This window comes from Sphingopyxis sp. SE2 (assembly GCF_032227185.1).
Classification (GTDB): domain Bacteria; phylum Pseudomonadota; class Alphaproteobacteria; order Sphingomonadales; family Sphingomonadaceae; genus Sphingopyxis.
On record NZ_JAPMXW010000001.1, the window covers coordinates 2,924,260 to 2,980,261 of the forward strand.

52 protein-coding genes and 2 pseudogenes (2 of these 54 running past the window's edge) are annotated in these 56,002 nt (G+C 66.5%); 21 read left to right on the forward strand and 33 right to left on the reverse strand.

From position 1 onward, the window contains the following. From OVY29_RS14015 to OVY29_RS14035, 5 genes and pseudogenes are all read left to right on the forward strand, one after another. Positions 1-715: the 3' portion of a tetratricopeptide repeat protein gene (locus tag OVY29_RS14015; RefSeq protein ID WP_081933133.1), read on the forward strand. Its footprint begins 206 nt before the window's first position; only the last 715 of its 921 coding nucleotides appear in the window; the start codon falls outside the window, past its left edge; its stop codon occupies positions 713-715. A 68-nt stretch (positions 716-783) separates the two neighbouring features. Continuing rightward, entirely contained in the window at positions 784-1,608 is an 825-nt protein-coding gene (locus tag OVY29_RS14020) for a hypothetical protein (protein ID WP_037556275.1), read from the forward strand. Between the two features lie 108 nt (positions 1,609-1,716). Further along, entirely contained in the window at positions 1,717-3,549 is a 1,833-nt protein-coding gene (gene typA, locus OVY29_RS14025) for a translational GTPase TypA (RefSeq protein ID WP_313911587.1), read from the forward strand. A 242-nt stretch (positions 3,550-3,791) separates the two neighbouring features. Next, positions 3,792-4,241, forward strand: a pseudogene (locus OVY29_RS14030) (pseudouridine synthase); the annotation flags it as partial. 171 nt (positions 4,242-4,412) lie between these two features. Next, entirely contained in the window at positions 4,413-4,850 is a 438-nt protein-coding gene (locus OVY29_RS14035) for a hypothetical protein (RefSeq protein WP_313911588.1), read from the forward strand. 58 nt (positions 4,851-4,908) lie between these two features. On the opposite strand, the gene OVY29_RS14040 is transcribed toward OVY29_RS14035, so the two are convergent. Together OVY29_RS14040 and OVY29_RS14045 are read right to left on the reverse strand one after the other, a co-directional pair. Beyond that, positions 4,909-6,426 carry a PepSY-associated TM helix domain-containing protein gene (locus OVY29_RS14040; protein ID WP_313911589.1) on the reverse strand — a complete coding sequence of 506 codons (1,518 nt, stop codon included), beginning with the start codon at positions 6,424-6,426 and terminating at the stop codon, positions 4,909-4,911. Beyond that, a complete protein-coding gene (locus tag OVY29_RS14045; RefSeq protein WP_037556337.1) occupies positions 6,423-6,998 on the reverse strand; it encodes a hypothetical protein in 576 nt (191 codons plus the stop codon). Before OVY29_RS14045 ends, OVY29_RS14040 begins: the two co-directional genes overlap by 4 nt. A gap of 90 nt (positions 6,999-7,088) precedes the next feature. Here OVY29_RS14045 and OVY29_RS14050 point away from each other — a divergent pair, with 90 nt between their 5' ends. Then, positions 7,089-9,410, forward strand: coding sequence for a TonB-dependent receptor (locus OVY29_RS14050; protein ID WP_313911590.1), 2,322 nt, complete (start codon positions 7,089-7,091; stop codon positions 9,408-9,410). Positions 9,411-9,540: 130 nt separating this feature from the next. On the opposite strand, the gene OVY29_RS14055 is transcribed toward OVY29_RS14050, so the two are convergent. The 10 genes from OVY29_RS14055 to OVY29_RS14100 all read right to left on the reverse strand — a co-directional run bounded on the left by OVY29_RS14055 (position 9,541) and on the right by OVY29_RS14100 (position 22,104). Further along, positions 9,541-10,305: an SRPBCC family protein gene (locus OVY29_RS14055; protein WP_052182343.1), complete on the reverse strand. Its 765-nt coding sequence runs from the start codon at positions 10,303-10,305 to the stop codon at positions 9,541-9,543. 11 nt (positions 10,306-10,316) lie between these two features. Next, positions 10,317-10,916, reverse strand: coding sequence for a winged helix-turn-helix domain-containing protein (locus OVY29_RS14060; RefSeq protein ID WP_037556334.1), 600 nt, complete (start codon positions 10,914-10,916; stop codon positions 10,317-10,319). Positions 10,917-11,078: 162 nt separating this feature from the next. Next, positions 11,079-13,751, reverse strand: coding sequence for a TonB-dependent receptor (locus tag OVY29_RS14065; protein ID WP_052182342.1), 2,673 nt, complete (start codon positions 13,749-13,751; stop codon positions 11,079-11,081). A 226-nt stretch (positions 13,752-13,977) separates the two neighbouring features. Beyond that, positions 13,978-16,494, reverse strand: a complete 2,517-nt coding sequence (ligD, locus tag OVY29_RS14070) for a DNA ligase D (protein WP_037556351.1) — start codon at positions 16,492-16,494, stop codon at positions 13,978-13,980. Beyond that, a complete protein-coding gene (locus OVY29_RS14075) occupies positions 16,481-17,011 on the reverse strand; it encodes an MgtC/SapB family protein (RefSeq protein WP_081933139.1) in 531 nt (176 codons plus the stop codon). Before OVY29_RS14075 ends, ligD begins: the two co-directional genes overlap by 14 nt. Next, positions 17,011-17,886, reverse strand: a complete 876-nt coding sequence (locus OVY29_RS14080) for a Ku protein (RefSeq protein WP_037556333.1) — start codon at positions 17,884-17,886, stop codon at positions 17,011-17,013. Before OVY29_RS14080 ends, OVY29_RS14075 begins: the two co-directional genes overlap by 1 nt. A gap of 181 nt (positions 17,887-18,067) precedes the next feature. Then, positions 18,068-18,535 carry a hypothetical protein gene (locus OVY29_RS14085; RefSeq protein WP_052182341.1) on the reverse strand — a complete coding sequence of 156 codons (468 nt, stop codon included), beginning with the start codon at positions 18,533-18,535 and terminating at the stop codon, positions 18,068-18,070. 13 nt (positions 18,536-18,548) lie between these two features. After that, positions 18,549-20,714: a TonB-dependent receptor gene (locus OVY29_RS14090; RefSeq protein ID WP_037556332.1), complete on the reverse strand. Its 2,166-nt coding sequence runs from the start codon at positions 20,712-20,714 to the stop codon at positions 18,549-18,551. A 47-nt stretch (positions 20,715-20,761) separates the two neighbouring features. Beyond that, the gene (locus OVY29_RS14095; RefSeq protein WP_037556331.1) at positions 20,762-20,941 is read right to left on the reverse strand and encodes a hypothetical protein; all 180 of its coding nucleotides are present in this window, start codon (positions 20,939-20,941) and stop codon (positions 20,762-20,764) included. Next, positions 20,938-22,104: a PepSY-associated TM helix domain-containing protein gene (locus OVY29_RS14100; RefSeq protein WP_037556330.1), complete on the reverse strand. Its 1,167-nt coding sequence runs from the start codon at positions 22,102-22,104 to the stop codon at positions 20,938-20,940. The genes OVY29_RS14095 and OVY29_RS14100 overlap by 4 nt, the downstream gene beginning before the upstream one ends. Before the next feature lie 255 nt (positions 22,105-22,359). Here OVY29_RS14100 and OVY29_RS14105 point away from each other — a divergent pair, with 255 nt between their 5' ends. Continuing rightward, the gene (locus OVY29_RS14105; RefSeq protein ID WP_313911592.1) at positions 22,360-22,830 is read left to right on the forward strand and encodes a hemerythrin domain-containing protein; all 471 of its coding nucleotides are present in this window, start codon (positions 22,360-22,362) and stop codon (positions 22,828-22,830) included. Here OVY29_RS14105 and OVY29_RS14110 read toward each other — a convergent pair. Both OVY29_RS14110 and OVY29_RS14115 read right to left on the reverse strand, forming a co-directional pair. Next, a complete protein-coding gene (locus tag OVY29_RS14110) occupies positions 22,802-24,436 on the reverse strand; it encodes a ShlB/FhaC/HecB family hemolysin secretion/activation protein (protein ID WP_313911593.1) in 1,635 nt (544 codons plus the stop codon). The genes OVY29_RS14105 and OVY29_RS14110 overlap by 29 nt on opposite strands. An 11-nt stretch (positions 24,437-24,447) precedes the next feature. After that, positions 24,448-25,380, reverse strand: a complete 933-nt coding sequence (locus OVY29_RS14115; RefSeq protein WP_037556327.1) for a hypothetical protein — start codon at positions 25,378-25,380, stop codon at positions 24,448-24,450. A 403-nt stretch (positions 25,381-25,783) separates the two neighbouring features. Here OVY29_RS14115 and OVY29_RS14120 point away from each other — a divergent pair, with 403 nt between their 5' ends. Next, positions 25,784-26,053, forward strand: a complete 270-nt coding sequence (locus OVY29_RS14120; RefSeq protein WP_037556326.1) for a DUF3297 family protein — start codon at positions 25,784-25,786, stop codon at positions 26,051-26,053. A gap of 310 nt (positions 26,054-26,363) precedes the next feature. On the opposite strand, the gene OVY29_RS14125 is transcribed toward OVY29_RS14120, so the two are convergent. The 3 genes from OVY29_RS14125 to OVY29_RS14135 form a co-directional block, all read right to left on the reverse strand. Beyond that, positions 26,364-26,939 carry a CHAP domain-containing protein gene (locus OVY29_RS14125; protein ID WP_037556346.1) on the reverse strand — a complete coding sequence of 192 codons (576 nt, stop codon included), beginning with the start codon at positions 26,937-26,939 and terminating at the stop codon, positions 26,364-26,366. A 165-nt stretch (positions 26,940-27,104) separates the two neighbouring features. Continuing rightward, complete coding sequence (locus OVY29_RS14130; RefSeq protein WP_313911594.1) at positions 27,105-29,459, reverse strand: EAL domain-containing protein; 2,355 nt, start codon at positions 29,457-29,459, stop codon at positions 27,105-27,107. 333 nt (positions 29,460-29,792) lie between these two features. Then, positions 29,793-31,544, reverse strand: coding sequence for a fatty acyl-AMP ligase (locus OVY29_RS14135; protein WP_037556345.1), 1,752 nt, complete (start codon positions 31,542-31,544; stop codon positions 29,793-29,795). Positions 31,545-31,724: 180 nt separating this feature from the next. Here OVY29_RS14135 and OVY29_RS14140 point away from each other — a divergent pair, with 180 nt between their 5' ends. The 4 genes and pseudogenes from OVY29_RS14140 to OVY29_RS24710 all read left to right on the forward strand — a co-directional run. After that, on the forward strand, positions 31,725-32,297 hold the full coding sequence (locus OVY29_RS14140; protein WP_037556323.1) for a regulatory protein RecX: 573 nt from the start codon (positions 31,725-31,727) through the stop codon (positions 32,295-32,297). Positions 32,298-32,327: 30 nt separating this feature from the next. Then, positions 32,328-32,789 carry a DUF192 domain-containing protein gene (locus tag OVY29_RS14145; protein WP_081933142.1) on the forward strand — a complete coding sequence of 154 codons (462 nt, stop codon included), beginning with the start codon at positions 32,328-32,330 and terminating at the stop codon, positions 32,787-32,789. Positions 32,790-32,850: 61 nt separating this feature from the next. Continuing rightward, entirely contained in the window at positions 32,851-33,237 is a 387-nt protein-coding gene (locus OVY29_RS14150; RefSeq protein ID WP_037556321.1) for an NADH:ubiquinone oxidoreductase subunit NDUFA12, read from the forward strand. Between the two features lie 240 nt (positions 33,238-33,477). After that, positions 33,478-33,648 (forward strand): annotated as a pseudogene (locus tag OVY29_RS24710) (DUF2155 domain-containing protein); the annotation flags it as partial. Positions 33,649-33,683: 35 nt separating this feature from the next. On the opposite strand, the gene aat reads toward OVY29_RS24710, so the two are convergent. Together aat and OVY29_RS14165 are read right to left on the reverse strand one after the other, a co-directional pair. Continuing rightward, positions 33,684-34,466, reverse strand: a complete 783-nt coding sequence (gene aat, locus OVY29_RS14160) for a leucyl/phenylalanyl-tRNA--protein transferase (RefSeq protein WP_037556342.1) — start codon at positions 34,464-34,466, stop codon at positions 33,684-33,686. A 258-nt stretch (positions 34,467-34,724) separates the two neighbouring features. Beyond that, positions 34,725-35,555 carry a class I SAM-dependent methyltransferase gene (locus tag OVY29_RS14165; protein WP_313911595.1) on the reverse strand — a complete coding sequence of 277 codons (831 nt, stop codon included), beginning with the start codon at positions 35,553-35,555 and terminating at the stop codon, positions 34,725-34,727. Positions 35,556-35,633: 78 nt separating this feature from the next. Between OVY29_RS14165 and OVY29_RS14170 the strand changes: the two genes are divergently transcribed. Further along, positions 35,634-35,819, forward strand: a complete 186-nt coding sequence (locus tag OVY29_RS14170; RefSeq protein ID WP_136176070.1) for a hypothetical protein — start codon at positions 35,634-35,636, stop codon at positions 35,817-35,819. Between the two features lie 177 nt (positions 35,820-35,996). Here OVY29_RS14170 and OVY29_RS14175 read toward each other — a convergent pair whose 3' ends face one another. From OVY29_RS14175 to OVY29_RS14200, 6 genes are all read right to left on the reverse strand, one after another. Continuing rightward, positions 35,997-37,493, reverse strand: a complete 1,497-nt coding sequence (locus OVY29_RS14175; RefSeq protein WP_037556340.1) for a CpaF family protein — start codon at positions 37,491-37,493, stop codon at positions 35,997-35,999. A gap of 411 nt (positions 37,494-37,904) precedes the next feature. After that, the gene (locus tag OVY29_RS14180; RefSeq protein WP_313911596.1) at positions 37,905-38,162 is read right to left on the reverse strand and encodes an ATP synthase F1 subunit epsilon; all 258 of its coding nucleotides are present in this window, start codon (positions 38,160-38,162) and stop codon (positions 37,905-37,907) included. 156 nt (positions 38,163-38,318) lie between these two features. Further along, the gene (atpD, locus tag OVY29_RS14185; protein ID WP_037556904.1) at positions 38,319-39,854 is read right to left on the reverse strand and encodes a F0F1 ATP synthase subunit beta; all 1,536 of its coding nucleotides are present in this window, start codon (positions 39,852-39,854) and stop codon (positions 38,319-38,321) included. A gap of 24 nt (positions 39,855-39,878) precedes the next feature. Next, positions 39,879-40,754 carry a F0F1 ATP synthase subunit gamma gene (locus tag OVY29_RS14190; protein ID WP_037556903.1) on the reverse strand — a complete coding sequence of 292 codons (876 nt, stop codon included), beginning with the start codon at positions 40,752-40,754 and terminating at the stop codon, positions 39,879-39,881. A gap of 93 nt (positions 40,755-40,847) precedes the next feature. Beyond that, positions 40,848-42,377: a F0F1 ATP synthase subunit alpha gene (gene atpA, locus OVY29_RS14195; protein WP_037556901.1), complete on the reverse strand. Its 1,530-nt coding sequence runs from the start codon at positions 42,375-42,377 to the stop codon at positions 40,848-40,850. Positions 42,378-42,416: 39 nt separating this feature from the next. Next, entirely contained in the window at positions 42,417-42,983 is a 567-nt protein-coding gene (locus OVY29_RS14200) for a F0F1 ATP synthase subunit delta (protein ID WP_037556900.1), read from the reverse strand. A 257-nt stretch (positions 42,984-43,240) separates the two neighbouring features. On the opposite strand from OVY29_RS14200, the gene OVY29_RS14205 reads away from it, so the two are divergent. Genes OVY29_RS14205 through OVY29_RS14215 form a run of 3 tightly spaced genes read left to right on the forward strand, consistent with a single transcriptional unit; the run spans position 43,241 to position 45,246 of the window. Then, on the forward strand, positions 43,241-43,918 hold the full coding sequence (locus OVY29_RS14205) for a dienelactone hydrolase family protein (RefSeq protein WP_037556899.1): 678 nt from the start codon (positions 43,241-43,243) through the stop codon (positions 43,916-43,918). After that, entirely contained in the window at positions 43,915-44,442 is a 528-nt protein-coding gene (locus tag OVY29_RS14210) for an AAA family ATPase (RefSeq protein ID WP_037556898.1), read from the forward strand. The genes OVY29_RS14205 and OVY29_RS14210 overlap by 4 nt, the downstream gene beginning before the upstream one ends. A gap of 3 nt (positions 44,443-44,445) precedes the next feature. Further along, a complete protein-coding gene (locus tag OVY29_RS14215) occupies positions 44,446-45,246 on the forward strand; it encodes an alpha/beta hydrolase (protein ID WP_052182406.1) in 801 nt (266 codons plus the stop codon). Positions 45,247-45,256: 10 nt separating this feature from the next. Here OVY29_RS14215 and OVY29_RS14220 read toward each other — a convergent pair whose 3' ends face one another. From OVY29_RS14220 to OVY29_RS14230, 3 genes are read right to left on the reverse strand one after another with little or no spacing between them, the layout of a single operon-like run. Further along, positions 45,257-45,541: a type II toxin-antitoxin system RelE family toxin gene (locus OVY29_RS14220; protein ID WP_037556897.1), complete on the reverse strand. Its 285-nt coding sequence runs from the start codon at positions 45,539-45,541 to the stop codon at positions 45,257-45,259. Then, entirely contained in the window at positions 45,531-45,779 is a 249-nt protein-coding gene (locus tag OVY29_RS14225; RefSeq protein WP_037556896.1) for a type II toxin-antitoxin system Phd/YefM family antitoxin, read from the reverse strand. The genes OVY29_RS14220 and OVY29_RS14225 overlap by 11 nt, the downstream gene beginning before the upstream one ends. Positions 45,780-45,810: 31 nt before the next feature. Next, positions 45,811-47,349, reverse strand: a complete 1,539-nt coding sequence (locus OVY29_RS14230) for a S1C family serine protease (RefSeq protein WP_037556908.1) — start codon at positions 47,347-47,349, stop codon at positions 45,811-45,813. Between the two features lie 102 nt (positions 47,350-47,451). Here OVY29_RS14230 and OVY29_RS14235 point away from each other — a divergent pair, with 102 nt between their 5' ends. Genes OVY29_RS14235 through OVY29_RS14250 form a run of 4 tightly spaced genes read left to right on the forward strand, consistent with a single transcriptional unit; the run spans position 47,452 to position 50,229 of the window. Continuing rightward, the gene (locus tag OVY29_RS14235) at positions 47,452-47,937 is read left to right on the forward strand and encodes a DUF1203 domain-containing protein (RefSeq protein ID WP_037556907.1); all 486 of its coding nucleotides are present in this window, start codon (positions 47,452-47,454) and stop codon (positions 47,935-47,937) included. Then, positions 47,934-48,995 carry a bifunctional DNA-binding transcriptional regulator/O6-methylguanine-DNA methyltransferase Ada gene (ada, locus tag OVY29_RS14240; protein WP_152567667.1) on the forward strand — a complete coding sequence of 354 codons (1,062 nt, stop codon included), beginning with the start codon at positions 47,934-47,936 and terminating at the stop codon, positions 48,993-48,995. The genes OVY29_RS14235 and ada overlap by 4 nt, the downstream gene beginning before the upstream one ends. Before the next feature lie 11 nt (positions 48,996-49,006). Beyond that, entirely contained in the window at positions 49,007-49,438 is a 432-nt protein-coding gene (locus tag OVY29_RS14245; protein ID WP_037556894.1) for a nuclear transport factor 2 family protein, read from the forward strand. A 32-nt stretch (positions 49,439-49,470) separates the two neighbouring features. Next, the gene (locus OVY29_RS14250; protein ID WP_037556892.1) at positions 49,471-50,229 is read left to right on the forward strand and encodes an isocitrate lyase/phosphoenolpyruvate mutase family protein; all 759 of its coding nucleotides are present in this window, start codon (positions 49,471-49,473) and stop codon (positions 50,227-50,229) included. Here OVY29_RS14250 and OVY29_RS14255 read toward each other — a convergent pair. The 5 genes from OVY29_RS14255 to OVY29_RS14275 all read right to left on the reverse strand — a co-directional run bounded on the left by OVY29_RS14255 (position 50,223) and on the right by OVY29_RS14275 (position 55,379). Beyond that, entirely contained in the window at positions 50,223-51,767 is a 1,545-nt protein-coding gene (locus OVY29_RS14255; protein WP_313911597.1) for a hypothetical protein, read from the reverse strand. The two genes, OVY29_RS14250 and OVY29_RS14255, sit on opposite strands and share 7 nt — an antisense overlap. 77 nt (positions 51,768-51,844) lie before the next feature. Further along, a complete protein-coding gene (locus OVY29_RS14260; RefSeq protein ID WP_037556890.1) occupies positions 51,845-54,025 on the reverse strand; it encodes a primosomal protein N' in 2,181 nt (726 codons plus the stop codon). A gap of 90 nt (positions 54,026-54,115) precedes the next feature. After that, positions 54,116-54,586, reverse strand: a complete 471-nt coding sequence (locus OVY29_RS14265) for an SRPBCC domain-containing protein (RefSeq protein ID WP_037556889.1) — start codon at positions 54,584-54,586, stop codon at positions 54,116-54,118. Next, entirely contained in the window at positions 54,583-54,909 is a 327-nt protein-coding gene (locus tag OVY29_RS14270; protein WP_037556887.1) for an ArsR/SmtB family transcription factor, read from the reverse strand. Before OVY29_RS14270 ends, OVY29_RS14265 begins: the two co-directional genes overlap by 4 nt. Further along, positions 54,906-55,379, reverse strand: a complete 474-nt coding sequence (locus OVY29_RS14275) for a VOC family protein (protein WP_037556886.1) — start codon at positions 55,377-55,379, stop codon at positions 54,906-54,908. The genes OVY29_RS14270 and OVY29_RS14275 overlap by 4 nt, the downstream gene beginning before the upstream one ends. 99 nt (positions 55,380-55,478) lie before the next feature. Between OVY29_RS14275 and OVY29_RS14280 the strand changes: the two genes are divergently transcribed. Continuing rightward, positions 55,479-56,002, forward strand: partial view of a glutaminase gene (locus OVY29_RS14280; RefSeq protein WP_037556885.1) — the 5' portion only. It continues 406 nt past the right edge of the window; the window shows 524 of its 930 coding nt (coding positions 1-524); the start codon lies at positions 55,479-55,481; the stop codon falls past the right edge of the window.

A 56,002-nucleotide genomic window follows, 5' to 3' on the forward strand; every position in this document is an offset into this window, starting at 1 on the left:
ATCGGCGGTCCCGAAGAATCCGCAGGCCAATTATCTGCTCGGCGCGAGCTATATGGCTGAGGGCGAGTTTTCGCGCGCGGTGAAACCGCTCGAAGCCGCGGTGCGCTATGACGAAAAGATGGTCGACGCGCGGCGCGACCTCGGCATCGCGCACGCGAAGCTCGGCAAGGCCGACAAGGCCGACGCGCAATTGGGCGCGCTGAAGGCGATGCAGGAAGCCTGCGCGGGGGCGTGTGCCGATTCGGCGAAGCTGACCGATGCGATCGCCAAGCTCGAAGCGGCGATCGCATCGGGGCCGCAGGCGCAGAGCGCGGTCGAGCCCGAGGTGCGGCTGGCGTCGGCCGAAACGCTCGACGCGACTTATGTCGCCGCGGTCGGGCTGATCAACGAGCATCGCTACGAAGCGGCGATCGCCAAGCTCGACCAGGCGTTGTGGGCGGCGGGGCCGCATCCCGATGTGCTCACCTATCTCGGCTTCGCGAACCGCAAGCTCAAAAATTACGCCGCCGCCGAAAGCTATTATCGCGAGGCGCTCGCCATCGCGCCGGCGCATCGCGGCGCGCTCGAATATTATGGCGAGCTGAAGCTCGAACGCGGCGACGTCGCAGGGGCGAAGGCGCATCTTGCGAAGCTCGAGGCGATCTGCGGCTTCGGCTGCCACGAGGTCGACGAGCTTCGGCGCTGGATCGCCGCGGGGCGCGCATCCGCAAGCTGATCGCGCTCGCCGCGCTGCTCCTCGGCGCTGCCGCGGCGCCGGGCACCGCGCCGCCGGCCTTCGAGCAGTTGCGCTGGACCGCACCGGGGGCCGAGCTTGCCCTGCTGTCGGAACAGCCCGCGACCTGCATGGCGGGCGACGGGGATATGATCCGCGGCGGCCGGGCGCTGTTCGCGACGCCGACCTTGCTCGGCGGGCAGGCGGCGAAGGCGGGGCTCAGCTGCGCGAGCTGCCATATCAACGGGCGCGACAATCCGCATTTCCTGCTCGCGGGCGTCTCGGCGGGGCCGGGGACCGCCGATGTGACGAACAGCTTCTTCAGCGCGGCGCGCGGCAACGGCCGCTTCGATCCGGTCGCGATTCCCGATCTGGCGAAGGCGGGGAAGGTCTCGCGCGATCCCGGCACGCGCGCGCTCGAAACCTTCATCCGCAACCTGATCGTCGAGGAATTCGGCGGGCAGGAACCGACGCCCGCGATGCTCGATGCGCTCGCCGCCTATGTCCGCGCGATCCGGCCTTGCCGGGGCGAGCCGCGGGTCGCGCGGCGGCTGGACGATCAGCTGGCGGCGATTGCCGACGGCGCCGCGGTTGCGCTACTGATGATCGATCACGGCGACCGGCACGGGATGCAACTGGCAATCGCCTCGATGCGGCATCAGCTGGGGCTCGTCGCCGAGCGTTACGCGGGGCCGGGTTTCGCCCGCGACCGCACCGCTTTGCTCGCGGCGTCGCGTCAATTGCAGGCGATCGGCGAGATCCCCGACGCCCGCGACCTTCGGCTGGCCCTCGAACGGTGGAAGCGCGATTTCGACGCCGGGCTGGCGCGGCGCCTCCGCGGCGCCGAAGCGCGATCGCTTTACGACAGAAAGCGTCTCGACCGCGCGCTTCGCTAGTTCGGGCGCCGTCGGCAATCATGTTGCGCCGCAGCACCACTTCTGTTAGGGGCGCGGCGTTTCGCGGCGCTCCGGGCGCTGCCCCCTTCCATCAAGGCTCAAATCCGCATGTCTCTGCGCAATATCGCCATTATTGCCCACGTCGATCATGGCAAGACCACGCTCGTCGACCAGCTTTTCCGCCAGTCGGGTACCTTCCGCGATAACCAGCGCGTTGAGGAAAGGGCCATGGATTCCAATGACTTGGAGAAAGAGCGCGGGATCACGATTCTGGCGAAATGCACCAGCGTCGAGTGGGGCGAAGGCGCCGACGCGACGCGCATCAACATCGTCGACACGCCGGGCCACGCCGACTTCGGCGGTGAGGTCGAGCGTATCCTGTCGATGGTCGACGGCGTCATCCTGCTCGTCGACGCGGCCGAGGGCCCGATGCCGCAGACCAAGTTCGTCACCGGCAAGGCGCTCGCGCTGGGCCTGAAACCGATCGTCGTCGTCAACAAGATCGACCGCAGCGACGCGCGCGCCGCCGAAGTGCTCGACGAGGTGTTCGAACTGTTCCTGACGCTCGAAGCCAATGACGAACAGCTCGACTTCCCGATCCTCTACGCCTCGGGCCGCGGCGGCTTCGCCTCGGACAGCCCCGACGCGCGCGAGGGCACGCTCGAGCCGCTGTTCGAGACCATCGTCCGCCATGTGCCCGAGCCGGGCCTGCCCGTCGATGCGCCCTTCACCTTCCTCGCGACCCTGCTCGACCGCGACAATTTCATCGGTCGCATCCTGACCGGCCGCGTCCAGTCGGGCACGGTCAAGGTCAACCAGCCGATCCACGCGCTCGACATGGACGGCAAGGTGATCGAGGCTGGCCGCGCATCGAAGCTGCTGGCATTCCGCGGGCTCGATCGCGTGCCGGTCGAGGAAGCGAAGGCGGGCGACATCGTCGCGATCGCGGGGCTGACCAACGCGACCGTCGCGAACACGATCGCCGACACCAGCGTCAGCGAACCGATCGCCGCGCAGCCGATCGACCCGCCGACGCTGTCGATGCGCTTTGCGGTCAACGACTCGCCCATGGCGGGCCGCGAGGGCAGCAAGGTCACGAGCCGCATGATCCGCGACCGCCTGCTGCGCGAAGCCGAAACCAATGTCGCGATCCGCATCACCGAAAGCGCCGACAAGGACAGCTTCGACGTCGCGGGCCGCGGCGAGCTCCAGCTCGGCGTGCTCATCGAAACGATGCGCCGCGAAGGCTTCGAACTCGGCATCAGCCGCCCCAAGGTTCTCTATGGCGAGGATGAGGACGGCAAGCGCACCGAACCCTATGAAACCGTCGTCATCGACGTCGACGACGAACATTCGGGCACGGTCGTCGAGAAGATGCAGATCCGCAAGGCCGACCTCACCGACATGCGCCCGTCGGGCGGCGGCAAGACGCGCATCACCTTCAGCGGCCCGTCGCGCGGCCTGATCGGCTATCACGGCGAATTCCTGTCGGACACGCGCGGCACCGGCATCATGAACCGCCTGTTCGAGAAATATGGCCCCTACAAGGGCGTGATCGAGGGCCGCAAGAACGGCGTCCTGATCTCGAACGGCAATGGCGAAGCCGTCGCTTACGCGCTCGGCCCGCTCGAAGAGCGCGGCATCCTCTTCGTCTCGCCCGGCGAGGCGCTGTACGAGGGCATGATCATCGGCGAGAATGCCAAGCCCGACGACCTCGAGGTCAACCCGATGAAGTCGAAGCAGCTCACGAACTTCCGTTCGACGGGCAAGGACGACGCGATCCGCCTGACCCCGCCGAAGCGCATGACGCTCGAACAGGCGATCGCCTATATCGACGACGACGAGATGGTCGAGGTGACCCCGAAGAATATCCGCATCCGCAAGGCGATCCTCGACCCGCACGAGCGGAAGAAGGCGTCGCGCAAGAAGGAAGCGGCGTAACGCCGGCGGCGAATCCCGATCGTCGCCCCCGCGAAGGCGGGGGCCGCTCGAGGTTTACGCAGCAGCGAAGAACAAGGCCGATGACGGCCCCCGCCTGCGCGGGGGCGACGTGCTTGAAACTTCGCGGCCGGGAGCGCATCAAGATGCCGCGCCAGCGGCGGGGAGTCGTCCGCCGCTTCGGTCCGATGCACGCCTGTCCTCCGCATCGGTTGGCGCGTCTTCACCCCGTGGGAGCCTGAGTGTTGGCCCGGCTGATCCTGTTCAACAAGCCCTGGGGCGTGCTGTCGCAATTCACTGATCGCGGGACGCCCGAGGCGCGCGCAACGCTGTCCGACTATATCGACATCCCCGGCGTCTATCCCGCCGGGCGGCTCGACCGGGACAGCGAGGGCCTGCTGATCCTGACCGACGACGGCGCGCTGCAGGCGCGGATTTCGTCGCCGAAGCACAAGATGCCCAAAACCTATCTCGCGCAGGTCGAGGGCGAGCCCGACGACGCCGCGCTGGCGGCGCTGCGTCGCGGCGTCACGCTGAACGACGGCCCGACGCGCCCCGCGACCGTCCGCCGCATCGGCCCGCCGAAGCTGTGGGACCGCGACCCCCCGGTCCGCTACCGCAAGAGCGTGCCCGATTCATGGATCGAACTGACGATCACCGAAGGCCGCAACCGCCAGGTCCGCCGCATGACCGCCTAGTAACGTGGGGAGCGGCGGCGGTGACGGCGCGATGGCTCCGGTATGGCGGCGGGGCGGTACTGAGGCCCTGGACGACGACGGTGCGGACGCAGATCCACGGCGGCGCTGGGCGGGCGATGCGGCGGGGGTGCAGAATGCGCGGCGGGGCTGATCGAGGGGTTCGACGGGGTGGCGCTCGACGCGCAGGCCGAGGCCGAGATCGGGGCGGCGCTGCACGCGCTCGCCGCACGGCAGCGCGCGCTGATCGCCGCAGCCGACGAAGGCGGGCCCGAGGCGATCGAGGCGCAGCTGGACGATCCGGGAGTGGAGCTGGTGCGGATGGACGAGCGGGGGCTGCCCTATTACGGGCCGCTGCAGGCGTTCGAGGGGCTGGCCGATGCCGAGCCGGTGCAGCGTTTTGCGGGCGAGGCCGATTGGGTGTCGGCGGGGGACGAGATTCCCGAGGGCTATCGCGAATGGATCGAGGCGGCCGAGGCGCGCGGCGAAAGGACGCCGGCGGTGCCTTTGACGCCCGCGATGGCGGACGGGGTGGCCGAGGTGAAGAAGGTGCCGTCGTGGCGGCAGCGGCGGAAGATAAAGGCGGCGGGCCCTCCCCGCGGCGACTAAGGGAGCAAGCTCCCAAGTCTTGCTGCCCCTCCCGCAAGCGGGAGGGGTGAAGGGTGCGTCAGGCGGCGGCGGTGGCCGCCTCGCTCGGGCTTTTGCGTGTGCCGAGGCGCGGGATCAGCAGCAGGGCGCCGCCCGCGACCAGCACGAGGTTGACGATCCATGCCATCGGGTCGGCGGCGGCGAGGCCGCCGCGCAAGCTGAGGTGGACCGCGACCGCGAGCAGGGTCAGCGCGCCGGTGGCGAGGCGGCCGATGCGCGAGAGGCTCGGCGCGGCGAGGCGGATCGCGGCGGCGAGGAAGAGCAGGTTGACGGCGAGCCAGGCGCCGATCGCGATCGCGGCGCTGATGGTGGCGAGCCCCGCGACGGCGGCGGCGGCCATCCCCGCGGGCTGGCCCCACACGGTCGCGGCCCAGGCGCGTTCCCAGCGCGGCGCGGGGCGGCCCTTGTCGCGGCGGCGCGCGAGCCAGATGTTGACCCCGCTCGCGGCCAGATAGGTCAGCGCGAGGCCGAGCGCGAAATAGACGACCTTTACAATTCCCCCGCCGAACCAGCCGAAATGGAGCTGGCCCATGCCGCCGAGCAGATCCTCGCCGAGATTATTGTCGGCGGCCTTTTGCACATTGTAGAGGCTCGCGTCGCGGCGGAAGGCATAGCTGTCGGTGCCCGCCATGCGATCGGGCTGCTTGACGTTGAACAGCGCGGCGCCGCCCCGCTCGGTCGGATGTTCGGTGAAGATATAGGTGATACGGCCGCCGTCCCGCGGCAGCTTGGCGAACATGGGCCTCAAGTCGAGCACCGGCGCGGGGCGCGGATCGTCGACCGGCGGCGGCGGGAAGAAGAGCGCATAGACCTTGTTCGCGTCGCCGTTGAACATCGCCATGCCGAGCACCCCGACGATGATCGTCGTGAGCCCGAGGAAGGCGCCGGTCAGCGAGATGATGATGTGGAAGGGCAGCGCCCAGACGCCGAGCCGGTTGTGGAGATCGGCCTCCTGCAGCCGCTTCGACCCGCCGAGCCGGAGGTGGAAGGCGTCGCGGAAGATGCGCGGGTGCGCGAGGATGCCCGAGATGAGCGAGGACAGCAAAGCGACCCCGATCAGCCCGACGAGGAAGATGCCCCAGGTGACGGGGAGGTGGAGGTTGATGTGCAGGCGCGTGATGAACTCGGTCCACGCAAATTCTTGTCCGGGGACGATCTTGCCGCTGGCGTCGGCGAGGAATTCGCGGTCGGTATCGGCGTCGACGTGGAGGAGGAGGCGCGGGAAATCGGCCGAGGGGAGCGTGATATAGACATGCTCGACCCCCGGCCCGCCCGCGGCGATCGCGCCCGCGAAGGCGGTCTGCACCGCGTCGGGGCTGGCGGTGGCGAGGTGCGGGCCGGCGGCGCTTTCCCAGCGCTGGAATTCGTGCGCGAAGACCGCGAGGCTGCCCGACAGGCAGATGAGGTAGATGAGGGCGGCGAAGGCGAGGCCGAGGCTGCTGTGGCCGCGGAGCACCGCGCGGACGAAGCCCGCGGGGATGCGCGACATCAGATCCTTTTTCTTCGCGGGTTTCGGGGGCTTGGAGGCGGCGGTCATGCGAAGCCCTTCACGATGGCGGCGGTGAAGCTGATAATGGCGACGCCGGTGAGCACGGCGGTCGCGCGGAGGATGCGGTTGTCGGCGAGCGTCCACGCCATGCAGCCGCCCCAGATGAGGGGGACGAGGAGCCCGCCGACGACGAGCCGCGTCTGCTGCTCGCCGGGGACGAGCGCGGCCCAAGCGATGCCGACGCCCATCGCGGCGATCATCCCGATCGGGCCCGCGAGCAGCCAGCGCAGCGTCTCGCGCCCCTTTGTGGTCGCGCGGTCGGAGGGTTCGGGGGCGAGGCTTTCGCGCGCGGCGCGCGCCTTCGCCTGCCGGATGCTGTAGTTCGCCGCGACGACGGCGAGCGCGGCGGTGGAGACGATCGCGAGCGCGATGAAGGGCCCGCGCGCGGGGCCGAGGAGCCAGGCGGGGAAGACGATCGCGGCGGCGATCAGCAGCCAGCCGGCGGCGACGAGCCCGCTCTGCTGCGTCTTGCCCTGCCACGAACGGCGGAGCAGCCACGCGCCCGCGCCCGCCGCGACGGCGATCAGCAGCGACGGCAAAAGCGCCGGCGTGTCTTGCATATGTCCCCCTATTCTCGTGGCCTCACTATTGACTCGCATTCGCAATAGCAATAGCGCGCCCGTCGATAGCGAAGCGGGGAGCTAAAGACAATGATCAACTATGCGCGGCCGGTGCTGGCCCTGATGCTCGCGGGCGCGGCGATGCCCGTCCATGCCGAAGAGGCTGCAATGGCGGCGGCGGGTGCCGATGCGGGCGCGGCGGGCGAGATCGTCGTCACGGGCATGAAGTTCGACCGCACGTTGCAGGACACGCCCGAAAGCGTGAAAGTGTTCACCGCCGAAGAGATCGACCGGCAGAATCTGGTCAATGTCTATGACCTGATCGACCGCACCGCGAACCTCTCCTCCTCCTTCGCCGAATCGGGTTTCAACATCCGCGGCATTTCGAACAATAATGTCTCGGGCTATGGCTTCGGCGACCTCGCGACCATCTATCTCGACGGATCGCCGCTGCCGGGCGAGGCGGCGGGCGGCGGGCCGCTCGACCTGTGGGACCTCGAACAGGTCGAAATCCTGCGCGGGCCGCAGTCGACCTTGCAGGGACGCAACGCGCTCGCGGGCGCGATCATCCTCAAGACCGCCGACCCGAGCTTCGACTGGCGCGGCAAGGCGCGCGCGATGATCACCGACGCGAACGGCGAATATCGCCTCGCCGCGGCGGTCGGCGGGCCGATCGCGGGCGATGTGCTCGCCTTTCGCGTCGCGGGCGAGATCGCGCGCGGCGACGGGCTGGTCACCAACCGGCTGAACGGCGGCAATTACGACAAGACGAATAGCGAGGTTCTGCGGACCAAGCTGCTCTTCACCCCGGCGGGCGCCGACGGGCTGCAGGTCAAACTCTCCTATCTTTACGACCGGCATTTCGGCAACAAGGGGCGCGGCTATGTGTTCAGCGACGTGCCCGACGCCTTCGACAAGCGTTTCGTCGAAGCGAACCGGCCGACCTTCACGCGGACGAGCACCGACCTGTTCACCGCCGATCTGTCGCTGCCGCTCGGCAATATCTTCACCCTGTCGTCGGTGAGCACGTACAACCACCTCAAGACCTTTTCGACCTATGACGGCGAATTGCGCCCCGAGGATGAGGCCTATGGCGATTTCGCGACCAACCAGAAAAGCTACAGCCAGGAGGTGCGGCTGAACTTCGACACCGGTCCGCTGCAGGGGCTGATCGGCGGCTATTATTCGCGGCTGAAGAACCCGCGGTCGGATTCGAACAGCATTTTCAGCCTCGACCCCGACGCCGACCTCGGGCTGACGCCGCAGGTCGCGGCGATCCTTCAGAGCCAGTTCGGACTGCCCGCCGATCAGGCGCTCTTCCTCGCGCAGCAGGCGCGCCAGCTCTACCCGCCGCGCATCTTCATCGCGTCGGACCAGCGCTATGCGATCGACGTCGAGACGATGGCGCTGTTCGGCGACGCGAGCTTCGAGGTCGCGCCGGGGCTGAAGCTGCTCGCGGGTTTCCGCTACGATCATGAGCGGCAGAAGGTCGCGAACGACAATGTCGTCATACTCAACACCCTACTGCCCGACCCCGCCGACTATGCGTCCGATCCGCTGCTCGCGGGGATTATCCAGACGGTGAACGGCGTGCTGCAGCAGCAGGTCGACAATGCGAACAGCAGCGGCCCCCAGTCGACGACGACCTACAAGGCGTTCCTGCCCAAGGGCGGCGTGTCGTGGGAGGTCGCACCCGACAAGACATTGAGCGCGATCGTCCAGCGAGGCTATCGTTCGGGGGGCAGCGGGGTGAACCCCGGGCGCGCGACGACGCATGTCTATGACCCCGAATATACGTGGAATTACGAGCTGTCGCTGCGCACGCAATGGCTCGACCGGCGGCTGACCCTCAACGCCAACGCCTTCTACATCGACTGGAAGGACCAGCAGGTTTACGTCCAGCTTTCCGACAATGTCTATGATTACGAGACGCAGAACGCGGGCAGCTCGCGCGTCTGGGGTTTCGAGGTCGAGAGCGATTTCGACGTTACCGAGCGGCTGAACGTCTATGGCTCGGTCGGCTATGCGAACAGCAAGTTCCTCGATTTCGAGACGACGGGCGGTCAGGTGCTCGATCTGTCGGGCTTCGAATTCGCCAACGCGCCGCGCTGGACCTGGGCCGCGGGTTTCGACTGGCGCCATCCGTCGGGGTTCAGCGCCAACGTCAACGTCAATTACCGCGGCGCGCAGTTCCAGGACATCCGCGACCAGAGCGGCGGCCGCGACGTGCCTTCGCGCACTTTGGTCAACGCCAAGATCGGCTATGGCAATGATTATTTCGGCGCCTATCTGGTCGCGACGAACATCTTCGACGACGAATATTACGACTATCAATATGAAAATGGCGGCCGGATGCAGGCGCTGTTCGGCGAACCGCGGATGATCGGGCTGGCCTTCGAGGGGCGCTTCTGAGGCGCGTCGTTCACGCTGAAATCGTCATCCCGGCGAAGGCCGGGATCTCACCGTCCCGGTCATACGCACCGGCGGGATCCCGGCCTTCGCCGGGATGACGGGGTTGGGGGAGCCAGTGCTTCCTGATCAATCAGCTGCACGCTTCTTCCGAGGCGGGCACCGGGTCGTAATGTTTATCCCACCAGGTCTTCCATCGGTCCTCGAGCGCCGCGAAATCGTCGGCGGAGAGGTCGTAGGTGGTGAGGATCGCCATGCCGCGGCCGTGCGGCGCGCTGTCCTTCACCGACTTGTCGGTGACGATCAGCAGGCCGTTCCCCCATTGCGGGACGGTGAGCCCGATCTGCCATGGCGTGCGGTGCCACGCCTGCCCCACCACCGTGTCGCCGGTGGGCAGCGTCGCGGCGTGCGGCTGGCCGTCGGGGATGTCGCGGAAGTCGGCGAGCCCGAGCGCGGCGGTCGGCCCCGACCCGCCGCGTTTCGCATGGCCCGAGAAATAAAGCGTGCGGCGCGGCGCGATACCATGCCGCTCGATCGCGAGGCGCAACTGCTGGACGAAGCTGATCCAGCCTTCGACCATATCCTCGTAAATGCCGTCCCAGTCCTTGCCCGCGGGTTCGGCGCGCACGACGCGAAAGATGGTTTCCTGCCCGCGCGGCTCGATCTCGAAGCGGTCGGGAACACCCTCGAACCACAGGATGCCCGCCTCCTTGTCGGGCCGGGCATATTGGAAAAAGATATAGTCGATCTCGTCGCGCAGGCTGTCAGCTTCCCAGCCGAACCAGTTGTAGAGTTTGTCACGGTCCTGCAGCGCGTCCCACACCTGATCGGCGGGCGCGGAGATCGTCATTTCGACGAGGATGCGGTCGACGGTGGGCTGGTCGGATGTTTCGGTCATCGCTGGTCTCCCTAATTGATCGCAGGGGTGCTCAAGGTGCCGGCGGCGGGATGACCGGCGATGGTGACGCGGTAACGGCGGCCCTTTCCGGGCGGGGCGTAATCGGCCGCGATCGTCGATACCGCTTCCGACAATCGCGCTGCGAAATCGTCGATGTCGGCGGGCTTGGTGAAGCCGACGTCGGCCTCGATCGTGAAGGTCAAAAGCCGGCTGCCTTCATCGGCGGCGACGGCGCGCATCCGCGACACCTCGCGCACGATGCCCGCGGCGGTGCGCACGAGATGGTCGGCGGCGAAACGGTCCTGCTTGTCGACGGCGCCCGGATCGGGCGGGGCGAGGAGCATCGGGTCGATGACGAGCGCGTCGCTCGCGCGTTCGAACACTATCTCGGTGAAGCCGCGGCGTTTGCGCGTTTCGGCTCTCGCGATCAGCCCCGCCTTTTCGAGGATGCCGAGGTGATAGCCGATCTTTTGCCGCGGCAGGCCGAGCGCCTCGCTGAGCGCCGCCGCCGAGGCGGGCACATGGAGCCGCGCGAGCAATTCGCGCCGCAGCGGCGACAGCGCCGCGCGCGCGGTGGCGGCGTCGTCGACGAGGGCGAGCGAGTCGGACATGCTGCGTGATTACAATTGACAAATAAATTTGTCAATTTGGAGGCGGCTGAGGCTGTCCTGCGGAACTGGTCGATGAGCGGGCTGCGTGCGCGCGGATAGGCCGGCGTGGGGGTCCGAACCGGTATCGGGCGCCCGAGGCACCCGATACCGGTCGCGGGGGGATCAGAATTTCAGCCGCGCCCCGACATAGAATTGACGGCCATTGTCGTAGATCGCGCGCGGGCGGTCGCGCGTGCCCGAATATTGCTCGATCTTCTCGTTGGTCAGGTTCACCGCGTCGGCGGTGAGCGCGATATTGTCGGTGATGTTGACGCTGACCGACGCGTCGAGCGACGAGAGCGCGGCCTGATTGAGCGGCGCGGCGCGGTCGATGTCGATGAAGAATTTCGACCGGTAGTTATACGAGAGCCGCGCGCTGACGAGGTCATTCTCATAATAGCCCGTCAGGTTGAGCGAATGTTTCGAATTGCCCGGGATCGGGTCGCCATTGTCGGCCTTGGCGTCCGAATAGGTGTAGTTGACCACCGCGCCGAAGCCGCCCCAGATCGGGCGCGACACCTGGAATTCGAAGCCCTGGTTGCGCCCGCCGTCGCCGTTGCTGCGCCGGTTGATCTGATAGGGGCAGTTGAACAGGTTCGGGTTGCCGCCCGGCGCCGCGACGCAGCCCGCGGGCTCGGACCCCGGCACGAAGACGCTCGGCAATATTTCGGTCGAGGTCGTGTTGACGATGTAGGATTCGATATCCTTGTAGAAGGCGGCGAGCGCGACGATCGTCTCGCGGTCGGGATACCATTCGATCGACAGGTCGTACTGGTTCGCGCGATAGGGATCGAGGTTCGGATCGCCGCCGCGCCCTGTGAGCAGCGTGCCGTTGAGGTCGACGCCGGGGGTGATGTCGACGAAATCGGGGCGCGTCACCGTCTTGCCCGCGGCGAAGCGCAGCACGACCTGATCGGAGAGGTCGACCGACAGGTTCGCGCTCGGCAAGATGTCGGTGTAGGAGCGTTTCGCGCGCGACGGGGTGAAGCCGCCGAACGGGTTGGTGAATTCGGGGTTCGCACCGCCGATGATGAAGCCGTCCGACGTCTGCTTGGTTTCGATCACGCGCACGCCGACATTGCCGCGCCAGCCGTCGCCGCCGAATTTGGCGAGGCCGTAGCCGCCCCACGCCTTTTCGTTGATCGAGTAAGTGTTGCCGGGAACGAGGAAGCGGTCGTTCGAGGGCGACGTCGACGCGCCATAGATGGCGCGCAGCTTGGCGGGATCGACGCGCCAATAGTCGCGGAGCGTGCCGGGCGAGGCGATATTGTCCAAGAAATCGCCGGGCATGCCGCCGCCGGTCGCGAAATCGGCCGAGGTGCACGGCGCGCCGTCGCAGCGCAGTCCGGGCGTGAAGACGCCGCCGTTGGTCGCGAAGCGCTCGGCGACGCGGTCGTGATCGGTATATTTGACCCCGAATTTGAGCGCGGTGAGCGGGCCCCATTCAACCTGTTTTTCGATGTCGAGGTAGAAATATTTCTCCTCATCGTCGTTGGTGACCGACTGGATGCGCCCGAAATCGGGGCGGATCCCCGCGGGATTGAGCGGGTCGGGGTTCGCGAAGCTCACCTCCGGCCGGCCGCTGGTGAGGTCGTAGCTGAAGGCGCCGGGACCGGCGAATTCGATGAAATTCTCGTTGCTCGTGTCGCCGTTCGCCTTGGTCCAGCCGGCCTTGAAATGGACCGAAAGGCTGTCGGTCGGACGGTAGGTCAGGTCGAAATCGGCCGAGACGGTCTTGGCGACCGCTTGCCGGTCGATCGCATCATAAACGACGCCGAAGCCCGTCGTGCCGCCATTCGCCGAGGCTATGTCGCCCGACACCGCGACGCCGTCCTGCACCACGGCGTTGCTGATCGTGCCGCCGCCGGCGAGCGCCTGTTCGCCCCACGCGATGTAATTCTGGTTGAAATTGTCGGCGTTGAAGCGCGAATAAAGCCCGGTGATGTTGATCTCGAGCGCGTCCGACGGGCGGAACTGGATGCCGACATTGGCGCCATAGCGTTCGCGATTCTGTTCGAACATCGTCGAGCCGATCAGCGTCGGGACGAGCGCGCTCTGTCCGCCGCCGACGGGGAAGGAACGGTAGCCGAAGATTTCGAGCCCGTCGCGGCGCGTGCGGCGCTTCTGGTAGATCGCGCCGACCAGCACGCCGAAACTCTCGTCGGCATTCTTCCAGCTGACGAGCCCCGACACCTGCGGGTCGACCTTGCCCGACAGGTCCGAATAGGCGGCCTGCACCGACGCCGAGAGGGTGAGCGGGTCGAGGTCGAGCGGGTTGCGCGTGATGACGTTGATCGTGCCGCCGACCCCGCCTTCCTCGACGTCGGCCTGCGGGCTCTTGTACACTTCGAGGCGGCCGATGATTTCGGCGGGCAGAGTCAGATAGTTGAAGCTGCGCGTCGAGGCGACCTGATCGAGGATGAACCAGTCGGCGGTCGCGACGCTGTGGCCGTTGAGCAAAGTTTTGGTGAGGTTCGGCGCGGTGCCGCGCAGCGAAACGCGCTCGCCCTCGCCGAACTCGCGGTTGACGACGATACCGGGAACGCGCTGGAGCGCCTCGGCGACATTCTTGTCGGGAAATTTGCCGACATCCTCGGCGGTGACGACGTCGGCGATCACCGACAGGTCGCGCTTGGCATCGATCGCTTCGCGGAGCGAGCCGCGGATGCCGGTGACGACGATTTCGCTTTCGGCCGCGGTATCGGCGGCAGGGGTTGCCTGCGCGTGGGCTGCGCCAGCGGCGAAAAGCAGCGTACCAGCGCTGGCGGATGCAAGCAGATATCTTGCATTGGTCATGTCGAGTCTCCCTTTTTGGATCGTAGATCGAATATCTTTCCGATTTCCGGGGAAACTTATACATACCAATCTAGACGTCAAGTCCCTTATGGCGCGAACGTCCACCGGTTCATGGCCATATTTGCGTGTTTTGGTATTTTATTGGTATCATTCTAATGTCTATTAGAATACTAACCAATTTCGTGCCGGGCGACTCGCGAGAGCGGCGCAATGCGGCGCGCGGCGGTCAGAAATCGGGTAGCGACTGGCTGGCGAAACCCCAGCCCTCTAGGTCGGCGCCCGCGGCGCGTTCGAGCAGCGCGTCGGCGTTCCCGATCGTCCACTGCCCCGCTTTTTCGACATCGGCAAGCGCGTCCCAGCCGATCGGCACTGCGACCGGGGCGCCTTCGCGCGCGCGCGCCGAATAGGGCATGATCGCGGTGCTGCCGCGCTGGTTGCGGAGGTAATCGATGAAAATCTTTCCCTTGCGCTTCGCCTTGCTCATCGTCGCGACATAGCGGTCGGGTTCGGCGAGGCTCAGAGCCTCGGCGAAGCGTTTCGAAAAATCCTTGTGCGCGTCCCAGCCGTGCTTCGGATCGAGCGGCACGACGACATGCACCCCCTTGCCGCCCGACAGCATCGCGAAGCTGACGAGCCCGATGTCGGCGAGCTGGCGGCGGATGTCGAGTGCGGACTTTTTGACGTCGGCGAAATCGAGCCCTTCGTCGGGGTCGAGGTCGAACACCATGCGGTCGGGCTTTTCGAGCGCGCCCACATGGCTGCCCCAGCCGTGGAACTCGATCGTCCCCATCTGGACGCAGGCGAGGATGCCGTCGGCGTCCTCGACATAGAGATAATCCTCGTGCCCCCCGTCCTTCTCGCGGATCGGAACATGGTGGACATGATCGCCGAAGCTGCCCGAATCATGCTTCTGGAAAAAGCATTTCTTCGCGCGCCCCTGCGGACAGCGGACGAGGCTGATCGGGCGGCGCGCCATGTGAGACAGCATCAGCGGCGAAATCGCGGCATAATAATCGGCAAGGTCGCCCTTGGTCGCCTTCGCTTCGGGAAAGATGACGCGGTCGCGGCTGCTGATCTTCACGTCGCTCGCCGCTTCGGGCGCCGCCTGTTCCTTCTCGGGGATCACATCCTTTGCCTCCTTGTCGCTGCGCAGGCCCAGAAAGCTCGCGTGGCGCACCGATCCGCTCGCGGTAAATTCGGCGAAGGCGATTTCGGCGACGAGTTCGGGTTTCAGCCAGTGAACCTTGCGTGCGGCGACTTTGTCGACCTCGAGCGGCGCGGTCTTGCGTTCGAGTTTCGCGAACGCCTTGGCGAGGCCGGCCATGGTGCCGGCATCGAAGCCGGTGCCGACATTGCCCTTATAGACGAGGCTGCCGCCCTCATGCTGCGCGAGGAGCAGCGACGAGAAGGGGCGCGCCCTGGTCGAGGAGGGCTTCCAGCCGACGATGATGAATTCCTGCCGCCGCGTGCATTTGACCTTCACCCAGTTTTTGGTGCGGCGGCCGACGTAAGCGGCGTCGGCGCGTTTCGAGATGATGCCTTCCTGCCCCGCGCCGCACATCGCGCCGTAGAGCGTTTCGCCCGCACCGATGACATGGTCGGCGACGGCAACGGGCGCCTTGGCGTCGCGGAGCAAGGCTTCGAGCCTTTCCTTGCGTTCGAGATTGCCGAGTTTGGCGAGCGACTTGCCGTTCTCTTCGAGCAGGTCGAAGGCGAAGAAGTGGAGCGCGGTGCCCTCGTCCTGCGCGCCGTGGCCGCGCTTGAGCACCGCCTGGAGCGAGGAGAAGTCGGGATTTCCGTCCTTGCCATAGGCGACGATCTCGCCGTCGATCAGGCACGGCGGCAGGTCGAGCGCCGCGATGTGGCGGACGAGCGGCGCGAACTTGTCGGTCCAGTCGAGGCCGTTTCTTGTGTAGACGCGCACCTCGCCGCCCGAGGCGGCGATCTGGGCGCGGTAGCCGTCATATTTGATCTCGTGAAACCAGCCGTTGCCCGCCGGCACCGCGTCGACGAGCGTCGCGAGCTGGAGCGGGCGGAATTTGGGGGGCTTGGCTTTCGGTTTGGTTTTGGCGACCTTTTTGTTGTGCGCGGCGGCGGCGGCCATCTTCTTCGCGAACGCCGCGCCCTTCGCGCCCTTCAGCGATTGTTCGCCGCGTTCGTCGCCCGCGATCTCGGCCATGGTGCGGCCGGTGAGGACGCTCGTGAGCTGGCGGCCGACAAGATCGTCGGCGCCGCCGGCGTAGGCGTCGTTCACTTTCCGCAGCAGCCAGTTCTCGCGCTTTTCGCCGGGACGCGGCTTCATGCGGACGAGCAGCCATTCGCCCTTCATCCGCTCGCCGTCGAGGGTGAAATGGAGATGGCCTTTCTCGATGTCCTTGGCGCTCTTGCCTTCGATCGGCGCCCATGTGCCCTTGTCCCACAGCATCACGCTGCCGCCGCCATATTCGCCCTTGGGGATCACGCCTTCGAAATCGGCGTAGGACATCGGATGATCTTCGGTACGCACCGCGAGGCGCTTGTCGGCGGGGTCGGCGCTCGGGCCTTTGGTCACCGCCCAGCTTTTGAGCACGCCGTCGACTTCGAGGCGGAAGTCGTAATGGAGCCGCGTCGCGTCGTGCTTCTGGACGATGAAACGGTTGCGCGCTTGACGTTTTTGGCCCTTTGCGACCTTGCCCGCGGGCTCGGGGGTCAGCTTGAAATCGCGCTTGGCGTTATACTGGGCGAGCGGGTCAGCGCGGGACATCCCCATTCTCCACTTTTGGTCCATTCTTTTCGGCCCCGTCCTCGTTGGGCCCGTCCTCGACTTCGGGCAGGCGGCGCTCGACGAAGCGGAGCAGGGTGAGCAGCATGAGCGCGAGCCCGGCGGCGATGATCACCACCGCGAAATAGCCCGCGCCGCTCGCGATACCGATCGCCGCGGTCAGCCAGATATGCGCCGCGGTGGTGAGGTTGCGCACCTCGCCGCCTTTGACGATGATCAGCCCTGCGGCGATGATGCCGATCGCCGCCGCCATGCCCTCGATCACGCGTAGCGGGTCGATCGACGAATCGGCGCCGCCGAGCTGGTTGTAGAGCGCGATCGCGACGACAGTCATCAAGGAGGAGCTGAGCGCGACCATCCCGTGCGTGCGCAGCCCGGCGTCATAGCCCTTGAGCTCGCGGTCGAGCCCGAGCAGCAACCCGACGAGCGTCGCGACGCCGAGGCGCAGCAGCACCTGCGTATCGATCGTCTCCCACCAAAGCGCCTCGTTGAGGTCCATCAGGCGCGCTTTCGTTCGGCGGTCTTTTTCGCCGGCGCCTTTTTCGCGGGCGCCGTCTTCGCCCTGCCCGCCGCCGCTTTCTTCTTGCCCTCGACCGACGCTTTCAGCGCCGCCATCAGATCGATGACGTTCGATCCACCGCTCAGCGGGCCGGGTTCCTCGACATCCTCGAGCACGCGTTTGCCCTTGGCCTTCGCCTTTTTCGCGATCACGCGCTTCAGCGCGTCGACATAATGATTATGATAGTCCGACGCGTCGAACTTGCCGCTTTTCTTGTCGATCAGCGTTTCGGCGAGGTCGAGCAGGTCGGCATCGGGCTTGGCGTTGCCGACATCGCGGAAATAATTCGCCGCCTTGTTCACCTCGTCGGCGTAGCGCAGCACTTCGAGCACGAGGCCCTTGCCGCACGGACGCAGCCCGACGAGCTGCTCCTGCCCGCGCACCGACAGCTGGCCGAGCCCGACCTTCTTCGTGCGCTTCAGCGCCTCGCGCAGGACGATATAGGCTTCCTCGGCCAGCTCGTCGGCGGGGACGACATAATAGGGCTTGGCATAATAGAGGATGTCGATCTCGCCCGCGTCGACGAACTGGAGCAGTTCGAGGGTGCGCTTGCTCTCGAGCTTGACCGCCTCGATCTCCTCCTCGTCGAGCAGGACATAATTGCCCTTCGACGTCTCGTACCCCTTGACGATGTCGTCGGTGTCGATCGGCCCGATGCCGGGCACGACCTTTTCATATTTGACCGGCTTGCCGCTCGGTTCGTGGATCTGGCGGAAGCTGATCGCGGCGCCCGATTTGGTCGCGGCGTAGATTTCGACCGGGATCGACACCAGCGCGAGCCGGATTTGTCCCTTCCAATAGGCGCGTGCGGCCATGCCACTCCCTTTCGCTGTCCCGACTCCAAATGTTCGGCGCGGCGAGGGGTTCCGTCGCAGGGGGCGACCCCAAATCCGTTTGTGCTGAGCTTGTCGAAGCACCGTCCTTTTTTCCGACGCCCGAAAAGAAAGAACGGCCCTTCGACAAGCTCAGGGCGAACGGTTTCTAGTGCAGGATGCGCTAGTAGAGATTGTCCTTGTAATCCTTGTCGAGCCCGCGCTGCATCAGCCCCGGAACCGAGACGAAGGCGCCGGCGATACGTGCACCGAGCCCTTTGTCCTTGTTGAGCTTCACATGGTCGGCGAACATCTTCGCGGGCTTGATGTCGGCGGGCGCGGCGGCGGCGGGCCAGAGCGCGGCGCGGGCGAGCGCGGGGCTCGCGCGCAGGTCGACCTCGACGTCGTCGACCCGCGTCGCGAGCAGCGGCACCTTGCCCTGCACCTCGAAGCTCGCGCGCGCGGTGTCGTCGTCGGTGAGCATCGCGGTGCCGCGCAGGATCGCGACCTGCGCCGAGCCGGGGATCAGCAGCGCGGCGGCGAGCCAGCGCATCGCGCTTTCATCGACATGGTCGATCACCTTGAGATTCACCGCAGGCGGCGTCTTCCCGAGGATCGCTTCGAGGCCCGCGATGCTGTCGATGTCGCTCATATGCCCTCCCCTGTCAGAACTCCGCCGTGACCGAGGTCTTGAAGGTGCGCGGCAGCCCCTGAACCAGATAGCCGCCGAGCGACGACGACCAGTATCGCTTGTTGGCGACGTTATCGACGTTGAAGCGGAAGGTGATCGGCGTGTCGCCCGCCGCGACGACATAACGCGCGCCGAGATCGAAACGCGTCCATTCGGGCAGCTCGAGCGTATTGGTGAGGTTCACCGCCTGCTTGCCGGTCTGGATGATGCGACCGGTTAGCGTGAGACCGCCATAGACATCCCACTCGACATTGGCGTTGGCGGTATAGTCGGGCACGCCGATCGCATCGAGCCCGTCGGTGGCCCCGCCGGCGGTACGGCGCTGCTTGGCATCGGTGACCGAGACGCCCGCGATGATGCGCAGACCGTCGACAGGCTCGCCATCGACGCTGAGTTCGATACCCTTGTTGCGCTGCTGGCCGTTAAGCGTGAAGACCGTGCCGTCCGGAGTCACTTCGTTCAGCGTTTGCGGGCGATCGGTCTGGAAGGCCGCGAGCGAGGCGTTGAAGCGGCCGAGCGCGAGTTTGCCGCCGATCTCATACTGCACCGCCTGAAAGGGCGGGAACACCTGGCCGACGTTGATCGTGCCGGCGCCGGCGACCGGACCCTGGATCAGCGCTTCGATGCGATTGGCGTAGAGCGAGATTTTCTCGCTGGGACGAATGACGACGCCGACGACGGGGGTGGTCGTTCCCCGGTTATATTCGGTGTTCTGCGCGCCGGTGGTGATATTATAGGTGCGAAAGTGGATGTTCTGATGCCGCAGGCCGAGCGTCAGCTGGACCATGTCCTCGGCAAAGCCGAGCGTGTCGGACACGAAGATGCTGTCGAGGCGCGTGCGGTTCGCGGGGAGAGGGTCGGCGAGGTCGCCTGAAACAAAGGCGTCGAACGTCGGCAGGGCGACGGTGCGCGGCGCATAGAGATTATTGAGGTTGGTGCCGCCCAGCGCATCGTCGTCGAACCGCCCGAATTCAAAGGCGTTCCGGTTGACGTAGCGGCTGTGCGAATAGCCCAGGTTGAGCTGATGGGTGATGCCGAGGCTTTCACCGCTGAACCGTAGCCCCGCCTGCGCCGCTTCGTTATTGTCGTTGCGCGGGATGTTCGAGCCGGTCACGAACGCATCGCCGGTGGTCGAATCGAGAAGCTGGAAGCCCTGATAGATGCCGCGCTCGGCGGTGTCGCGTGCGCCCGCCGACGCGTAGAGCATCAGATTGTCGGTCACGTCATATTCGAGCTTGAAGATACCGAAGATGTCGCGGATCGTCTGATTATACCATGGCTGCCCATAGTTGAGGTCCGCGCGCGGCGGGCGCGGCACTGCGGTGACCGTGCCATATTTGTTGTTGAGCTGAACCATCGGGCGCATGTGCCGCGCCTTGACGTTCTGATAGGCGAGGTCGAGGCTGAGGCGCAGATTGTCGGTGCGCCAGTCGAAGCTCCCGCCGACTACGGCCGAACGGCGGAACTCGTCGTCGATCGCGATGTCGCCCGATCGGAATGCTCCGTTGATACGCGCGCCGAATGCGCCGTCGGTCCCGAAGCGGCGGCCGAAATCGGCCGCCCCGCCGAAATGCGCGTCGGAGAGATAGTTGAGCGTGACGCGACTGGTGTCCCGGTCCTTCGCGCGCTTGGGCGTCAGGTTGACGGTGCCGCCCAGCGCCGAACCGCCGGGTGCGGCGCCGAACAGGAAGGCGCTGGCGCCGTTCAGTATCTGAACATTGTCATAGAGTTCGGGCGAGACGAGCTGGCGCGGAGTCACGCCGAACAGGCCGTCGATCGCGATATCTTCGCCGAAGAGGTTGAAGCCGCGAACCACGAACTGCTCGGACATGTTGCCGAAGCCGAGCGTGGTGCGGACCGACGGGTCATTCTCGAGCACCGCGCCGAGCGTCAGCGGCTGTTGATTGAGAATCAACGCTTCGTTGTAGCTCTTGACCGCGAACGGCGTGTCCATCGCGTCCTTGTCGCCCAGTGCGCCGAGCGAGCCGCCGCGGATGACCTGCGTCTCGTTGCTCCGCTGCGCGGTGACGACGATATCTTCGCCGGCGCTGGCCTCCTGCGCCAAGGCGGGCGCGGCGAGGATGAGCGCGGCGGTCGCGGCGGAGAGGCCGAGCGCGGTGTGCAAGGTCGATCTGGTCATGGATATTCCCCTTTTTCAGGCGCGGCCCCAGCGCGCGCGTCATAGTTTCAGGTGCGGCGCACGCGCATCGCCCAGCCGACGGCAAGCACGGGTATGGCGAGCAGCGCCCACGAGATCGCGTCGCGCCAGCCGTCGCCGGTCAGCGCGACGATAAGGCCGATGAGGCTGGCGGCCGCGAGCAGCAGCGGGACGGCGAAGATCGCGCGGAGGCTGCCTGTCTTCTTCATTCGGCGGGCACCAAAGTGCCGCCGCTCTCGACCTCGCGCACCAGCGCGTCGGTGCCGAAGCGGCGCTTGCCGAGCCAGAGATAGAGGCCCGAGCCGAGGACGATCATCGTGAACAGGGTGAGGATCGCCCAGAGCAGCTTGAGCGGCAGCGCGCCATAATCGCCGAAGTGCAGCGGCTGCGACAGGGCGAGCGCCTTGGCATACCAGGGCATCGCGCGCGCATCGGTGAATTCGCCCGTCTCGGCGTCGATCAGCGCCGCGGTGAGCAGCCCTTCGGTGAGCGGCGTGTCGCCCTGGAAGAAGACGGCATAATGATGCTTGCTCGAAAAGGCGCCGCCGGGGAAGGCGACGAACTGCGGATTGTTGCCGGGAATTTCCTTGCGCGCCGCCGCCATCGCCTTGTCGATCGAACCGTAACGCTCGGGCGGCACCGCGCCCTTGCCATCATAGGCCTTCGTCATTTCGGCAAGGTCGGTCCGCTGCCAATATTCGAAGATCGGGGTCGCGAGCGCATTGATCACGCCGGTCGCGCCCACGACCGTCATCCACGCGAGCGCGACGATGCCGAGCAGGTTGTGATAGTCGAGCCATTTGAGGCGGCGGCTGCGCGAGGTGCGCAGCGTGCCGAAGTCGAGCTTTTTCATGAAGGGCGCGTAGAGCACGACCCCCGAGACGATCGCGATCACGAAGAACAGCCCCATCAGCCCGAGGAAGAGCATGCCGGGAAGCCCGAGGAACATGTCGGTGTGGAGCTGGAGCAGGAAGTGCATCACGCCGCTTTCGTCGACGGTCGAGGTCGCTTCGCCGGTCGAGCGGTCGAGGATCTGGATCGTCATGTCGGCGGCGGGCGAGTCCGCGCGCGGCGCGGTGGTGACCGTCATCGACGGCTGCGCATTGTCGAACGCCATGAAGACGGGGACTTCGCCCGGCCGCGCGGCGAGCGCCTTCGCCAGCATTTCGTCGAGGGGTTTGAGGCCGGGCGCTTCGCCCGACGAACCCACGCCCGGCAGGCCATAATGCGGGGTTTCTTCGGTCAGCTCGTCGATCTCGTCGTGAAAGATCAGCGGCAGGCCGGTGACGCACAGCATCATCAGAAAGGCGGTGCAGACGATGCTCGTCCATTTGTGGATGAGGAACCATGTCCGGATGGTCGTGCGTTGCATGGGCGAAGGCTGCTGCTATTGCGAAGGAAAATCAATAGCGCCCTATGGCTTGCCGCCCGAATTGACAACCGGATTTGCGCCGCAAACACCATCGTTCGGGCCAGCCATGCCATCGATCGGGCCAGTCGGTCGGTTAGGGTCAGGACCCTAGGGTGCCCCCTCCCCTCCCCCCTTTGTCGATTCACTTTTCTTTCATGGCGGATTGCCTATGATGGCGCTTGAGGGACCGCTCGCATCGATGGAGCAATGATGCCCTTGAGCCGCGAGATGCAGCGACTGCGCGCCGAACATGCGGCGCTCGTCACCTTATCGCGGATCATCCTCGGCATGACCGCCTCGCCCTCTCCTCCCGGTCCGGACGATCTGGCCAGCGCCCGGGGCCAGCTGCGCGAAGCGCTGGTCCGGCACCTGAAGTGCGAAGACTGGATCCTGTACCCGCGGCTGATGGCGACGGGCGATGCCGAACTGATGCGGATCACGCGCGAATTCGAAATCGAAATGGGCAGCCTCGCGGCCGATTTCGCCGCCTATGACGAGAAATGGACGCGCGACCGTGTCGCGGCCGACTGGGCGGGTTTCCGGCGCGAGACGAAGATCGTCTTCGACCTGCTCGCGATGCGCATCGAGCGCGAGGAACGCGAACTCTATCCGCTCGCCGACACGCTGTACGCATCAGCCGCCGTGCTCGGCCCGCCGGTCATGGACGGATCGACAATTTCCAGCTGAGCGCGACGCGCCAGTCCTGATCATAGCCGGGGACCGGCTGGTTCCACGCGTCGGCGACTTCGACGCCGATGGTGGCGTTTTCGGCATAGGAGAGGCGCACGCCGCCGCCCCAGCTGCCGAGGGTGAAACCGGTGCGCGGGATCGCGGCGCGATCGAGCAGGGTCACGTCGGCATAGTCGACGAAGCCATAGAGTTCGCTCTTCGAAAAACCGCCGCTGCGCAAGGGGCGGAGCGCGAGTTCGCCGAACGCCGCATAGCCGCGATCGCCATTGACCAGCCCATCCTCGAACGCCCGGCCGAAGGTCGCGCCGCCGACGCTGAACCGCTGCGCGGCGGGCAGGCGGTCGCGTGTCCAGCGGCCGGTCGCGGCGGCGCGGACGACGAAGGCCTTGCCGACCGCCTGATTCGCCTCGATGCTGGCGTCGGCGTAAGCGAAGCCGACCTCGCCGACCCCGGGATCGACGCGCGCGCCGGCGAAGTCGAGCCCCTTGGCGCCGCCGACGCGCGCGCCGAGGACGGTGCGGTCTTCGCTCAAACGAAAGGCGAGGCTGCCGCTGGCGGTCCACGTCTTTTCGGCGGCGATCGTCGAGCCGAAGAGCGCGTTCTTCGAATCGAGATAGTCGATCCGCGCCGATGCGATCAGATTGCGCCGCGTCGCGCGGATCAGCGGATGGGTGATCGCGAAGCCCGCGCTCCACGCCTCGCCGTCGATCGCCAGGCCCTTGGGGCGCGTGCGCAGCGCCGCGCCCGACAGTTCGGCGCGCGTGCCGCCGGCGCCAATCGGCGTCGAATGGCTCGCGGCGAGATAGAGCAAAGATTTGAAGTTGATCGCGGCGGCGCCGGTCAGCCGCGTCTCGTCGCCGCTGCGGAGCAGGCTGGAGCCGCGCGCGTTCGCCTCGACGATGCCGTCATCGACGAAACGGCTGGTGCGCGTCGTGAAGCCGAGCCCGAGCGTCGGCTTTTTGGCATCGAGCGCGAGGTCGAGCGCGACCGCGCCCTGCTCGCTGCCGAGCGCGAGCGTCGGCGTCACCGTCACACCCGGAATGTCGGCGATATTGCCGAGTGCGCGTTCGAAACGCGCGCGCGGCAACGGGCGCCGGCCGACGAGGCCACCCGCCATCTTCGCGACGAGCGGCGCGGGGCCGCTCTCGCGCTCGCCGCTCAGCGTCACCGATCCGACATAACCTTCCGCCGACGCGACGGTGACGACGCCCTCCGACAAATCCTGTTCGGGAATGACGAGCGTGAAAAGCGCCACGCTCGAGCGGTTGTAGGCGCGCGTCATCGCGGCGGCGAGCTTCGCGAGATTGTCGGCCGAAGCGGGCTTGCCGACGAAGCGCTGCGCCGCGCGGCCGACATTGGCGGGCACGCCCGCGCCGACGAATCGGATTTCGCGGATGGTGACATCGGGCCGCGCGCCGAGTTCGACCTTGCCGAGCGAGAGCGGCATCGCCTCCGGATCGGGCAACGGGTCGCGGGTGCGGTCGGGGGCAAGGGGCGGGCGGCCGTCGAGCGGCGTCGCCGCCGGTTGGGCCGCGAGCGCCGCGGCGGGGAGGAGCGAAGCTCCCGCCACCGCCGCGGCACAGGCGAAGCGCAGTCGGCGCATCGGGTGCGGCCTCAGTTGCCGCCCTTCGGCTTCAGGCCGCCGAGGACACCCCCGACGGTATCGGTGACCCCGGTGACGAGGCCGGTCACGGCGTTGCCGTCGCCATCGGCGGCTCCCCCCGTCGCGCCACTGGTCACCTGCGACAGCGCGCCGGTTGCCGTCGTGACGACATTGCTGACGAGCGTGACCGGTGTGCCGGCGGTGCCGCCGCCGGTCAGCCCGCCGGCCGCGCCGCCGAGCAGATTGCCGCCCGTGCCGGGCTGGAGCGTGACGAGCTGGCCGCCCGACCCGACGCCGACGGTGAGCAGGCTGCCGTTCTGCTGTCCGGGCGACAGGATGCTCGCGCCGATCAACGGCGACGCACCGGGGCTGCCGAGCGCCGTCGCCTGGCCGATCGTCGCGGTGACCAGCTGTCCGGGCGCGGCGGTCAGGCCGTCGACCAGATATTGCTGGCCATTGCCCGTCTGGACGAGCGCGACGCCGGTGCTTTTGACGACGCCGACAACGGTGCCGACGAGCTCGGTGTCGCCGGGCAGCTTGCTGTCGACCGCGCTCGCGAGCAGCAGGCCCTTGTCGGCGATGACGTTGACGAGGCCGCCCGACTTGACGAGCACGCCGCCGATCACCGGATTGACGCTGGCGGGATCGCCGGTGTTCGCGAGCAGGCCGGTGCCCGCGACGCCGCCGGGGCCGACGAGACCGCCGACCGCGAGCGCGCCGGCATCGCCGAGGCCGAGGCCACTGCCGGCGGGGCCGGCCGGACCGGCGGGGCCCGCGGGGCCGGTCGCGCCAGTGGGTCCGGCGGGGCCCGTAGCGCCGGTGGGCCCGGTCGCGCCGACGCTGCCGACGCGATAGCTGCCGGACGATTCGCACGCCGCGAGCGCGAGGCACGCCGGGATGAGAATGAGGTGGGCCGGGCGGAATTCAAGACAGGACAAAGACATGAGATATCCCCTTCGTACATAATCTGGTCCCTGATCGCGATATTCTCGAAATATCGACAAGGTTCCGCTCCTTGTTCGAATTACTTGGGTAAAATTACCTGCATTAACTAATAAATTAGGAGTTTGGCGGAAAATTCATTCGCCATTGGCAGGAAAGTTAACTATCAATTTTCTTGCTGACAGTTCTACCAAGCCCGTCTGTACTCGCAAAAATAGATCCAATACGGGACAGAATTTATTAAATTTATTTGAGTTATAAAGTTCCGCGCTTCAGCGGGGTCCGCGCGCCGGTGCGCCGCAGCGGTTCCGAACGATCGAGGCGGACTTGCGGGACCACCTCTCCATTGACGATGACGGCGCGGTCCCGCTAGGGCCGCGCCATCATTTCTTGGGAAACAGCCAAATGACCGATACACCGCCCGACCGCATGTCGACCAACCCCCGTTCGCCGCATTTCGACATGGAAGTGCTGCAGCGCGGCATCGGCATCCGCTTCAAGGGCGTCGAGCGCACCGACGTCGAGGAATATTCGATTTCCGAGGGCTGGATCCGCATCGCCGCGGGCAAGTCGAAAGACCGGTTCGGTCAGCCGATGACGATCAAGCTGTCGGGCCCGGTCGAAGCCTGGTTCGAGGATATCGCCGGCGAAGGCGATGCGACCGACGGCGCGTGATCCTGCGGACCGAACTCCAGGTTTGGAGAGGCAGCTATTAAGGTCGGGACCCTAATCTGATCCGCATCACCGGGCGGAAGACGAGGGGCTCTGCCGAGCGACGTCGAGGCAGCGGCGTTGCTCGGCAAAGCCCCTCGTCTTCGGCCAAAGGCCGAAGTTTATCCTGAGCGCCCGCCAGGGCAGTCGAAGAGCTCGGGGATGCGGATGATTCGGGTTCGCGCCTTGCCCCCAAAGGAGAAACCACCCGGAGCGGCGGACCGCCCCGAGTGGCTTCATCGCTCGCCGAGCCCGAGGGTGGGGGGGGGAAGGCTCAGTTGCCGAGCGAGGCGGCAACGACTTCGAGGCCGTTGCCGGGTTTCCAGTCGTTTTGCGTCCAGACGGGCGCCTTGAAGCTGGGCGCTTCTTCGGGCGCACCGTCGGCGTAGATAAAGCCCTGCACCGGGTTGGCGCGCAGGCCGAGGTCGCCGATCGGAGCGTACCAGACGCGGACCATGCTCCAGTCGCCGGCGTCGCTGACGTCGACGACGCGGACGCCCCGCTCGATCTGGCCGCGGCGGCCGTTGATCGGCGACCAATTGGCATGGTCGATCAGGATTTCGCGGTCGCTGACGATCTTCTTGACCACCGCGACATGGCCCATCGGCATGCCGCGCGTGCCGGCGAAGGCCATGACCGCGCCCTTGCGCGGCTCGTCGCCGCGCGCATAGGTGCCGGCGGCCTGCGACCACCAGGTCTTGGCATTGCCGCGGATTTCGACACCCGATTCGGCGCGGGCGAAGGGGACGCATTGCAGATAGGATTTCGCCGCGGCGGGAACGCTCGCGAAAAGCCCCGTGACGGTCATCACGGACGCGATGGCGGCTGCCAGGTAACGACGATGGAGCATGGAACGCGACCCCCCGATGCTTGTCTTCAAGCGTTGGAGCGTCTTTGCCACGCCGCGCGGCATCCACCACCCGTCTAGCGACGAATCGCGCGGGGGATGCGGTGGACGGGGGAACCTTTTGTTAAGCCGTTCAATTCGTCGTGCAGGCCGTTCGGCTGGCCGCCGTCATGCCGCGGCGGTCGCGACGTCGCCGGGGCGGCGGAACAGGGTCAGCACGTCGCTCGCGGGCATCGGACGCCCGTAATAATAGCCCTGGATATTGCTGCAGCCGAAGCTGCGCAGCGTTTCGACCTCGAGCTCGGTTTCGGCGCCCTCGGCGGTCGTCGACATGCCGAGGCTGTCGGCGAGCGCGACGACGGCGCGGATGATCGCGATCGATTCGATGCTGCCCTTCGCCGCGCCGACGACGAAGCTGCGGTCGACCTTGATCGTCGAGAATTGCGTTTTCCGAAGATAACCGAGCGACGAATAGCCGGTGCCGAAGTCGTCGAGCGACAGGCGGATCCCGAGCGCGATCAGCTGGTCGAGCAATTGCGCCGCGCCGCCGCCGTCGCGCAGGAAGACGCTCTCGGTGACCTCTATCTCGAGCCTTTGCGGCGGAAGCCCGCTCTGCGCGAGCGCCGAGACGACGACCGAGGCGAAGCTGGGGTCGGTGAGCTGGTCGGCCGAGACGTTGATCGCAACCTTCAGGTTCGACGGCCATTTCATCGCTTCGTGACATGCGGTGCGCAGCACCCATTCGCCGATCGGCGAGATCAGGCGCGCATCCTCGGCGAGCGGGATGAAGCGGCCCGGCGACACATTGCCGAGCTTCTTGTTGTTCCACCGGATCAGCGCCTCGAAGCCGTTCAATGTGCCGTCGGCGGCGGTCACCACCGGCTGGTAATAAAGTTCGAACTCGCCGCGTTCGAGCGCGCCGCGCAGTTCCTGCTCCATCACCCGCCGCTCCTCGGCCTGTGCGTGCAACGAGGCGACATAGGCGGCGACGATATTGCCGCCCTTGTCCTTCGATTTGTAGAGCGCAAGGTCGGCGTTGCGCGTCAGCGTCTCGACCGTCGCGCCGTCGGTCGGGCCGATCGCGAAGCCGACGCTCGCGCCGACGAAAAGCTGGTGGTTGTCGACCACATAGGGGCGGCTGATCGCGGCGATGATCCGCTGCGCCAGCTCCTCGGCGGCGTCGGGCGAGGGCACATTGTGGAGCACCACGGCAAATTCGTCGCCGCCGAGGCGGCCGCACGTCATCCCGCGCTCCATCAGCCCCTTGAGCCGCGCCGCGACCTGCGCGAGCAATTTGTCGCCGACGGGGTGACCCAGCGTATCGTTGACCGCCTTGAAACGGTCGAGGTCGATCATCAGCAGCGCGCAGCGCGACTTGGCTTCGACCGCCTGCGCCAGCGCGCGCGCCAGATCCTCGTTGAGGCTGAGGCGATTGGGCAGGCCGGTCAGATTGTCGAAGCGCGCCATCTTGGCGATCTGTTCGGCGGTCGCGCGCTTTTCGGTGACGTCCGAACCGACGCCGCGGAAACCCAGGAACTTGCCCGCTTCGTCGAGGCGCGGCGAAGCGGAGAGTTCCCACCAGCGCGGCGCGCCGCCGATCGTCACCGGAACGATCAGGTTCGAGAAGCTCTCGCGCCGCTTCATCCGTTCGGCCATGTCGTGCAGGCTCTTGGGAAAGAGGCCGGTTTCCCACGCATCCCCCGAAAGCGCCTGCAGCAGCGGCACGCCCTCGAGCCCCTCGGCGGTGCCGCCGAGCGCATAGGCGAGGCGCGGCGAGACGTGGATCAGGCGGCGGCTGTTGTCGGTCTGCCACAGCCAGTCGGCCGAGGTTTCCTCGAACTCGCGCAGCAAGAGGCTGACCGTCTCGGTCTTTTCGCGCAGCGTCTCTTCGGCGCGGCGGAAGCGGACGTGGCCCTGCGCGAAGCGGACGCAGAAAGCGCAGAGCAGAAAGCCCGCGACGAGCGCCACGCCCGCGAGTTGGGGCGCGCCGGCACGGGTCAACGCCGCTGCGGCCGACAGTGAGACGGGGGCGATGAACAGCATGCAGGCGAGCGGGACGCTGTGCGCGACGATCGACAGGGTGACCATCATCAGGACCGCGATCGTCCACATCGACAGGACATGATCGAGCGTCGGAGCAAGCCCCTGCAACCAGAAAGGCGCGCCCCAGAGCAGCGCCGAACAGAGCGCGTGGCGATTGCACAGCCGATATTCGGCGATTCCCGACGATTTGGGGTCGCCAAGCGGCAAACCGTTGAACCTGCTGTACGACCAGAGTGCGAAGACGAGCGCGCAGACCAGCCAGCCGCCCGCGACGGGCAGCGGCACGCTGTGAACCATTGTGAAGGCGGCGACGAACGCCATGCCGATGCCCATCAACAGGCGCAGCGAGCCGCGGCCGCGGAGCGGCGCGAGCTGGAGCTGGCGGAGGTTGCCGACGTCCTGATTTCGCGGCCCCAGCCCCAACAGGGCCCGCACAGGTATCTCTTCGGCAGCAATAGGGTCGGTCAGCAGGCTTTTCACGTCGGCCGGTTTAGCGCGCGGGGGTTACCCGAAGGTAACCATCGCGCTGTTCGGGGACGAATTTCCGTGCCGGGCGGGGACAGGACAGGCGGCGGCTGCGGGTGTCGTTTTGGGGTGGGGAGCGGACGTTGCTATCCTCCCTGCGGCGAAGCCGTGAGGAGGGGGACCGCTCGCTGAAAGCGAGTGGTGGAGGGGCAGCTACGCTGCGCCATAGCCCCTCCGTCAGCGCTGCGCCGAAGGCGCAGTTTATCCTGAGCGCCTGCAAGGCAGTCGAAGGGCGCTGCCACCTCCCCATCGCTGCGCGACAGGGAGGAATTTATGTCGACTACCGCCTTACGCCGCCATCGCGAAGGGCTGGATTTCGCCGGCGAGATATTGCGCGCGCGCCTTCGAGCGGCTCAATTTGCCTGAGCTCGTGCGCGGCAGGGTGCGCGGCGGGATCAACTCGATCAGGCAGTTCATGCCGGTAATCGCGCGGACGCGGTCGCGGATCGTCTCGCGCAGCGCAAGGCGTTCGGCTTCGTCGCTGGTGCGGCACTGGACGAGCACGGCGGGGGTTTCCTCGCCCCCCGGCGTGGTGATCGCAAAGGCCGCGATGTCGCCCGACTTGAAGCCCGGCAGCTGTTCGACCGCCCATTCGATATCCTGCGGCCAGTGATTCTTGCCGTTGATGATGATCATGTCCTTGGCGCGGCCGACGATATAGATGTAACCGTCCGACATATAACCCATATCGCCGGTATCGAGCCAGCCGTCCGTCATGCAGGCGGCGGTCGATTCGGGGTCGCGGTAATAGCCGGTCATCAGCGACGGGCCGGTGCACCACACCTTGCCGACGGTCTGGTCGGCGAGCGGATTGCCCGCCTCGTCGCGGACTTCGATGGTCATGTCCTTGACCGCCTTGCCGCAGTTGACGATCGCGCGGTAGCGCGTCGGACGGCCGCTGTCGTTCGCGGCGCCCGACAATTCGGTTTCCTCGACCAGCTCGACGACGATGCCCTCGCCCGGCGGCATGATGCTCACCGCGAGCGTCGCTTCGGCAAGGCCATAGCTCGGCAGGAAGGCGCTCGCCTTGAAACCCGCGTCGGCAAAGGCGTCGACGAAGCTCTGCATCACGTCGGGGCGGATCATGTCGGCGCCGTTGCCCGCGACGCGCCAGCGCGACAGGTCGAAACGGTCGGCGACATGGCTCTGGCTCGAGATGCGGCGCGCGCAAATGTCATAGCCGAAGGTCGGCGAATAGCTGAGCGTCGTGCCCTGGTTGCGGCTGATCAGGTCGAGCCAGGCGAGCGGGCGGCGCGCGAAATCCTCGGTCTTCAGATAATCGACCGACACCTGGTTGGCGACGGGCGAGAGCAGGCAGCCGACGAGGCCCATGTCGTGATACCAGGGCAGCCACGAAATGCAGCGGTCGCTGTCCTGCAATTCCATGCCGTGCGAATGCGCCGACAGATTGTTGAGCAGCGCGCCGTGCGTCACCGCAACGCCGTGGGGGAAACGCGTCGAGCCGCTGCTATACTGGAGATAGCAGGTCTCGTCGGTCTTTTGTTCAGGCAGCGCCGCGACGGGGGCGGCGCGTTTTTCGAACTCGCTCCAGTCGATCGGCTGCACCTTGCGCTGCTCGGCCGCCTCGATCGCCATCGCGGCGATTTCGGGCGGGAAAAACAGCATTTTGGGATCGCAGCTCGTAAGCTGGACGACGAGCTGGCCGACATAGCTATCGCGCCCGCCGAAGCTCGTCGGCAGCGGCAGCGGAACCGGCCAGGCGCCGGCATAGATGGTGCCGAAGAAAAGCGCGGCGAATTCGGCGCCGGTTTCGGCGATCAGCGCGATGCGGTCGCCCGGCTGCACGCCCGCGGCGATCAGCCGGTAAGCGGCGGCCAGCGCGTCGGCCTTGAGCTCGCTATAGGGATAGGGGCGCACCAGCTTGCCGCGCGGATCGTGGAAATTGAGCCCGCGCGAACCCGCGGCGGCATAGTCGAGCGCATCGCCCACGGTGGCGAAGTCGGAAAAACGGCGCGGCTGCGCACATTCGGTCGGCGTCGGCACGAGCGCATCGGCCGAAATCATGTCGGTATCGGTCATAGGGGCTGCGACATCCCGCGATACGGGCCGCGCGGCAACAAGCATGTCATCTTTCTGTGCCATGTGTCGGTGCGCGAACCCTGTGTTGTTTGAACAAATCGCCCATTTCCGGGCTTTAGCACCCGATATGGCGGTGTTGATCGTTCTCAATCGGGCCCGACTGTGGCACAAACATGGCATATGGCCAAACGCCGCGCTTCCTCCGACCGATCGAAAAGGCCCCTCGGCGCGGCAAAACTCGACGAACTGGCGCTTGCCTATGTCGCGCGATTCGCGACGAGCCGCGCCAAGTTGACGCGCTATCTGTCCCGAAAAGTCCGCGAATCCGAATGGATGGACGAAAGTGACGCCATGGCGGCGTGCGAGGCGATCGCCGACCGGATGGAGCGCCTTCGCTATCTCGACGACCGCCAATATGCCGCGATGCGCGCCGGTGCGATGACGCGGCGCGGGCTGGGTGTGCGGCGCGTCAAGGCGCAGCTTTACGTCGATGGCATCGCCGAGGACGACAGCGGCGAAGCGATCGCGGCGGCGGAGAATGCCGCGGTCGCGGCGGCGGTCGGTTTCGCGCGGCGGCGGCGGTTCGGACCCTTTACCGTGCGCGAAACGGGCGATCCCAAGCAGCGCGAGCGGCAGCTCGCCGCCTTTTTGCGCGCGGGGCACAGCATGACGATCGCGCGCCGTATCCTCGCCGTCCCGCCGGGGGACGACGCCGCGCTGGCGGCGCTGGACGACGAAGCGGGGCTCGATTAGGCCGGGACACCCCCGATGAAGGAACTGCCGATGCGTGCCATATTGACCGCCCTTGCCCTGTCGTTCGCGCTGCCGATGGCGGCGTGCAGCCGCGATGCCAGCGAGGCGGAGCGCGCCGCGACGATCCCCGTGACGATCGCGATGGCGGGCAAGGCGCACCGGTTCGACGTCGAGGTCGCGCGCACCGACGCCGAGCAGGATCGCGGGCTGATGTTCCGCACCAGCCTGCCCGACAATGGCGGCATGCTCTTTCCATTCGCAAAACCGCGAATCGGCACGTTCTGGATGAAGAACACGCCGATCCCGCTCGATATGATCTTCATCCGCGCCGACGGCAGCATCGACCGGATCGCCGAAAACACCATCCCCGAATCGCTCGAACCCGTGGTCAGCGGCGGTGAGGTTTCGGCGGTGCTCGAACTCGCGGGCGGCACCGCCGCGAAGCTCGGGATCGACGAGACCGCCAAGGTGACATGGAAAGACACGAAATAGCGGTGCGGCGCGTGGTTTGCGGCTTGCGGACCGCGCATGCTTGGCTGTAAACGCCGCAGCCATGAGCATTTTGGGCAAGATTTTCACCTGGTGGGACGGCGCGACCGTCGGCACGCTGCTGAACAGCTGGAGCACGGGCGAGAAGGTCGGCGAGGACAGCCTCGGCAACCGCTATTTCCGCGCCAAGAAGGGCGGCCGCCGCTGGGTGATTTATAAGGGTTCGAACGATGCGAGCCGCGTGCCGCCCGAATGGCACGGCTGGCTGCACGGCACCTTCGACGAATTGCCGACCGACGCCCTGCCCGCGCCGCGCGCGTGGGAGAAGGAGCCGAGCGCGAACCTGACTGGCAGCACCGGCGCCTATCGTCCCGCCGGCGCGCTCGAACGCGGCGGCCGCCGCGCCGCCGCGACCGGCGACTATGAGGCCTGGCGGCCCGGCGCCGACTGAGCTTCAGTGCGGCCGCAACCCCTCCGTATCGCGCTCCTGACGCTTGTCGCCGCGACCACGCTGACGGCATGCGACCGGACGCCGTCGAAGACGGGCGGCAACGCGACCGTATCGACCACCGCAAAATCCGAACGCGTGCCGCAGGAAGTCGGCGGCATCGAGGGCGCGACCCCGATGGCCGAACGCGTCGCCGTGGTCGGCCTGCTCAACAAGCGCAACGGGCTGGTTCGCGAACTCGAGATGAAGCCCGGCGAATCGGTGCGCGTCGGCCGCGCGATCGTGCGGATGCGCGCGTGCGAGATGACCGCGCCGTGGGAGGATCCGCCCGAAACGGGGGCTTTCGTCCAGCTGACCGTGCAGGACCAGCGCGACGACAAATGGCGCCGCGTCTTTTCGGGCTGGATTTTCCGCGAGCGGCCCGACCGCAACGTGATCGAGCATCCGATCTATGACGTCTTCGTCAAAAGCTGCGCGATGACATATCCGGGCGGCGAGCCCGTCGATCGCTCGGCGCCCAAGGCATCGAGCGCGCCCCAATCGCCCGCGACGAACGGCGGCGAGGGCACCGCGACCCCGGCGGCACCTTCCGCGCCCGCGACGCCCGCTCCGGTCGCGCCGCCCAAGGTCGCGGCGCCTTCGCCCCCCGCCAACACCGAATAGAGCCGCGCAAGATAGTCGGCCTGGCGGATCTCGATCGCGCCGAGGCTCGCGAGGTGCGGGGTGAGGAACTGGCAGTCGAGCAATTTCCAGCCGCCGGCGATCAGCCGCGCGACGAGATGCGCGAGCGCGACCTTCGACGCGTCGCGCACGCGGCTGACCATCGATTCGCCGAAAAAGGCGCGGCCGAGCGTTACGCCATAGAGGCCGCCGACGAGCTCGCCGTTCTGCCAGCATTCGACGCTGTGCGCGTGGCCGAGCTGGAACAGCCGGTCGTAGCTAGCCTTGATCACCGGGTTGATCCATGTCGTCGGCCGGTCGTCGGCGGGCTCGGCGCACAGCGCGACCATATCGGCGAAGGCGGTGTCGGTGGTGACGCGAAAACGATCCGACACGATGACTTTTTTCAGGCTGTGCGACAGGTGGAAGCCATCGAGCGGGAGAATCGCGCGCAGCCGCGGTTCGACCCAATGGACCGACGGGTCGTCCGCCCCGTCGGCCATCGGGAAAATGCCCTGCGCATAGGCGCTCAAAAGCAGCGCCGGGTCGATGGATTCGAAATGGCGGGTCACAGTCCGCTCTTCACGCGGCTGAGGCGTCAAAATGGCGAAGATATCGGGCGGAAATGCCCGCCGGGAACAGTGGTTCTGTTTCCAAGGGCATTTCCGCTCGAGATCGAAGCCATTTTGACGTCCCTTCGGGATTTGACCGATTTTGTCCATGGCTGCGTCAGCGAGTCTTGGAATATCGACATATGCCTGCGTCTCGCTTCCTTGCCCTGAACAAAATCGCTTCAAACCTCAGCCGCGTGAAGAGCGGACTGTGACCCGTTAGCTTGCGGGCTTCACGAATTTGAGCGTCATGCGGTCCGATTCGCCGATCGCGACATATTTGGCGCGGTCGGTCTCGCCCTCGGTCAGGTTCGGCGGCAGCGTCCAGACGCCCTTGGGATAATCCTTGGTGTCTTTCGGGTTGGCGTTGATCTCGCTTTCGCCGGCGAGCTTGAAGCCCGCAGCCTCGGCAAAGGCGACGATCGAGCTTTTCTTCATATAGCCCGACTTTTCCTCCTTCGCGCTGTCGTCGCTTTCGTTCAGCCGGTGCTCGACGACGCCAAGCGTGCCGCCGGGTTTGAGCATCGCGAAGATCTGCTTGAACGCGTTCGCGGTGTTGTCGGCGCCGTCGAAACGCCAGTTGTGGACGTTGCGGAAGGTCAGCACGACGTCGGCGCTGCCGTCGGGGACTTTCGGGTTGGTGCCGGCATGGGGGAATTCGGCAAGCTTCATCGCGCCATAGACATCGGCATTTTCAGCCTGCTTGGTCTTGACGCGATTGAGGCCGCGTTCCCACGGCGCCGCGACATAAAGCGTGCCGCCGCCGGCCTTGGTCAGCGGGGCGAGGATTTCGGTGTACCAGCCGCCGCCGGGCCACAGCTCGACCACCGTGTCGCCGGGCTTCACGCCGAAGAAGGCGAGCGTTTCGGCGGGATGGCGATAGGGGTCGCGCGCGACGTTCGCGGGGGTGCGGGTGGGCGCGGCGACCGCGGCGGCGATCGCATCGCCCTTCGCGGCGGTCGCATGACCGGCGTGGCCGTCATGCTGCATCGCTGCGGCGGGGACGGCGATCAGGGCGGCGGCACTTGCAAGCAACGACAGGACACGCATATGGGCACCTCTCTCCAGGGGGATTTCGTCTCCTTGCGGAGACTGGGATTGCCCCTGTTTGCGAAGGGATGCGCGGCAATGCAAGTGTCGATGCTGTCGGTGGCGATTGCGGCCGCGGTGCTGTTCGGCGTTGCCGAGATCGCCAACTGGCGCCGCAACAACCGGCGCGACGTCGAAGAGGTCGGCTTCATGCCCTGGCGCGGGATCGCGCTGGCGGCGGCGGCGGTGGCGCTGTTCGCGACGGCGTTTGCGCTCAAGCCGTGATTTCTTCTCCCATCGGGAGAAGGATATGGAGCCTTATCGCGAAGCGACTAGGCGGAGTTGGATGAGGGCCTCAAACGCCGCTTTCGCGCGCTACGCTCAACCCCTCACCCAGCTTCGACTAGGCAGCAAACTGCCAAGTCTTCGCATCCCTCTCCCCCAAGGGGAGAGGGTTGGAGGTTACAGGCACGCCTCGAGATAAGGCTGATCGAAGCCGTACTGGCGCGCCTTTTCCAGCGTATAGGGGCGCAGGCCCATCGCGCGATATTCGCCGACGATCTTGCCGTCCTTGTCCTCGTCGAGATATTCGAACTTGAACAGTTCCTGCGTGACGATGACGTCGCCTTCCATGCCGATGACCTCGGTGACGTTGGTGACGCGGCGCGAACCATCGCGCAGGCGCTTGATCTGGACGATCAGGTCGACCGAATCGGCGATCTGTTTCGAGATCGCTTCCTTCGGAATCTTGATGTCGCCCATCAGCACCATATTTTCCATGCGGCCGAGGCATTCGCGCGGGCTGTTCGAGTGGAGCGTACACATCGAGCCATCGTGACCCGTGTTCATCGCAGCGAGAAGGTCGAAACATTCGGCGCCGCGAACCTCGCCCATGATGATGCGGTCGGGGCGCATACGCAGCGCGTTCTTGACGAGGTCGCCCATGTGGATCGCGCCATTGCCCTCGAGGTTCGCGGGGCGCGTTTCGAGCGGCAGCCAGTGCGGCTGCTGCAGGCGAAGTTCGGCGGCGTCCTCGATCGTCAGCACGCGCTCGCCGGGGTCGATCATCTTCGACAGCGCGTTGAGCATCGTCGTCTTACCCGAGCCCGTACCGCCCGAGATGACGATGTTGAAGCGGCTGGCGCCCGCGATCTTGAGCGCGGTGCACATCTTCTGGCTCATCGCGCCCCATTGGCAGAGCATGTCGAGCGTGATCGGCTTGGCCGAGAATTTACGGATCGAGATCGCGGTACCGCGGAGGCTCAGCGGCGGGACGATCACGTTGACGCGGCTGCCGTCCTTGAGGCGGGCGTCGGCGAGCGGGGTGGTCTGGTCGACGCGGCGGCCGACCATGTTGCAGATGCGCTGCGCGATCTGGAACAGATGCTGTTCGTCGCGGAACTGGATCGGCGCGATGACCAACTGACCCTTGCGCTCGACATAGGTCTGGTACGGACCGTTGACCATGATGTCGCTGATGTCGGGGTCGGCGAGCAATTCCTCGAGCGGGCCGAAGCCGAGCAGCTCGTCGACGAGCACCTTTTCGAGCGCGAACTGTTCGCGGCGATTGAGCGTGATTCGCAGCTCGGCGAGCACCTCAAGGATGATCGGGCGGAATTCCTCGGTCAGCTCGTCCTTGCTCAGCGTCGCCGCGGCTTCGGGGTCGACGCGTTCGAGCAGGCGCGGCAGCACCTGTTCCTTGATCTTGTGGACGCTCGCCTCGAACCCTTGAACCTTTTCGGGCTCGGCCATTTCGGCGGTCGACCGCTGGTTCAGCCGCTCCATCGCCTCTTCTTCGGGCGTCAGGTTCGACGGGATCGGCGGCGGGGCTTCGGCGGGCGCGGTGTCGATCGCGGGAAATTGCGCGCCGCCGGGCACGCCGGGGCCAGTCTGCATCGGCTTCGCCACGCCAAAGGCGGGGCGGCCAGCGGTTCCGGGGCGGCGTCCGAATGCACTCATGTCTTTGTCCTGCCTCAAATCAACCGTCGTGGAGCGCGCCGCATATTCGGCGAAACCCCCATCCGACACGGTGAATAAATCGGAAACTTTGACATTGTCCTAATGCGGCGGGGCGGAGATGCGGCGCCGCGCCTATTTCGGCTTTGGGGTGGAGAGCTGTCGTTGCGGCAATTTAAGCCCCTCCCCTTCAGGGGAGGGGTTGGGGTGGGCTCCCTCGGACTTGCGCAACTCCGATAAACCCCGCCCCACTACGACTAGGCAGCGAGCTGCCAAGTCTACGTTGCCCCTCCCCTGAAGGGGAGGGGCTGTCTCCCCCTTATGTCCACTTCCGACCAAAACACGACATCCTTCCCAAACGCAAAAGGCCCGCCTCCCTTCGGAAGCGGGCCTTTTGTGCGGCGGGGCGTGAGTTCAGCCGGCGATATGTTCGGCCAGCACGGTGAGGCCCACTTCATTGACCTCGGCGAAGCCGCCTTCGACCTCGATCACCTCGGGCTCCGCGCCCGCGGTGGCATAGATGGTCAGCGGGCCGTTGCGCAGTGTCGCCATGAAGGGCGCGTGGCCTTCGAGCACCGAGAAATCGCCCTCGGCCCCCGGCACGGTGACCATATGGACGTCGGCGGTCCGCTCGAGGCGGGCGGGGGTGACGAGTTCGAACTTCAGGGCCATCTTCAATCTCCCCCCTCCCGCTTGCGGGAGGGGTCGGGGGAGGGCTTGTTTCATTCCGGCGAAGCGCCTGTCCCCCGACAGGCCCTCCCCCAGCCCCTCCCGCTTGCGGGAGGGGAGTTTTAAGGCGTCCCTCCCGCAAGCGGGAGGGGAACTCGATTACGCGTCTTCGGCGAGCTTCGCGGCCTTGGCGACCGCTTCATCGATGCCGCCGACCATGTAGAAGGCCGCTTCGGGCAGATGGTCGTACTCGCCATCGACGACGGCCTTGAACGACTTCACCGTGTCTTCGATCGCGACGAACTTGCCGGGGATGCCGGTGAAGACTTCGGCGACGTGGAACGGCTGCGACAGGAAGCGCTGGATCTTGCGCGCGCGGGCGACGACCAGCTTATCTTCTTCCGACAGCTCGTCCATGCCGAGGATCGCGATGATGTCCTGCAGCGACTTGTACTTCTGCAGCGTTTCCTGAACGCGGCGCGCGGTCTCATAATGCTCCTGCCCGACCGTGGCGGCGGTCAGCACGCGCGAGGTCGAGTCGAGCGGGTCGACCGCGGGATAGATGCCGAGTTCCGAAATCGCGCGGCTCAGCGTCGTCGTCGCGTCCAAGTGAGCGAACGAGGTGGCGGGCGCCGGGTCGGTCAAATCGTCCGCGGGGACGTAAATGGCCTGCACCGAGGTGATCGAGCCCTTGGTGGTCGAGGTGATGCGTTCCTGCAGCGCGCCCATGTCGGTCGACAGCGTCGGCTGGTAACCCACCGCCGAGGGAATACGGCCGAGCAGCGCCGACACTTCCGAACCCGCCTGGGTGAAGCGGAAGATGTTGTCGACGAAGAAGAGCACGTCCTGCCCTTCCTGGTCGCGGAAATATTCGGCCATGGTGAGGCCCGAGAGCGCAACGCGCGCGCGGGCGCCCGGGGGTTCGTTCATCTGGCCGAACACCAGCGCCACCTTCGACCCGTCGGGGGTCGGGTTGCCGTCGGCGTCCTTGGCGATGACGCCGGCGTCGAGGAATTCGTGATAAAGATCGTTGCCTTCGCGGGTGCGTTCACCGACGCCCGCGAACACGCTGACGCCGCCATGACCCTTGGCGATGTTGTTGATCAGTTCCTGAATCAGCACGGTCTTGCCGACGCCGGCGCCGCCGAACAGGCCGATCTTGCCGCCCTTGGCATAGGGCGCGATGAGATCGATGACCTTGATGCCGGTGACGAGGATCGCGGCTTCGGTCGACTGGTCGACGAATTCGGGAGCCTTGGCGTGGATCGGCGCCGACATGCCGGCATTGACCGGGCCGCGTTCGTCGATCGGGTCGCCGATGACGTTGAGGATGCGGCCCAGCGTCTGCGGACCGACGGGGACCGAGATCTGCGCGCCGGTGTCGGTGACGGGCTGGCCGCGGGTCAGGCCGTCGGTCGCGTCCATCGCGATCGTGCGGACGGTGTTTTCGCCGAGGTGCTGCGCGACTTCGAGGACGAGGCGGTTGCCGTTGTTGTCGGTTTCGAGCGCGTTCAGAATCGCGGGCAGCGGGCCGGTGAACTGGACGTCGACGACGGCGCCGATGACCTGCGCGACGCGGCCCGTTGCGGTGCCGGCGGTTGCGGCGGCCTTGGGAGCGGCAGCCTTCTTCGGCGCAGCAGCCTTGGGCGCGGCGGCCTTCTTGGCGGGAGCCTTCTTCTCGGGAGCGGTAGCCATTACTTTCTTCCTTGCTTGGATAGCTTAGAGCGCTTCCGCGCCTGCAATGATTTCGATGAGTTCGGTGGTGATCGCCGCCTGACGCGTGCGGTTGTAAACGATGGTCAGCTTGTTGATCAGCTCGCCCGCATTGCGCGTCGCATTGTCCATCGCGGTCATCGACGCGCCCTGTTCGGAGGCGGCGTTTTCAAGGAGGCCCTTGAAGATCTGGATCGTGACGTTGCGCGGCAGGAGGTCGGCGAGGATCGCTTCCTCGTCGGGCTCATATTCGACCGCGGCGCCGCTCGACGCCGGGACATCGGCGGGCGGCGGAACGGGGATCATCTGCTGCCCGGTCGCGATCTGGAGCAGCGCCGAGCGGAACTTCGAATAGAAGAGATGCGCGACGTCGAACGCGCCGGCTTCGTACATCTCCATGACCTTCGCCGAGATGTCGTGCGCCTGGTCGAAGCCGATGTCGCGGATGCCGGTCGTTTCATACTGCTCGACGATCTGGCCCTGGAACAGGCGAGCGATCACCGGGCGGCCCTTGCGGCCGACGAGGAAGAAGAGGACCTTCTTGCCTTGCGATTGCAGTTCGAGCGCCTTGTCGCGCGCGGCCTTGACGATGTTCGAGTTGAACGCGCCCGCAAGGCCGCGGTCGCTGTTGAGCACGACGAGCAGGTGCGTGTCGCTCTTGCCCGTGCCCGAAAGCAGCTTCGGCGCCGAATCCGACGCGCCGACCTTCGACGCGAGGCTCGCGACGACGCCTTCGAGACGCTCGGCGTAAGGACGCGCGGCTTCGGCGGCCGCCTGCGCCTTGCGCAGCTTCGCGGCGGCGACCATCTTCTTGGCCTTGGTGATCTTCTGGGTCGATTTGACCGAGACGATCCGCCCTTTGAGTTCCTTCAGACTGGCCATAAGTCCCGTCTTTACCCTTTGTTCGTCATCCCGGCGAAGGCCGGGGCCTCATCGTCGAGATCCCGGCTTTCGCCGGGACGACGACGTGAATGGTTACGCGAAAATCTTGGCGAAGGCGTCGAGCGCGGCGACCAGCGCCTTCTTCGTGTCGTCGCCCAGATCCTTGGTGTCGCGGATCGCCTTCAGCACATCGGCGTGATCGCTGCGCAGATAGGCGAGCATCGCCTGTTCGTAACGCGACACGTCGGTCGTCGCGACATTGTCGAGATAGCCGTTGGTGCCCGCGAAGATCGACGCGGTCTGCTCCTCGAACGGCATCGGCTGGAACTGCGGCTGCTTCAGCAGCTGCGTCAGGCGCGCGCCGCGGTTGAGCAGCTTCTGCGTCGACGCGTCGAGGTCCGAACCGAACTGGGCGAAGGCCTCCATTTCGCGATACTGGGCGAGCTCGAGCTTGATCGAGCCCGACACCTTCTTCATCGCCTTGGTCTGCGCGGCCGAGCCGACGCGGCTCACCGACAGGCCGACGTTGATCGCGGGGCGGATACCCGCGTTGAACAGGTTGGTTTCGAGGAAGATCTGGCCGTCGGTAATCGAAATCACGTTGGTCGGAATGTACGCCGACACGTCGCCCGCCTGCGTTTCGATGATCGGCAGCGCGGTGAGCGAGCCTGCGCCATTGTCGCTGTTCATCTTCGCGGCGCGCTCGAGCAGGCGGCTGTGGAGATAGAAAACGTCGCCGGGATAGGCTTCGCGGCCCGGCGGGCGGCGGAGCAGCAGCGACATCTGACGATAGGCGACGGCCTGCTTCGAAAGGTCGTCATAGACGATCACGGCGTGCATGCCGTTGTCGCGGAAAAATTCGCCCATCGTCACGCCGGCATAGGGCGCGAGATACTGGAGCGGCGCGGGTTCCGACGCGGTCGCGGCGACGACGATCGAATATTCCATCGCGCCATTTTCTTCGAGCTGGCGCACGATCTGCGCGACGGTCGAGCGCTTTTGACCGACCGCGACATAGATGCAGTACAGCTTCTTTGACTCATCGTCGCCGGCGTTGACCTGCTTCTGGTTGATGAAGGTGTCGATCGCGACGGCGGTCTTGCCGGTCTGGCGGTCGCCGATGATCAGCTCGCGCTGGCCGCGGCCGACGGGGACGAGCGCGTCGAGCGCCTTGAGGCCGGTCTGGACGGGTTCGTGGACCGAGGTGCGCGGGATGATGCCCGGCGCCTTGACTTCGACGCGCATGCGCTTGTCGGCCTTGATCGGGCCCTTGCCGTCGATCGGGTTGCCGAGGCCATCGACGACGCGGCCGAGCAGGCCCTTGCCGACGGGAACGTCGACGATCGTGCCGGTGCGCTTGACGGTGTCGCCTTCCTTGATCTCCGAGTCCGAGCCGAAGATCACGATGCCGACATTGTCGGCCTCGAGGTTGAGCGCCATGCCCTTCACGCCGTTGGCGAATTCGACCATTTCACCGGCCTGGACATTGTCGAGGCCGTGGACGCGGGCGATGCCGTCGCCGACCGAGAGCACCGAACCGATTTCGCTGACCGTGGCATCGGTCCCGAAATTGGCGATCTGGTCCTTGATGACCTTGCTGATTTCAGCGGCGCGGATTTCCATTATTCAGCCTTTCATCGGGCGTTTTGGCGTAGGGGGCGTTCAGCCCTTCATCGCCTGGGCGAAACTGTTGAGACGGGTACGGATGCTGCCGTCGATCAGCTGGCTGCCCAGCTGGACGACGAGGCCGCCGAGGATGGCGGGATCGACGGTCGCCGCGACGGTGACGTCGCGTCCGACACGGGATTTGAGGTTCGCGGTCAGCTCTTTGAGCTGCGCGGCCGAAAGCGGGTGCGCGCTGGTGACCTGTGCGGTCACTTCGCCGCGGTGGTCGGCGACGATCGCGTCGAACGCGTCGATCATCTTGGGCAGGTCGGCGAGGCGGCGGTTCTCGGCGAGCACGCCGAGGAATTTGGCGGTCAGCGAATCGAGCTTCAGCGACTTGGCGACCGCGGCGATGGCATTGGCGGCGTCGGCGCGGCCGACGACGGGGCTCGCGATCAGGTTCGCAAGGTCGGCCGATTCGGTCACGCCCGTCTTGAGGGTGCCGAGGCTCTTCTGGACGGCGTCGATGGTGTTCGATTCGCGCGCCAGTTCGAACAGCGCGCTGGCATAGCGGCCCGCGAGGCCCGCCGTGATGTTGCCCTGAATGCCGCCGGAATTCTCCACGCGCGAAAGTCCTTTTCTTCGATCCCGAGGGGGATGGCTGCGCGGATTTGCCCGGCATCCGGAAATGCCCCCGCTGCAAAGTCGGGGCGCGCGTAGCAACGATTGTGCCGCAATGCAAGGCGGGGGTTGGGGACTCAAACTGCCATCCCTCTGCCGTTCGCCCTGAGCTTGTCGAAGGGCCGCCCTTCCTTCAAAGGTTGAAGGAAAGAAGAACGGTGCTTCGACGGGCTCAGCACGAACGGACGAGAGGGAAATCGATGGGCGAGATGATCCGGATGACGATGGACGACGGCGCCGAAATCGCGGTCTATCACGCGCAGCCGGTGGGCGAACGCCGCGGCGGGCTGGTGCTGGTGCAGGAGATTTTCGGGGTCACCGATCATATCCGCGAGCTGTGCGACGAATATGCCGCCGACGGCTATGAAGTGCTCTCGCCCGCGCTGTTCGACCGCGAGCATCCGGGGTTCGAGAGCGACTATTCGGGACCGCAGTTCGAGCGCGCGGTCGAACTCGCGCGCAAACTGCATCCGTTCGAGCAGAGCCTGAAGGATGCGCAGACGTGCATCGACGCGCTGAAGGGCAAAGGTCCGGTCTTCATTACCGGCTATTGCTATGGCGGGTCGGTGGCGTGGCGGATGGGGCAGATCAGCCCCGACCTCGCGGCGGCGTCGGCCTATTATGGCGGCCTGGTGCCCACCATGTTCAAGGACGAGGCGCCCGCGTGCGCCGCCATCGCCCATTTCGGCCGCTTCGACGACGGCATCCCCATGGCGGGCGTCGAGGCGCTGACCGCGAAAGATCATCCGACCGCGCAAATCTTCGTCTATGAAGCGGGGCACGGCTTCAATAGCGACCGCCGCAAGGATTATCACGAACCGTCGAGCGAGCTGGCGCGCGAACGCACGCTGATGCTGTTCCGGGCGTGCGCGGGATGAAGCTGGTCTTCATCCACGGCCCCGCGGCGTCGGGAAAGCTGACCGTCGCGCGCGAGCTGGCGGCGCTTACTGGACTGCCGCTGTTCCACAATCACCTCGTCGTCGACGCATTGCTCGCGGTGTTTCCGTTCGGCAGCCCGGCCTTTGTCGAACTGCGCGAGGCGATGTGGATCGACGTGTTTCGCGCCGCCGCCGCCGAGCGGCGGTCGCTGATCTTCACCTTCCACCCCGAGGCGAGCGTCGCGCCCGATTTTCCGGAGCGCGTGGTCGCGCTGGTCGAGGCCGCGGGCGGCGGCGTCGATTTCGTCGCGCTGACCTGCGCGGCCGAAGTCGTCGAGGCGCGGATCGAGGCCGCATCGCGGCGGGCGAGCGGCAAATTGTCGTCGCTGGCGCAGCTGCGCGAACTGGAGGCGGAGGGCGCCTTCGCCTACCCGCCGCTTCCCGCCGCCGTTACGGTCGACACCGGCGTCACCGCACCGGGCGACGCTGCGCAGCATATTCGCGATGCCCTGAACCTGCCCTAGCGCATGAAACTTGCGGCCAATCTGATCGTTTTCGCCGCCGTGCTGCTGATTGTTGCGGCGGCGCTGCTCTATACGCAACAGCGGCGGATGATCTTTCCCGCGCCCGCCGATTATCCGGCCGCGCCGCCGCCGGGGTTCCGGATCGTCCGCACGCAGACCGACGACGGCCTGCGTCTGGCGGCTTTTTATCGCCCGGCGGACGAAGGCAAGACGACGATCCTCTTCTTCCACGGCAACGGCGACAATCTGTCGGGCGCGCTTCAGGCGGTGCGCGGACCCGCGGCGGCGGGGTACGGGCTGATGCTCGTCGAATATCGCGGCTATGGCGGCAACCCCGGCTCGCCCAGCGAAGCAGGCCTCTATCGCGATGGCGCGGCGGCGATGCGCTGGCTGGCGGCGGCGGGCGTCGATCCGGCGGAGGTCGTCGTGGTCGGCAATTCGATCGGGTCGGGCCCTGCAACCGAAATCGCGCTGCGGAACGATGTCGCGGCGCTGGTGCTGGTGTCGGGCCTGTCCAGCCTGCCCGATGTCGTGGCAGAGACGATGCCCGTCGTGCCGCGCGCGCTGGTCCGCGACCGGTTCGACAATGCGGCGAAGCTCGCGTGCGTGCGCGCGCCCGTCTTTCTGATGCACGGCGACGCCGACACGCTGGTAACACCGGCCAACCTGGAGCGACTCAAACGCGCGCGGCCCGATGCGACGGTGGTGCTGGTCGCGGGCGTCGGGCATGAACTGGCCTATACTGTGGCGGCGCAGGCGATCCTTGTCGGTTGGATCAACGGCAATATAGCGGCCCGACCCTAGGGTCCTGACCCTAGATACGGCGCGCCGCGGCCGGATAGGCTTCATTGCGCTCGCGTTTGCCGACCGCGACGACCTGCACCACGATGCGGTCATCGAAGACGCGATAAACCAACCGGTATCCGAACTTACGAAGCTTGATCTTGTAGCAATCGGGCATGTCGTGCAGTCGCGCCGACGGTACGCGCGGATTGCCCAGCCGTTCGCGCAGCTTTTTCGCAAATTGCGTCTGGACTGTCTTGTCGAGCTTTTTCCATTCCTTCTCTGCATCGCGAAGGAAGGTCAGCCTATAGGTCATCAATCGAGACCTCGATTTCTTCCTGCCCTTCGCGCTCGCGCACGATTTCGGCCAGTCGCATGTCATCGAGCGCGTCGAGGATCGCTTCCCACGCCTCGGCGGGGACCAGATAGGCTTCGGGCGTGTTGCGGTTGAGGATCGCGACGGGCGCGCCATCGGCGGCGCGAATGGCGGCCGAAGGATTTTTCTTGAGTTCCGAAATGCTGATGCCGAAGTCGGCGAGAAGCGGCTTCCCCATGACCTGTTAATAGGTCTTTTAACTGGTCACGTCAAGGTGCTGCATCGGCCGCCGCCGCACCGTTCGCCTTCTGACAGCGATAGACGAGCCGTTCGTTGGGGGTGCCGGGAAGCGCGCTGCGGATCGCGTCCTGCTGCGCGGCGAGCCCCGCGAGCGCGTCGGGGTCGGCCGTGCAGCCCTTGAGCGTGACGCCCGCGCGCGTGTCGCGCGCCTTCGCCATCGTCTCGGCGTCGAGCAGATAGCGTTCGACGCGATAGTCGCGCCCCGCCGGATCGATCGACGCGACGGTGACGGTCGCTTCCTCATTGGGGACGAGGATGCGCTGCCAGCGGTCGTCGGGTCCCTTCGTATATTGGGTGCGGCCGTTGACGCAGCCGCCCTTGCCGATGCTGATCGGCACATCGGTCGTCGCCGACACGGTGATGCGGCTGCGGTCGGAGCGGATCGTGCAGAGCAGGCTGCCCTGCGCGAGCTTCGGCGTTTCGGTGGCGGGCGTCTTCGCCGCTTCCTCGGCGATCTCGGCATGCGCGTCGGGACGCGTCGCGAACAGCACCGCCGCGATCAGGATCAGCGCGGCGCCGGCTCCCCCCGCGATCTTCGCGTTGCGCTTATTCTTCTGGCCGTAGAACATCAGCCCGGCGCCCGCCGCGAGCGCGCCGATCACGAACAACACCCCCGCGAGCGCGATGCGATTCTCGCGCGCCGCGAGCGCGTCGTCCTCGGCGCGCGCCTGTTTGAGTTCGCGGTCGAGCTTCGCGGCGGCATTTTTCGCGGCATTGGCCTCGGCATCGGCGCGCGCTTCGGCGTCGATCGCGGCGCGATTCCGCGCGTCGGCCTCGGCCATCGACAGGCAGGGGGTGCCGACGCTGGTATATTGCTGGTCCGCATCGGCGAGGAAGCGCATCAGCTCGCGTCCCGAAATGGCGAAGGCGAAGGGCGAATCGCCATCGTCGGCGCGCGTGATCGCGGTGTTGATGCCCGCGATGCGCCCGCACTGGTCGACGAGCGGCCCGCCCGAATTGCCGCGCGAGATTTTGGCGGTGTGGATCAGCATCGCGACGCCGTCGACCGACTGCAGATTCGACATATTGCCCTCGCTGCGCGTCGGGATGCGCGGGGTGATATAGTCGTTGGCGCTGCGCGCGGTCGCAAGGTCGACATTGCCCGGATAGCCCAGCGCGACGACGTCGGCGCCCGATTCGAGCGGTCCGGTGTAGATGGCGGCGGCGGGCAGCCGCCCCTCGGTGATCTCGACGAGCGCGAGGTCGCGCGCGGTGTCGATCGCGATCAGCTTGCCGGCATAGCTTTTCTGCCCCTCCGACGGGACGACGCCGAGCGCGACATTGCCCGGATAGCGCGCCGCCGATTCGACGACATGCGCGTTGGTGACGATGCGCGTCGGCGAGATCGCGATGCCGCTGCCGTGACCGAAACCGACGACCTCGCCGTCCATCATCGCGACGGTGACGACGCGCACGACGCTGCGCGACGCGGCGCTGATATCGTCGGCGGCGCGGACCGGAAGCGTGAGGGCGAAGAGGGCGAGCAGCAGGATGAGCAGGCGGGTCATGGCGCGCAAAATAGAGCCGCACGCTTTGAACGCAAGCATCGGGACGCGGTGCGGAGCGCGCTGTGGCATTCCTTCTCCGACAGCCGAGAAAGGATGTTTTCGATGACCTATCTGATCGAGGGGCTTTGCCCCGATCGCTTTGCGCCCTTGTTTGCGCTCGACGACGCCGGTCTCGCCGCGATCAACGCGCGGCGTGTGAAAGCGACCGCCGACCGCGGTTTTCCGTGCCGGATCAGCCTCGAGGATGCGAAGGCGGGCGAGACGCTGATCCTGCTCCATCACACCAGCCACGATGTCGCGACGCCCTATCGCAGCGCCTATGCCATCTATGTCCGTTCGGGCGTCGTGGCGGCGCGCTATCGCGACGCAATCCCGCCGGTGTTCGAGGGACGCCCGCTCGCGCTGCGCGCCTTCGATGCCGAGGGGATGCTGCAAACCGCGCGGCTCGCAGGACCGGGCGAGGCCGATGCCGCGATCCGCGACCTGTTCGCCGATGCGGGCATTTCCTATATCGATGCCCATAATGCCGCGCACGGTTGCTTCGCCGCGCGGATCGAAAGGGACGAGTCCCAAAGGAGCGAGAAATGAGCCGCGACCCGATGACCGACGACGAGCGCTGGCAGGCGGTGGAGGCGCGCGACAAGGCGTTCGACGGACGCTTCGTTACCGGCGTGCTCACCACCGGCATCTATTGCCGGCCGAGCTGCGCCGCGCGGCATCCGAACCGCGAAAATGTGCGTTTCTTCGCCGACGGCGCCGCGGCGCGCAGGGCGGGGCTGCGCCCCTGCAAGCGCTGCCTGCCCGACGATGTCGCGCGCGACGAAAGCGCGGTGATCAAGGCGATCGCCGCGATCAAGCAAAGCGAGGAACCGCTCGCGCTCGCCGATCTCGCCGCGCGCACCGGCTATTCGCCGACGCATTTCCAGCGCGTCTTCACCCGCCACACCGGCCTGTCGCCCGCCGCCTATGCCCGCGCACTGCGCGAGGAACGCGCGCGCGCCGCGCTGAGCGAGGGCACAAGGGTGACCGACGCGATCTACGACGCGGGCTTTTCGGGGCCGTCGCGTTTCTACGAGAATATGGAGGGACGCATGGGTATGACGGCTTCGGCGTGGGTGAACGGCGGCAAGGGCGCGACGATCCACTGGGCGGTGGTGCCGACCAGCCTCGGCGACATGCTCGTCGCCGCGACCGACAAGGGCGTGTGCCGTTTGAGCTTCGCCGAAGGACGCGAGGCATTGGAGGAGCGTTTTCCCGCCGCCGATCTGGTCGAGGGCGGCGATGACTTTGCCGCGCTGCTGAGGCAGGTCGTCGACGCGGTCGAGGCGCCGGTGAACGGCTTCGACCATATCCCGATCGACGTGAAGGGCACCGCCTTTCAGGAAGCGGTGTGGCGCGAGCTCAGGAAGATTCCGGCGGGCGAGACGCGCAGCTATTCGGACATCGCCGCCGCGGTCGGCAAGCCAGCAGCAGTCCGCGCGGCAGGCAGTGCCAACGGCGCCAACAATGTGGCGGTGCTGATCCCGTGCCACCGCGTCGTGCGCAGCGACGGGTCATTGGGCGGCTATGCCTATGGCCTGCCGATCAAGGACGAACTGCTCAGGCGCGAGGGCGCGTCCGGGCAGCCGCGCCTCGACGAATTTTGACGGAGGCGGCCATGGACAGCAAGGAGGCCGCACTCGCCGTCTGGCGCGCGTTCGCCACGCGCGACGCCGAACGGATTCGCGCCGTCCTGACCGACGACGCCGAATGGCGCGCGCCGGCGCGCAATGCCACGGCGGTCGCGCTCGGCGTGAGCGATCATATGGTCGGCGCCGATGCGATCGTGCGATTCATCCTCGATGATTATCCGCGGCTTTTCAGCGGCGGGATGCGGATCGCGCCGATTTCGCTCACCGCCGAGGACGAGCGTGTCGTGTTCGAGCAGCGCCAGAGCGCCACGCTTGCCAACGGGCGCGACTATGCGCTCGACTATGTTTTCATTTTTGAAATGCAGGGCGGGCGGGTCCGGCGTATTCGCGAATATATGGATACGAAAAATGGCTATGATCAGGTTTTCGGCCCCATGCCCGCCGCCCGGATCGTCTGACTCACGCGGTATCGACAATGACGGAGTTTCCCATGACCGACAAGATTGCTGAATTTCGCGCACTGCACGTCCCCGGCGACCCGCTGATCCTCGTCAACATCTGGGATGCGGGGAGTGCGAAGGCGGTGGCGGGCGCCGGCGCGAAGGCGATCGCGACGGGCAGCTTCGGCGTCGCGGGCGCGCAGGGCCGCGCCGACGGCGAGGATTTCCCGATCGAGGATGTGTTCGAAAATCTGGGCCGCATCCTCGCGGTCACCGACTTGCCGGTCACGATCGACATGGAATCGGGCTATGGCGCCGATCCGTCGGCGGTCGGCGTCTCGGTCGGCCGCGCGAAAGCGGCGGGCGCGGCGGGAATCAATATGGAGGACCGGCTGCCCGGGGCTGACGATCTGCTTCCCGTCGCCGAAGCGGTGGCGCGCTACCGCGCGGCGGCGGACACCGGCATCTTCGTCAACGCGCGCTGCGACACGTTTCGCGGCGCCGATGCGGCGAAGGACGGCGACGCGCTCGTCGCCGCGACGCTCGAACGCGCGCGCGCCTATGCCGATGCGGGGGCGGGCTCGCTGTTCGTGCCCTTCCTGCTCGATCCCAAATATATCGGCGCGATCTGCGACGCGTCGCCGCTGCCGGTCAACATCCTGCGCGGCAAGGGCGGGCCGACGCACAAGGAACTCGCCGCGCTCGGCGTTGCGCGGATCAGCCACGGGCACCAGCCCTGGGCGGCGGCGATGGCGTGGCTCGCGGCGCAGGCCACGCAAGTGCTGGGCGGCGCCGAACCCGATTATTGAACTTTGGCGCCGGTCGTCGCGGACAGGTCGGCGGTGCCCTTTTCGGCATCGTCGCTCCTTTTGCGCATCGTTTCGATCTGCGCCAGAATCTGTTCGCCCTGTCCCCCGTCGTGCGGATCAAACGCCACCACCTTTGCAAGGCGGGCCGCTCGTTCGAAATCGCCGTTCCGGGCAAGGGCAAAGGCATAGGCGATGCGCGCGCTGGCACTTTCGGGGCCGAGCGCAAAGGCGCGCTCGAGCCCGGTGACCGCAATCTTCGGCGGCATGATTCCTTGCTGCAGGAAGCTTTCATGATAGGCGTAGAGCGGCACAGGATCGTCGGGATCGGTGCGGTTCGCCAATATGATCGGCTTTCGCGCCGCGGCCCAATCCTCGGTCGAGGGATCGTCTTTCTTGCCCAAGTCGTGGATCAGCATTTCGCCCAATAATATATTGGCGCGGACATGTTTCGGCTCGATCGCCAGCGCCTTGACGACTGCGGCCCGCGCCGCCGCGGCCTCGCGCTTCTCGTCGCCCAGATCCCATTCGGCGCGGGCCAGTTCATACCAGACGTTGGCGCTGTTGCCATATTCGGCGGTAAGCGCCTTCAAGCCGTCACGCACCTCTGCCAACCGTTCGCTATCGCGTGCGCTCCGCCGCTCGAGCTGCCACTGCACCAACGCATCCTCGGCATGAGGTAGCGGCGTTACCGTGATCGTTCCGGGAACCGGGATGGGGGCGGCCGATGTCATGTAAGCGAGCGACCGCCCGAGATAGCGCTGGAGATCGCGATCGAGCACGGCAAGGTCGCCGAAGGCCGCGACCGCCGCTTTTTCGCCTTCTTCGCCGCGATTGATCGCTTCGATATAAGCGGTGAGCTGCCCGGCGCGGTCGGGGTCATAATATAGCATGTGGGTAAGGAGCCAGGCGCGGCCGTAATAGACGTCCATCTGGCCGGAAGAGCGCATTTCGCGCGGTTGCTTCAGCAGCAGATCCTCCACCGGGATGCGGGGCATGTTGACCAGCCCGTGTGCACGGAAATAGGCGGGACGGCCGACCTGATAGTGACCCTTGCTCGTGAAATCGGCGGTCGAGTAGAATTCGGCGAACCCCTCGATGAACCAGGCGGGAAAGGCGGCGCCGAAATAGCGTTTCATGAAGTGATGCGTATATTCGTGGAACAGCGTTTGCTGCGACGCGGACGTGCCTTTGAACTTGACGATCTCGCGATTTGAAACGGCATAGCTGCCGTCGAGGTCGGCGCTGTAAAATCCCGCAATCGACGATCCGGACTTGCCCGTTGCCAGTCTCCCCGCGTCTGCCGCGCGGGGCACCAGATAGATGGTTAGCCGGTTGGGCTCTTTCCCGCCCGCCACCCGGAGTCGCAGGCGTAAAGTGGCATCGAAACGCTGCAGATCTTCCGCAAAGCTGTGCAGCGATCGTTCGCTGCCTTCGCTGTAGATGATGAAATTGTCGGTGTCGGCGCGCAGCCACTTGGCCTCTGCGCCCGTGGCCATCATGGCTGCGATCAGCGCCGCGGCGATTGTCGCTTTCCGCATAATCCCGTCCCCCCGGACTTTTTATGATCCCCGACAGGGGTTTTGGCGCGGCGCAGAGGCTATGTAAATAGCGGCGATCAGACGAAACTATAGGGATCGATGTCGATCGCGAGTCGCGCCTTGGCGGGCCAGTCGATGCGGCCCACCCAGTCGCGGATCGTCCCCTGCAGGTCGAAACTGCGCGGCGCGTGGAGCAGCAGGCGGAACCGGTGGCGGCCGCGCAGCATCGCGAGCGGCGCGGGGGCGGGACCATAGATGGCGAGTCCCTCGGCGACGGGCGCCTTGTCGCCCAGCCGTTTGGCGACGCCGCGCGCGACCTCGACGTCTTCGGACGAAATGACGAGCGCGGCGAAGCGGCCATAGGGCGGCGCGCCGGCGAATTTGCGCGCCGCGGCCTCAGCCGAATAAAAGCCGTCGCGGTCGTTCGCGACAAGCGCCGCCATGACGGGCGCGTCGGGCACGCGCGTCTGGATCAGCACTTCGCCGGGCTTCACCCCGCGCCCCGCGCGCCCCGCGACCTGCGCGATCTGCTGAAAGGTGCGCTCCGACGCACGCAAATCGCCGCCGTCGAGCCCGAGGTCGGCGTCGACGACGCCGACGAGCGTCAGGTTCGGGAAATGATAGCCCTTGGTGACGAGCTGGGTACCGATGATGATGTCGACCAGCCCGCCCTCGACATTGTCGACGAACTCGGCCGCCTTCGCGGGCGACCACAAGGTGTCGCTGGTGACGATGGCGGTTCTGGCTTCGGGGAAGCGCAGCGCGACCTCGTCGGCGACGCGCTCGACGCCGGGGCCGCAGGCGACGAGGCTGTCCTCATCCTCGCATTCGGGGCAGAGCCGCGGCGGCGGCATGACATGGCCGCAATGGTGGCAGGCGAGGCGGTGGACGAGCCGGTGCTCGACCATCCACGCGGTGCAGTTCGGGCACTGGATGCGGTGGCCGCAGGTGCGGCAGAGCGTCAGCGGCGCGAAGCCGCGGCGGTTCAGAAAGAGCAGGCTCTGTTCGCCCTTTTGAAGCCGGTCGGCGAGCGCGCCGACGAGCGGCGGGGCGAGCCAGCGGCCGCGGTCGGGCGGGTCCTGCCGCATGTCGATCGCCGAAAGGTCGGGCAAGGTCGCGCCGCCGAAGCGCGCGGGGAGCTTGATGTGGCGGTAGCGCCCGGCCTCGACCATCGCGAGGCTTTCGAGTGCGGGGGTCGCGCTCGCGAGCACCACCGGCAGCCCCTCGAAATGTCCGCGCATCACCGCGACGTCGCGCGCGTGATAATGGACGCCGTCCTCCTGTTTGAAGCTCGTTTCATGCGCTTCGTCGACGACGATCACGCCGAGATTGGCGTAAGGGAGGAACAGCGCCGAGCGCGCGCCGACGACGATCTTCGCCTCGCCCGCCGCGATGCTGTGCCACGCGCGGCGGCGCTCGGTCGATCGCAGCCCGCTGTGCCATGCGACGGGCTCGCAGCCGAAGCGCGCGGCGAAGCGCGTCAGCATCGGTTCGGTGAGCGCGATTTCGGGGAGGAGGACCAGCGCCTGCCTGCCCGCATCGATCGCGGCGGCGATCGCCTCCATATAGACTTCGGTCTTGCCCGACCCGGTGACCCCGTCGAGCAGCAGCGTTTCGAACTTCGCGGCGGCGACCGCGTCGCGAAGCTGCCCTGCGGCAGCGGTCTGCTCGTCCGAAAGGTCGGGCGGCGCGAAGCCGGGATCGGGTTCGGGATAGGGCGCGTCGGCCGACACCGCGACGGCTTCAAGCGCGCCGGTATTGACCAGCCCGCGGATCACCGCTTCGCTCACCTCGGCGAGCGCCGCGAGTTCGCGCACCAGCCCTTGCCGGCTGCCGATCTTTTCGAGTGCGACGGTGCGTTGCGGCGTCATCCGCGCGGGCAGCTCGCCGGTCGCGCGATATTCGACGATCGGGCGGCGCGCGTCGGCGAAGGCGGCGCCGGGCAGCACCATGCGCAGCACCGCGCCCGGGGGGCTGAGATAATAATCGCTCGTCCATTCGATCAGGCGGCGGAGCGGTGCCGCGATCGGTGGCACAGGCACGATCTCGTATAGATTGCGCAGGCGATTGTCGCCGACCGGCTCGGGCGCGCCGAAACTCTCATCCTCCCACACCACGCCGCCTATCCGCCGCGGCCCGAGCGGCGCGACGACGACGCTGCCGAGCGGCGCCTCGCTTCCCTGCGGGACGCGATAATCGAGCGGGCCGAGGGCGGCGGTCAAAAGGAGGACGCGGGCGCGAGAGCGATTATATTCCATGGGGTCGGGCAGGATATAGGGTCGCAGGTAAAATAGGAAAGCGCTGAGGGCGACCAGCGAAGGAGACGGCGCTTCCGCGCCCGCCTCCGCTCAAAGCCGCTGGCGCATCCCCTTCAACAGTTCGCGCCAATATTCCCCCAGCCGCCGCTGGAACAGCATCAGCTCGAACCCGTGCCGCGCGACGTGGCTTTGCGGGATCGTCTCCCAGCCGCGATGCTCGACGGTCACGCGCGTCTCGGCGCCGACCGCCTCGAAGCGCACATCGACCTCGGTCGCCTGATCGTCGCGGAAACTCGGCAGGCGCCAGGCGAATGCCAGCCGTTCGCCCGGCAGCCAGTGGCGGACCGCGCCGATTTCCCATTCTTCGCCATCGTCGAAGCGCGTGACGAGCCGTCCGTCCGGCCCCGCCGGATCGAAGCGCAGCGCGCCGTCGCCCTGCCGCGACAGCTGGAACAAAGGATGGCTCCGCCACCATTTGCCGATGTCGCGCGTAAAAGCCGTGAACGCCGCTTGCGGAGTCGCCGCGACGCGCAGCGCGACGATCACCGCCGCCCCGCTCATGGACCGCCCTCGACATGCGCCTTGAACGCCGCGAGCTGGTGCGACCACAGCGCCTCGGTCTCGGCGAGCCATTGCTTGAGCTCGGTCGTCGCGCCGTCCTTCAATCGATAGATGCGCACACGCGCGTCGAAGGTGGGATGCCCGTCCTCAACCAGCCCGCCTTCCTTCAGCGCGCGCAAATGCCGGCTCATCGCGGGCGGCGCGAGGCCGAGTTCGCCCGCCAGTTCGCCCGCGCTGCGCGGCCGTTCGCCGAGCAGTGCGATCGCGCGCCGCCGCGTGGGATCGGCGAGCGCGCCCAGCATCCGGTCGAGCGCCGCGCTCAATCGTCGAGCCGCGTCTTGGTCGTGAAGCCGCCCGCCGCGTCCCACTCGGCGGCGCTCTTCTCCTCGACCGTGACGCCAAAGGTCCAGATATGCCCCTCGGGATCCTTCGCGCGGTAGGTGCGGTCGCCATAGAATTGCGTTTCCGGTTCGGCGATGATGTCCGCCCCCGCCGCGCGCGCCTTTTCGCAATGCGCGTCGATATCGTCGCCTTGGCCCAGCTGGACGTGCACCGTCTGGGTGTTCTTGCCGCCGAGATTCGCGGGGCTGCGATGGTCATCGGACCATTCATTGCCGATCATGATCGACGAATTTCCATATTCCATCTCGCTGTGCGCGAGATTGCCCTGATCGTCGAGCAGCACGAAGGCCGGCTCGAACCCGAACGCGTCCTCCAGCCAGCGGAACGCCGCCTTCGCATCCTTGTAGCAGACGGCGCTCGCAAGCCCCTTGGGTCGCGGTTGATCGGCCATGTCGTGTCTCCCGAGTCGCTATTTGATTTCTCATTCATAGAATATTTTCACAAAAATGAAAATACTCGCCGATATGCGGCAAGATGATAAAGCGGCGCGATGACCGACGACCTCCGCCACCATATCGACGAAGCGATGAAGCTAGCCGCCGCGCAGCTCGGAAAAGGGCGCGTCGCCGACTATATCCCCGCGCTCGCCAACGTCGATCCGAACAAGCTCGGCTTCGCGCTCGCCCTCCCCGATGGGACTGTCCACAGCTCGGGCGACGCCGACGAGCCCTTCTCGATCCAGTCGGTGTCGAAGGTCTTCACATTGGCGCTCGCGCTCCGCCGCGTCGGCAGTTCGCTCTGGGACAGCGTCGGACGCGAGCCGTCGGGCAGCGCGTTCAACTCGATCGTCCAGCTCGAAAACGAACAGGGCATCCCGCGCAACCCACTGATCAACGCGGGCGCGCTCGCGACCACCGACCGGCTGATCGACGGGCGCAGCGGCGATGCGACCATCGATGAGATCGTCGATTTCATGCGTGCGCGGGCGGGAGACGACAGCGTCGCAATCGACTTCGACGTCGCATCGTCCGAATCCGAAACCGGCGCACGCAACCGCAGCCTCGCGCATTTCAT

Coding starts and splice junctions, on each gene's coding strand:
- OVY29_RS14075 (WP_081933139.1), bottom strand. CDS start 17,011: ATGGACCTCAACGAGGCGCTTTGGTGGGAGACGATCGATACGCAGGTG.
- OVY29_RS14050 (WP_313911590.1), top strand. CDS start 7,089: ATGATCAACTATGCGCGGCCGGTGCTGGCCCTGATGCTCGCGGGCGCG.
- OVY29_RS14055 (WP_052182343.1), bottom strand. CDS start 10,305: ATGACCGAAACATCCGACCAGCCCACCGTCGACCGCATCCTCGTCGAA.
- OVY29_RS14275 (WP_037556886.1), bottom strand. CDS start 55,379: ATGGCCGATCAACCGCGACCCAAGGGGCTTGCGAGCGCCGTCTGCTAC.
- ligD (WP_037556351.1), bottom strand. CDS start 16,494: ATGTCCCGCGCTGACCCGCTCGCCCAGTATAACGCCAAGCGCGATTTC.
- OVY29_RS14065 (WP_052182342.1), bottom strand. CDS start 13,751: ATGACCAATGCAAGATATCTGCTTGCATCCGCCAGCGCTGGTACGCTG.
- OVY29_RS14210 (WP_037556898.1), top strand. CDS start 43,915: ATGAAGCTGGTCTTCATCCACGGCCCCGCGGCGTCGGGAAAGCTGACC.
- OVY29_RS14120 (WP_037556326.1), top strand. CDS start 25,784: ATGACCGATACACCGCCCGACCGCATGTCGACCAACCCCCGTTCGCCG.
- OVY29_RS14190 (WP_037556903.1), bottom strand. CDS start 40,754: ATGGCCAGTCTGAAGGAACTCAAAGGGCGGATCGTCTCGGTCAAATCG.
- OVY29_RS14265 (WP_037556889.1), bottom strand. CDS start 54,586: ATGAGCGGGGCGGCGGTGATCGTCGCGCTGCGCGTCGCGGCGACTCCG.
- OVY29_RS14235 (WP_037556907.1), top strand. CDS start 47,452: ATGACCTATCTGATCGAGGGGCTTTGCCCCGATCGCTTTGCGCCCTTG.
- OVY29_RS14140 (WP_037556323.1), top strand. CDS start 31,725: ATGGCCAAACGCCGCGCTTCCTCCGACCGATCGAAAAGGCCCCTCGGC.
- OVY29_RS14135 (WP_037556345.1), bottom strand. CDS start 31,544: ATGACCGATACCGACATGATTTCGGCCGATGCGCTCGTGCCGACGCCG.
- OVY29_RS14225 (WP_037556896.1), bottom strand. CDS start 45,779: ATGGGGAAGCCGCTTCTCGCCGACTTCGGCATCAGCATTTCGGAACTC.
- OVY29_RS14095 (WP_037556331.1), bottom strand. CDS start 20,941: ATGAAGAAGACAGGCAGCCTCCGCGCGATCTTCGCCGTCCCGCTGCTG.
- OVY29_RS14205 (WP_037556899.1), top strand. CDS start 43,241: ATGGGCGAGATGATCCGGATGACGATGGACGACGGCGCCGAAATCGCG.
- OVY29_RS14080 (WP_037556333.1), bottom strand. CDS start 17,886: ATGGCCGCACGCGCCTATTGGAAGGGACAAATCCGGCTCGCGCTGGTG.
- OVY29_RS14230 (WP_037556908.1), bottom strand. CDS start 47,349: ATGACCCGCCTGCTCATCCTGCTGCTCGCCCTCTTCGCCCTCACGCTT.
- typA (WP_313911587.1), top strand. CDS start 1,717: ATGTCTCTGCGCAATATCGCCATTATTGCCCACGTCGATCATGGCAAG.
- OVY29_RS14245 (WP_037556894.1), top strand. CDS start 49,007: ATGGACAGCAAGGAGGCCGCACTCGCCGTCTGGCGCGCGTTCGCCACG.
- OVY29_RS14260 (WP_037556890.1), bottom strand. CDS start 54,025: ATGGAATATAATCGCTCTCGCGCCCGCGTCCTCCTTTTGACCGCCGCC.
- atpD (WP_037556904.1), bottom strand. CDS start 39,854: ATGGCTACCGCTCCCGAGAAGAAGGCTCCCGCCAAGAAGGCCGCCGCG.
- OVY29_RS14250 (WP_037556892.1), top strand. CDS start 49,471: ATGACCGACAAGATTGCTGAATTTCGCGCACTGCACGTCCCCGGCGAC.
- OVY29_RS14045 (WP_037556337.1), bottom strand. CDS start 6,998: ATGCAAGACACGCCGGCGCTTTTGCCGTCGCTGCTGATCGCCGTCGCG.
- atpA (WP_037556901.1), bottom strand. CDS start 42,377: ATGGAAATCCGCGCCGCTGAAATCAGCAAGGTCATCAAGGACCAGATC.
- OVY29_RS14040 (WP_313911589.1), bottom strand. CDS start 6,426: ATGACCGCCGCCTCCAAGCCCCCGAAACCCGCGAAGAAAAAGGATCTG.
- OVY29_RS14170 (WP_136176070.1), top strand. CDS start 35,634: ATGCAAGTGTCGATGCTGTCGGTGGCGATTGCGGCCGCGGTGCTGTTC.
- OVY29_RS14110 (WP_313911593.1), bottom strand. CDS start 24,436: ATGCGCCGACTGCGCTTCGCCTGTGCCGCGGCGGTGGCGGGAGCTTCG.
- OVY29_RS14115 (WP_037556327.1), bottom strand. CDS start 25,380: ATGTCTTTGTCCTGTCTTGAATTCCGCCCGGCCCACCTCATTCTCATC.
- OVY29_RS14085 (WP_052182341.1), bottom strand. CDS start 18,535: ATGAGCGACATCGACAGCATCGCGGGCCTCGAAGCGATCCTCGGGAAG.
- ada (WP_152567667.1), top strand. CDS start 47,934: ATGAGCCGCGACCCGATGACCGACGACGAGCGCTGGCAGGCGGTGGAG.
- OVY29_RS14100 (WP_037556330.1), bottom strand. CDS start 22,104: ATGCAACGCACGACCATCCGGACATGGTTCCTCATCCACAAATGGACG.
- OVY29_RS14175 (WP_037556340.1), bottom strand. CDS start 37,493: ATGAGTGCATTCGGACGCCGCCCCGGAACCGCTGGCCGCCCCGCCTTT.
- OVY29_RS14180 (WP_313911596.1), bottom strand. CDS start 38,162: ATGGCCCTGAAGTTCGAACTCGTCACCCCCGCCCGCCTCGAGCGGACC.
- OVY29_RS14125 (WP_037556346.1), bottom strand. CDS start 26,939: ATGCTCCATCGTCGTTACCTGGCAGCCGCCATCGCGTCCGTGATGACC.
- OVY29_RS14255 (WP_313911597.1), bottom strand. CDS start 51,767: ATGCGGAAAGCGACAATCGCCGCGGCGCTGATCGCAGCCATGATGGCC.
- OVY29_RS14090 (WP_037556332.1), bottom strand. CDS start 20,714: ATGACCAGATCGACCTTGCACACCGCGCTCGGCCTCTCCGCCGCGACC.
- OVY29_RS14220 (WP_037556897.1), bottom strand. CDS start 45,541: ATGACCTATAGGCTGACCTTCCTTCGCGATGCAGAGAAGGAATGGAAA.
- OVY29_RS14150 (WP_037556321.1), top strand. CDS start 32,851: ATGAGCATTTTGGGCAAGATTTTCACCTGGTGGGACGGCGCGACCGTC.
- OVY29_RS14165 (WP_313911595.1), bottom strand. CDS start 35,555: ATGCGTGTCCTGTCGTTGCTTGCAAGTGCCGCCGCCCTGATCGCCGTC.
- OVY29_RS14145 (WP_081933142.1), top strand. CDS start 32,328: ATGCGTGCCATATTGACCGCCCTTGCCCTGTCGTTCGCGCTGCCGATG.
- OVY29_RS14215 (WP_052182406.1), top strand. CDS start 44,446: ATGAAACTTGCGGCCAATCTGATCGTTTTCGCCGCCGTGCTGCTGATT.
- OVY29_RS14060 (WP_037556334.1), bottom strand. CDS start 10,916: ATGTCCGACTCGCTCGCCCTCGTCGACGACGCCGCCACCGCGCGCGCG.